We start from the raw sequence: 57,671 nt of genomic DNA, 5'->3' as shown, positions 1-57,671 counted from the left end.
TTGGTCAGCTGGCTGCCCTGGGCTTCCATCACCATCGGGCTGGCGTAGTTCTCGCTGGCAATCAGCTCGACATGGTCTTCCTGGCGCTGGCATTCCTGGGCAATGGCCTTGGCCAACTCGGGATCGTAGGACTCGATACGGACATCACGCGAGAACATCACAGCTCCTGGTACGGGCGAGGGAGCTGCCGATTGTAGCCCGTTCCAGCCGCCAGGCTGCCGCTCGAGGCCGCATCCGACCGAATCCCCGCCAGTCAACAAAGCGTGATGGATGTCACCAATTCATATTTCCATCCAGACTTGATGATCGGTCTGCACCGCTTCTTACGGATTACAGGTAGGCGCCGGCCCCTCTTACCCCGTCGGCCTGCCTGAATCTGAAGGAACAACGCTCTGATGCATCGCCTCGACCGTCACGCACGCCCCCTCGCCTTTCGCCCTCGCACGCGCCCACTCCCTGCAGCACTGTTGAGCCTGTCGCTGGCCGCCCTGACCCTGGGCCAGACCAGCTGGGCGCAGTCCAGTACCGTCAGCCCAACCGATGCGCCGGCAATGGCCACCCTGCAGGTCGCACGCATCGTCGTCGAAGGCGTCGGCGAACATCCAGCCAGCGGCATCAGCCAGGCGGCGATAGACGCAATCGCCAACCAGACCCTGCGCGACATCAGCCCCACTCTGCCGGCCGCGTTGAACTTCGAGCAGATCCAGCAGATCACCGCGCGCATCACCCAAGCCTACCGGGATGCCGGTTTCCTGGTGTCGGTGGTCTACATCCCGCCCCAGCAGGTCAACGACAGCCAGACGCTGACGCTGAAAGTGATGGAAGGCCGGGTCGGCCGGGTGTTGGTACAGGGCAGCCAGCGTTACCGTGAAGATCAGCTCACCGCCAGCAGCCTTGGGCTGATCGGCCGTCCGTTGCGCCGCAACGAACTCGACCGCGCCCTGCTCTACGCGCGTGACCTGCCCGGCGTATCGGTCACCTCGGTCCTGCAGGCAGGCCAGAACCCCGGCGAAACCGACATCGTGCTGGTGGCCACCGACAACGCGCGCCCGTACGAGATCACCGCCGGCCTGAGCAATCACGGCACCGACAGCACCGGCAAATACCGCGCCGAGCTGGGCATCAGTGCCTTCAACGCATTGGGCGCGGGCGATGTGCTGGCCGCCAGCATCGGCTACGGGTTGGACCCGGCCGACAGCTGGCAGGCGGCACTGTCACTCAGTGTGCCGTCGGCACAGGTGCAGGGACTCAGTGCCATTGCCGGCGTCAGCCGCAGCGAGATGGAGTTGAACACCGGCCCATTGGCAGCGTTGGAAATCAATGGCCCCACCACGATGTTCTATGCCGGCAGCGACTGGAAATTCATCCAGCGCGCCGACCTGCAGGTGCAGGCCTCGGCACGCTGGATCCACGAGCAATCCAGGCTCGACGGGCTGGGCATGCTGCTCTCCCGGCATACCTTCGACGTGATCGATGCGGGCCTGAGCCTGCGCCACACCGACCGACGCTGGCGGGGCATGAATCTGGCGCAGGTATCGCTGCGCAAATCCATCAACGACGAATCCTCTCCGCAGAACTGGCTATACACCTCGCACGAACCGTACTTCTGGGTTGGCCGCCTGAACCTTGCACGCCTGCAGGCACTACCCGGCAACCAGCGTCTGTGGCTGCGCGGCAGCGCTCAGTTCACCCAGGACGCACTCACCCCGCTTGAGCAGTTCAGCGTGGGCGGCCCAACCAGTGTGCGCGCTTACCCGCTGTCCACGGCGCTGGGCGACCGTGGCGTGCAGGCCACCTTCGAGTACCAACTCAGCGCACCGGGCTTCGCCGACACTCCCTCGCCGTTCAACGGCCGCCGCTGGGGCGATCTGGTGGACGTGAACCTGTTCTACGACTGGGGCCGCACCTCACCGGCGGCAGACAACCGCCGCTTGGGCGTACTACCGACCACGCTGGAAGGTGCCGGCATCGGGCTTGGCCTGCGTCTGCCATGGAAACCAGAGCTTCAGCTGGAGGCCAGCGCCGCCCGCCCCACTGGCAGCCAGCCCGGCAACGATCAACGCCGTACCCAGTTCTGGGCGCGTATCAGCACCACATTCTGAGGACCACCGCCATGAACCATATCTATCGTGTTGTGTTCAATCACGCTTTGGGCCAGACCCAGGTCACCTCGGAAATCGGCAGCGCGCCACGCGCCGGCCATGCGCCTGCGGCCGTGGTTCTTGCACCTGCCAGGCACCGCCTGGTGTTGGCGCTGGCGCTGTCATGCCTATGTCTCGGCGGCAGTCCGCTGGCGATGGCTGCGGACTACACCCTGCCTGGCGGCGGCGCCATCGGCGAGGGCAACCTCAGCATCGACGCCAGCGGTTCGGCCAGCGGGGTGCTCAACATCAGCCAGACCAGCAACCGCGGCCTGATCAACTGGCAAAGCTTCAACGTCGGCACCGACGCCCGGGTCAATTTCTTTGCGCCCAATGCCGGTGCGGTCACCATCAATCTGATCGGCGGCAATGCCTCCAGCACCATCGCCGGCCAGCTGAGCGGCAACGGCCAGGTGTTCCTGGTCAACGGGGCCGGCATCGCGTTCAGCTCTACCGCCTCGGTCAATGTCGGTGGGCTGGTGGCCAGCGGCCTGCCATTCAACAATGACCACAGCGATACCACCTTCAGTTTCGGTGGCACGCCCAACTTCAACGAGGTGGTCAATGCCGGCACGCTGACCGCCACCAATGGCTCGATCACCCTGCTGGCCGAGGGCGTACGCAACTACGGCATCATCAACGCCGCGCAGATCAATCTGCTGGCCGCCGGCGGTGCCACCCTGACGCGCTATGACGCCGGCAGCGGTATCACCACCTTTACCCCCGCGCTGACCTTCGATGCGGCCATCGTCGACCCCACTGCGGCGGCGGTGATCAACCTCGGCGCATTGACGGCCGGCAACATCAACCTGCACGGGCGCATCCGGCCGACCGCGGCCGGGAATGTGATCAATCTCGGTGGCATCGTCAACGCCCAGCAGATTTCGAGCCGGGATGGGCAGCTGTCGCTGGTGGCCCGCGGCGGCGATCCGCAATCGGGCGGCGGGGTGATCCAGACCGGCACGGTGACCGCCGACCGCACTGTGCTGGACGTGGCGGGCGACTATACCCAGAGCGGCAGCCTCACCACCGGCAGGCTCGACCTGGCGGTTACCGGTGATGCCATGCTCTATCACCCCGGCAACCAGATCGCCGCCATCGGCGGCACGGTCGGCAAGAATCTGACCGTGAACAATGCGGTTGCGCTCGGGCAGAGCGGCAGCCTGTCGGTGACCGGCGCGACCACGATCGGCACCGGCACCGGCAATGACATCCTCCTTACTCAGGCCGGCAACCGCTTCGGCGGCGAGCTGACCCTGACCGGCGGCAACGTGACGGTGAATGCGGCCAGCGCGCTGCAGCTGGGCAAGGTGCAGGCCACCAGCCTGGGGGTCACCTCGGGCGGTGCCATCGACCTGCACGATGACATCAACCTGGTCGGTACGCTGTCGCTGGACGCAAACGGCGCGCTGAATCAGGCCGCAGGCAACCTGCTGGTGGGCGGCACCAGCGCGCTGTACTCCAACAGCAGCATCACCCTCACCCAACTGGGCAACAGCTTCGGCAACCGGGTCGCGCTGAATGGCGCGGCCGTCAAGCTGGCGTCCAGCGGCACGCTGCAGTTGGGCAACGTGGGGGCATCGAGTCTGGCGCTGACCGCCGGCCGCATCGACATCAACGGCGACATCAGCACCGACGGCGCCCAGACCTACAACGGTGCGGTATACCTGAATGCTGCCGCCACGTTGCGAAGCACCAACGCGGGCAACATCACCTTCGGTGGCGCAGTGGATGGTGCGCGGGCACTGACGGTGTTTACCGATGGCCGGGTCGGTTTCCTTGGCGGCGTCGGACAGACCACGAAAGTGAACAGCATGCAGGTCCAGGCCAAGGGCATTGATCTGTCCGGGAACCTGCGCACCGCCGGTCTGATCCATCTGAATGGGCCGGTGACGCTGGGCAGCGCGGTCACCCTGGACAGCGAGCTGGGCGACATCAACTTCATGAGCACGGTCAATGGTGCCCACGCACTGACCGTCAACAGCCGTGGCACCAGCGGGTTTTACGGTGCGGTAGGCGGTACCACCGCCTTGACCAGCCTGACCACCAGTGCCGACGGCGTTACCTGGTTGGGGGCGGACATCACCACCACCGGCGGCATCTCGCTGACCGACGCGGTGCTGCTGGGTGCCGGCGTGAAGGCAACCAGCAACAACGGCAACATTACCTTCGGCGGTACCGTCAACGGCGCGCATGCGTTGGACCTGCGGGCCAGCAACGGCATCGTGCGCCTGCAGGGCAGCGTGGGCGCCGCCACCGCGTTGACCGGTCTGAGCATCGACGCCCAGATCCTGAACACCCAGGGCATCCGCGTCGCCGGGCCCCTGCAGCTGGTCACCACCAACAGCATCGGCCAGGGCGGCGCCTATGAGGTTGATGGCGACGCGCTCTTCCACAGCAGCGGCAATGTGTTCCTCAACAACGCCGCCAACCGCTTCAAGGGGGCGGTCGACCTTGTCGGGACGGCGGTGACGATCAAGAACGCCGGCGCGTTGGCGCTCCGGGGCGTGGATGCCTTCACCCTGGACGTCACCGCCACCGGCGGCGGCATCAGCCAGTCACGTGCGATCTATGTACGCGGGACCAGCTCGTTCACCGCGGATGGTGATATCACCCTGGGCCACCAGGGCAACAGCTTCGGCGGCCGGGTCAACCTAGCCGGCAACGCGCTGGTGGTCGCGGCGGGCTCGGACCTTGACGTCAACCTGGCCCACCGCGGGGTCAACGCCGCACTGGCGCTGACTTCTGCCGGCCGGCTGCAGCTACAGCCAGGCGCCATCGACACCGGCAGCGCCGACCTGACCCTGGCCAGCGGCATTGGGGTGTTGTCCACCGGCGGTGCGCTGTCGGGCCGCAACGTGAGCCTGAGTGGCGGCGACGGCGTTGCGCTGGGGCACAACATCAACGCGACAGGCACCTTGGATTTGGTCAGCCACAACGGCGCCATCGTCCAGTCGGCCGGCAACCTGCAGGCTGGCGGTGCCACCACCGTTGATGCGGGCAGCGGTGCGATCAACCTGCTAAGCACCGGCAACGACTTTGTCGGCGCCGTTGATCTTTCCGGCGGCGATATCGCAATCAACGATGCCAATGCACTGACACTGGGCCACGCCACGGCGACGACCTTCCGCGCCAGCAGCACCGGCGACCTGCATCTTGCCGGCGTGATCAAGGCCAATGCAATCGATCTCTCTGCCGGTGGCCTGTTTATCAATGCAGTGGGCGCAGCGGCACTGGATGTCAGTGGCGGCAGCCAACAGTGGCGCATCTTCCTCGACAGGCCGGATGCGCCCCATCAATTCAACAGTTTGGACAGTGGCAATACCGCGTTGTGGAATACAGCGGCATTCGCTCCGGCCACGGCAGGCGGAAACCGCTACCTGTTTGCCTGGCAGCCAACGCTGACCTTCGTGGCCAACACCTTGCGCAAGACCTATGGCGACACCCTCGCCTTGGGCGATGCGTTCAGCGTGCGCGGCGTAATGGCCGGGGCCCTGGGCGCCTACAAGGCCGACGACCTGATGGCTCTGTTCACCGGCGCTGCCGCCATCACCTCGGCCGGTGCGGCGGCGGGTGCGAATGTCAGTGGCAGTCCCTACCAGATCGATATTCACCAGGGAACGTTGGACACCTCCGCATCCGGCTACGCATTGGCATTTGCCCCGGGCCAACTGGCCATTGATCCAAGGAGCCTGATCATCACTGCCGGCAACGGCAGCAAGACTTACGGCCAGAACGGTGGCCTTGGCGGCTACAACGCCAACGGTCTGGTCAACGGTGACACGCTTACGTCCGTTGATCTGGACAGCAACGGATCGGCAGGCATTGCCAACGTCGGCGACTACACGATCACCGCCAGCAACGCCGACGGCACCGGCCTGTCCAACTACGACATCACCTATGTCGATGGAACCTTGTCCATCGGCAAGGCCGGGCTGACCATCACCGCCGGCAATGGCGGGAAGACCTATGGCCAGACGGGCGGTCTGGGCGGCTACCGCGTTGATGGCCTGCTCAACAACGATGCCGTTTCCTCGGCTGACCTGACTTCCAACGGCACCGCGGCAACCACCAACGTCGGCAACTACACCATCACTGCCAGCAACGCCGACGGCACCGGCCTGTCCAATTACGACATCACCTATGTCGATGGAACCCTGTCCATCGGCAAGGCCGGGCTGACCATCACCGCCGGCAATGGCGGGAAGACCTATGGCCAGACGGGCGGTCTGGGCGGCTACAGCGTTGATGGCCTGCTCAACAACGATGCCGTTTCCTCGGCTGACCTGACTTCCAACGGCACCGCGGCAACCACCAACGTCGGCAACTACACCATCACTGCCAGCAACGCCGACGGCACCGGCCTGTCCAATTACGACATCACCTATGTCGACGGCGTGCTGTCCATTGGCAAGGCCGGGCTGACCATCACCGCCGGCAATGGCGGCAAAACCTACGGCCAGACGGGTGGCCTCGGCGGCTACGGCGCCGATGGCCTGCTCAACAACGACGTCGTTTCTTCGGTCGATCTGGCGTCCACCGGCACTGCGGCAACGGCCAATGTTGGCAACTACACCATCACTGCCAGCAACGCCGACGGCACCGGCCTGTCCAATTACGACATCACCTATGTCGACGGCGTGCTGTCCATTGGCAAGGCAGGACTGATCATCACCGCCAACAACACCAGCAAGAACATCGGCCAGACTTCATCGTTCAGCGGCTACACCGCGGATGGCCTGGTCAACGGCGACAGCATTGATGACGTCACGCTGTTCAGCAATGGCAGTGATCTGAACGCCCAACCCGGTGGCTACGCTATTTTCGCGAGCGATGCGCAAGGGACCCGGCTCGGCAACTACGACATCACATACCGCGAAGGAACGCTGGATGTTGTTGGCGTATCCGCAGGACTGCACCCGCAGATTGCCCGCGAAGTGGCGGCCACTCTGAGCAGGCCGGCCCCCCGCGCGCTCACCGGTTCGTCAGATGTACCGCTGTACCGCTTGAACGAGGCGGCCATCACACCAGCCAGTGATGCCTGCACTTCCCTCGGGCAGATCCAATGCCTTGCTCGTCAACCGGAATGATTGCCGGTTGGTAGATGAAAATGGAAAAGGCGCATCTTTCGATGCGCCTTTTCTTTGTTCAGGAGGCTGGTTGCCGTCGTCAATGATTGAACACGATGTCGGCGATGATGCCGGTGGCGATGGCCACCATCAGCATGTTGCCGCGGTCATCACGGATCCAGCGGTGGCCGTGCGGCGGGCGGCGCACGTGGTAGCGGTTGTAGTCGTTGACCACATAGACCGGGCCGCCGTAGTAGTTGCTATAGCGGTGGCCACGCTCGAAGCCATACGGGCGATAAACCACGCGCGGCGGCGGGGCGTAGTAGCGACGGTCGTTGTAACGGGCATCGCGGTAGCCCTCGCGGTAGCCGTTGCTGTAATGGCGGCGGTCGTCGCGCCACTCGCGACGGTCGTTGTGGCGGTCATGGCCATGGCCCCGACCGCGGTCATGGCCGCGACCACGGTCATCATCCCAGCCATGACGGCCACGGTCGTTGTCCCGGTCGCCAGCAGCGAAGGCCGGAGCGGCTGCACAAAAGGCCAGCAGGGTGGTCATCGCGGCGACAACGAATCGGTTCATCTTCATGGGTGGCCTTCGCGGGTTGGAGTGGACGGTTTCCATAATGCTCACACGATATGAACGGATTCCGGCTGGAAACGTTTCCGGATCTTTCCCATTCACAAATCAGCAAGCCGCCCCGTCCCAGCCGGCTCCGTCGGGCTTGCGGCTATAATTACCCATTCCCTTTTGCCTTGGGCCCTGTCCAGTCCCGGACCGGGGGCAGGCGTGCGCTACGGAGACTTTCATGTCCTCGCAATACATCTACACCATGAACCGCGTCAGCAAGGTGGTCCCGCCCAAGCGGCAGATCATCAAGGACATCTCGCTGTCGTTCTTCCCGGGCGCCAAGATCGGCCTGCTGGGCCTGAACGGCGCCGGCAAGTCCACCGTCCTGAAGATCATGGCCGGCGTGGACACCGATTTCGAGGGCGAAGCCCGTCCGCAGGCCGGCATCAAGGTCGGCTACCTGGCCCAGGAGCCGGAGCTGGACCCGACCAAGACCGTGCGTGAAGCGGTCGAAGAAGGCGTGGGCGAAGTGCTGCAGGCACAGGCCGCGCTGGACGCGGTGTACCTGGCCTATGCCGAGGAAGGCGCCGATTTCGACAAGCTGGCCAAGGAACAGGAACGCCTGGAGGCGATCCTCGCCGCCGGCGATGCCCACACCCTGGAAAACCAGCTGGACGTGGCCGCCGATGCGCTGCGCCTGCCGCCGTGGGATGCGGTGGTCGGCAAGCTGTCCGGTGGTGAAAAGCGCCGCGTGGCGCTGTGCCGCCTGCTGCTGCAGAAGCCGGACATGCTGCTGCTCGACGAACCGACCAACCACCTGGACGCCGAGTCCGTGGAATGGCTGGAACAGTTCCTGGCGCGCTACACCGGCACCGTGGTGGCCGTCACCCATGACCGCTACTTCCTGGACAACGCCGCCGAGTGGATCCTGGAACTGGACCGCGGCCGCGGTATTCCGTGGAAGGGCAACTACACCGACTGGCTGATGCAGAAGGACGAGCGCCTGAAGCAGGAAGACAACCAGGAGAAGTCGCGCCAGAAGGCGATCCAGAAGGAACTGGAATGGTCGCGCCAGAACGCCAAGGGCGGCCGCACCAAGGGCAAGGCACGTCTTGCACGCCTGGAAGAGCTGCAGTCGGTGGACTACCAGAAGCGCAACGAGACCAATGAAATCTTCATCCCGCCGGGCGAGCGCCTGGGCAACTCGGTGATGGAGTTCAAGAACGTCTCCAAGAAGTTCGGCGACCGCCTGCTGTTCGACGAACTGAGCTTCCTGGTGCCGGCCGGCGCCATCGTCGGCATCATCGGCCCCAACGGTGCCGGTAAGTCGACCCTGTTCAAGATGATCACCGGCCAGGAAAAGCCGGATTCGGGCGAGATCACCGTCGGCCCGACCGTCAAGCTGTCCTACGTGGACCAGAGCCGCGACGCGCTGGAAGGCAACCACAACGTGTTCCAGGAAATCGCGGGCGGCCTGGACATCCTCAACATCAACGGTGTCGAGATCCAGTCGCGTGCCTACATCGGCCGCTTCAACTTCAAGGGCCAGGATCAGCAGAAGCTGGTCGGTTCGCTGTCCGGTGGTGAGCGCGGCCGCCTGCACATGGCCAAGACCCTGCTGCAGGGTGGCAACGTGCTGCTGCTCGACGAACCGTCCAACGATCTGGACATCGAAACCCTGCGTGCGCTGGAAGACGCGCTGCTGGAGTTCCCGGGCAACACCTTCGTGATTTCGCATGACCGCTGGTTCCTGGATCGCATCGCGACCCACATCCTGGCGTTCGAAGGCGATTCGCACGTGGAGTTCTTCCAGGGCAACTACCGCGAGTACGAAGAAGACAAGCGCCGCCGCATGGGCGACGACGCTGCGCCGAAGCGCCTGCGCTTCAAGGCACTCAAGTAAGAGCCCCACAGACGGCCGCCCAGTGCGGCCGTCTGCTTTTGCGGTGCCCGCACATCGTGCCAGCATCGCGCTTAAGCCCTCTCCCGCCTGCGGGAGAGGGGTTGGGGTGAGGGCAAGCGTTGCGCAGGAAACCGGCATCGTTTGCTTTAGCCAAAAGAACTTGAAGAGCTGAGGAGCGGGTGAAGCTCCCCTCATCCGCCCCTTCGGGGCACCTTCTCCCGCAGGTGGGAGAAGGGATAGCAAAGCTCTGCTCGACCACACATCACAGGCAAGCGCAGAGCCCTGCTCCCACCTCCGGCCCCCTCCCCTACCCAGCGAGAGGGCACAGCCTGCACTCCACGGAATTCCCCATGTCCCTGCTCGACCGCGTCTTCAAACTGCAGCAACACGGCACCAGCATCCGCACCGAAGTGCTGGCTGGGTTGACCACCTTTCTGACGATGTCCTACATCGTCTTCGTCAACCCGGAAATCCTCGGCACCACCGGCATGGATCCGGGGGCGGTGTTCGTGGCGACCTGCCTTGCCGCTGCGGTCGGCTCGGCGGTGATGGCACTGGCGGCCAACTTCCCGGTTGGCATGGCCCCGGGCATGGGTTTGAACGCCTTCTTCGCCTTCACCGTGGTCGGTGCGGCGGGACTACCCTGGCAACAGGCGCTGGCCGCCGTGTTCATTTCCGGCATCGTGTTCTGGGTGCTGACCCTCACCGGCGTACGTGCGTGGCTGGTGGCGGGCATTCCTGCCTCGCTGCGTTCGGCGATCGTTGCCGGCATCGGTTTGTTCCTGGCGATCATCGCGCTGCAGAAGTCGAACGTGATCATTGCCAACGAGGACACCATGCTCACGCTCGGCCCGCTCAACACCGCGCCGCCATTGTTGGCACTGGGTGGCTTCCTGCTGATCGCAGTGCTGGAAGCGCGCAAGGTGCGCGGTGCGATCCTGATCGGCATCCTCGCCGTGACCGGCGTGGCCTGGGCCATCGGCAACGTGCAGTACCAAGGCATCGTGTCGCTGCCGCCGAGCCTGGCACCGACCTTCCTGCAGCTCGATGTTCCGGGCCTGCTGCATCACGACGGCGGTGCACCCTTGGCGGTGCTGCTGCAGGTGGTGCTGGTGTTCGTGCTGGTGGAAGTATTCGATGCCACCGGCACGCTGTATGGCGTGGTCGGGCGTGCGGGCCTGCTGAAGCTGGACGACGGCAAGAAGCGTTTTGGCCGTGCCTTGCTGGCCGACAGCACCGCCATCGTTGCCGGCTCGCTGCTGGGCACCAGTTCCACCACTGCATTCGCCGAAAGCGCCTCCGGCGTGCAGGTCGGTGGTCGCACCGGCCTGACCGCGCTGGTGGTTGCCGCGCTGTTCCTGGCTGCGCTGCTGTTCTCGCCACTGGCGGCGATGGTGCCGTCCTACGCGACCGCGCCGGCCCTGTTGTTCGTGGCCGGGCTGATGCTGCGTGAGCTGGTCGAAGTGAAGTGGGATGACCTGACCGAATCGGTGCCCGCCGCGCTGTGCGCGTTGGCAATGCCGTTCACCTACTCCATCGCCAACGGGCTGGCGTTCGGCTTCATCGCCTATGCCGCGCTGAAGGCCGGCACCGGCCGCTGGCGCGAAGTACGCCCGGCGGTGTGGCTGGTGGCGGGATTGTTCGTGCTGCGATTTGCGTTGGAATGAACCTGAAAGCGCCATCCGGCCCGAGCCGATGGCGCGCTGATCACATCAGCAGCATCACCACCGGCGTCGTTGCCGCAGTTAGCGCCGTGCTGATCACCGCAAACGCCAGGAATCCCAGCAACGTCCGCCAGGTGGTCGACCAGAACGGGCGGTCCGTGAAGAACTGCACCAGCGAGACCGCGCCGTAGATCATCCCGATCACGCCCGCCCAAACCTGGGGCTGAGGGACCCAGCGGTGCAGCAGCACCAGCAGCGTCCAGATCACGAACACCTGCACGGTGAGCAGGGTGGTGATCACCAGCCATTCGGGGTAGTTGAGCTTGCTGTAGCGCCGGAACACCAGCCAGAACACGGAAGCCTCGATCGGCAGCAGCATCAGTGTGTACGCGGCGAAATGCGTTTCGATCCAATCGGCGACGGCACGATAGGCGGCCATGAGCCGCATCATCTCGGGCGGCAACGCCTGGCCAGCGACCATCGCCTCGGCGGCGCGGGTATCCATCATGCTGTCGCCGGTGAGCACGCGGTTCAACAGCACCACCGCGGCCGACATCATTGTGATCAGCAACAGCGGTTTGACCTGGTTGCCCCGGCGCCCTTCGATGTAGTCGCGCAGCAGCTGGCCCGGGCGCAGCATCAACTGCTTGAGCGAGTACAGGATGCCGCGGTCCATGTGCAGCACGCTGTGCTCCAGCTCATGGCCGAGGAAATGCCAGTCGATGCGGTGTGCTGGCGTGGGTTGGCCGCAGTTCGGGCAGAACTTCTGCGCGGCGTCGGCGATGCCACGCTCGCAATTGATACAGCGGCTGTTGTCGTGCATCCCCAAGCGCCTTCCCCATGGCAAGTGCGCATTCTAGAACGACACGCGTGGATTCAACCACTCAACCGAACAGATGCTCATGCCGTTGCATCGGAATGCGCCCCTCCTGGCTCATTCCCCCTCCGGCACAGGCACCTGGAACACCTGGCGCAGATAGGCCAGATAGCCGGGATCATCACACATGCTTTTGCCCGGCGAATCACTCAACTTGGCCACCGGCTGGCCGTTGCAGCGGACCATCTTGATGACGATGTTCAGCGGCGTCGGGCCGAGATCGTTGGTCAGATGCGTGCCGACACCAAACGCCACCTGACAGCGACCACGGAAGTAATCAAACAGCTGCATCACCTTCTCGATGTTCAAGCCATCACTGAACACCAGAATCTTGCTGGTCGGGTCAGTGCGGTTGGCCTTGAAGTGCGCCAGCATGCGGTCGCCCCAGCTGAAGGGATCGCCGGAGTCATGTCGCACGCCATCGAACAACTTGCAGAAATAGGCATCGAAGTCGCGCAGGAACGCATCCAGGCCGACCACATCGGCCAAGGCGATGCCCAGGTCGCCACGGTACTCGCGCGCCCATGATTCAAGCGCTGCTACCTGCGAATCCAGCAGACGCGGACCCAGGGCCTGGAACGCCTGCAGGTATTCGTGCGCCATGGTGCCGTGCGGCGTCATGCCGTACATCCGGGCGAAATAGACATTGCTGGTACCGACAAACTGCGGGCCCAGCGCATCGCGCAGCATCGGCAGCATGGTGCCGTGCCATTGCCGTGAGTAGCGCCGGCGGGTGCCGTAATCGGCAATGCGACACTCCTCGAAACCGGGCGTGTCGCGAAGCAACGCCGTCTTGGCCTGCAGGCGACGTTCGCCCTCGCTGAAATCAGTGCTGGCGGTATTGCGGAACCACACCTCGTTGATGATGGCCAGCAACGGCACTTCAAACATGATGGTGTGCAGCCACGGACCGGTGATGTCCAGTTCGATCTCACCCGGCACCGCCTGCGAAGCACGCAGCTCGATGTACTTGCGGTCCAGATGGAACAGGCCGAGGAAATCGACGAAGTCCGGCTTCACGAAGCGCAGCCGGCGCATGTATTCCAGTTCCTCACGGGAGAAGCGCAGGCTGCACAGATGATCGATCTCGGCGTTGATCTCGTCCAGGTAGCGCGCCAGGTCGATGCCCTGCGTACGACACTTGAACCGGTACTGGACGATGGCGCCGGGGTACTGATGCAGCACCGCCTGCATCATCGTGAACTTGTAGAGATCGGTGTCGAGCAGGGATTGGATGATCATGGGCCGCATTATGCGCCGCCGGCGGTGGCCGCCATGCGAAGGCCGGATGCCTTGTTCACCCGCCGTGGCATTGCTCTGTGCGCCGTCTACCCATTGCGGCGGCGATGCGGAGACGGGCGTTGGTACCGTCGATAATGCTGGCTGCGGTTGTCAGGTCCTGCCACGGCTGCGTGGCTGCACCTGCGGCGGGTCGCCGGCTGCGCAATGGCATCAGCACTGGTGCGTTTCTGGCCTCGCGGCCAAGGCCGCTTGCACGCGAACTAGCGCAGCAGAAGGCGTGGCACCTGCAGTGCAGCGTGTGCCCAGATGGCGCACCACACACCGATGCGCACGGGCAGGCTGCGTTGTGGGGCTTCAAACTTGCGGAAGTAACGCCACAGGCCACGGTGCTTGTGCCACTCCACGAAGAACGGCCGCGAGCGGCTGGATACGCCGCGCACATGCAGCACCTCCAACCCATTGGCAATGGCGACGGTGGCGCCGGCTTCGCGCGCGCGCCGGCACAGATCCAGATCCTCGGCGTGCAGACGGTAGCCGTTGTCCCAGCCGCCCAGCCGCACGAACAGGCTGCGCGGCATCAGCAACAATGCACCTGACAGTGCCTGCACCTGTTGCAGCGGTGCCGAATGGTCCACCGGCACCGCAAGCTGCGAGCCCGCGCCAGGGCGACGCAACATGGCGGCGAAATCCGGATCGCGACGGCGTACCGCTGCATCCGCGTTGCCCTGCTCGTCAACCTGCTCCACGCCCAGCAGGCAATCGCCCAACGGGCGTCCCAGGTCGCGTAGCCGTGCGAGGGTCTGGGCCTCCACCATCAGATCAGGATTGACGAACGCCAGCCATGTCGCACTGCAGTCGTCCGCGCCCTGATTGCAGGCGGTGGCGAAGCCGGGGTTGTCAGGGTTGGCGATGAAGCGCACGCGTGCGTCGGCAACGGCGTGCCGTTGGGCGATCTCCACCGAGCTGTCGCTGGAATGGTTGTCCACCACCCGGATCTCACTCACCTGCTGCGCTGCGCGCAGGCGCTGCAGGCATTCGTCCAGCGTACTCGCGCTCTGATAGCTGACAACAACAACGGCAATCGAATCGCTCACACCTGCTCCGCACCTGGAAGGAAGCCGCAGGCGTCGAAAAGGTCGCGCTGGGCTTGCGGCATTATCGCCTGCTCGCACAGCGCCTGCAGGTGCTCGCGATGGGCGCGCAACGGGTCGTCCATCAGGAAACCAGCAAGCCGCGCCGTCCAGCTCGGCCAGCGGTTGGCCAGCACATCCATGTCGCCTTCGGCCAGCCGCCCTTCTTCCTGACGGCCGACAAAGGCGTTGTCACACAGCACATTGCGCCAGCCCAGTCCTGACATGCGCAGGCTCAGGTCGACCAGCGCGGCGTACCAGGAGTTGTAGCTGTGGATGTCCAACCCACCGGCGCGGCGCCGGGCACTGCCACGGATCAGTACCGCGTGGGTTACCGCCGATGGCAGCTCCGGCTGCAGCAAAGGCATGCCCGACAGCGCCTGCGCCAGCCGCACTGGGTCCGAAGGCAATGGATTCACTTCCCCCACCCGCGGCCAGGCCACCGCTTCGCCTGCGTTGCTCCACGGCGTGGCCGTGGCGATGGAGGCATCGCGTGCCAGGCAGGCCTGCAGCTGCTGCAACCAGCCAGGCATCGGCACACTGTCGGCGGCCAGCACCGCCACATCCAGGCCATCGCAGGCTCGCAGCATTTCATCCAGATGTGCAGCCTCGCCGAGCGAGCGTGCGCGGCGGGTGTACTCGGCCTGCAGCGCGGTGTGCTCCAGCCAGTGTTCCACCACGGCCTGCGCACGCGGGCCGGCCTGCGCATCGTCGGCCAACCAGATCGACGTGCCGGCCGGCGTGGTCTGATCCAGCGCGGCAAGGCAGCGATCCAATGCATCATCGTCCACGCCCAACGGCAGCAACACGATCATTCCCACCCCCTCCCGTCCAGATCGGGCGCACCGGTCAACGCGTGCGTCCCGGCATGCATCACGGTTTCTTCTGCGGTGTATTGATCGGCTCCATCGCGCGGAACTTGCGGCTGTATTCGTCGGTGAGGTCACGCGACTCCTGGCCGTTGCGCACGATGGTCGGGGTCAGCAGCACGATCACTTCCGTGCGCCGGCTGTTACGGCTTTTGCTGCCGAACAGCGCACCGAGCACCGGAATGCGGCTCAGCCCCGGCACGCCGTTGTGGCCATTGGTGGCACTGTCGGTGATCAGCCCGGCCATCATGATGGTGTCACCACTCTGGACCGCCGCTTCGGTGGCCAGCTTGCGGGTGGAGATGCGGGGATTGCACGCGGTTTTGGATGGATCGCAGTTGGCCGGCACATCCGCGGCGCTGCTTACTTCCTGCACCACATCCATGAACACCATGCCGTCGCGGGTCACCCGCGGCCGCACCTTCAGGATCACGCCGGTGTCGATGTACTGCACCTGGCTGTAGGTGTTCTCGCTCACCCCACCCGTGTTCACCGACACCGTGTTGATCGGCACCTTGTCGCCCACGTTGAGCGTCGCCTCGGCGTTGTTGCGCACGAAGATGGACGGCGTCTGCAGCAGGCGCAGGTCGGTCACCTTGTCCAGCGCGCTCACCACCGCTGCGGCATTGCGGCCGAGGAAGGTCCAGCCCAATCCGCTGCCGCCCGTGATCGAGCCGGCATAGGTGCCCCAGATATCCCGCCCTGCCGCGCTGGGCAGCCCCGCACCTCCGGGAGCAGGAGCATTGACGGCATTCTCGAAGTACCAGTTGACGCCGTAGCTGAGCTCTCCGGTCAACGCCACCTCGGCGACCTGCGCCTCGATGTGGACCTGCAGCGGCATCACGTCCAGCTTCTCGATCACTTCCTGGATCGAACGCCAGGCCTGCGGGGTGGAACGCACCAGCAATGCGTTGGTTTCCTCCACGGCCGACACACCGACCTGGTCGCCCGCCACTTCCAGGCTGACGCTGATGTTGCCCTGCTGCCGCTGCGGAAGACTCATGCTGCCTTCGCTGCTGCGGCTGGCCGTGCCGTCCTGGCTGAGGCCGTCCTGCGTGGTGGAGTTGCTGCTCTCCAACTGCGACGGCACCGCGCCCGGCACCAGCGAGGCCGGCGTGTTGTCGCGACCACCTCGCGTTGCGTTGCTGGAACCGAATACCTCGGCCAGGCGTTCGGCCAGATCCTTGGCCTTGATGTATTTCAATTCATACGAGAACAGGCGAGCGGTGCCGCCCGCGCTGTCGATGCGATCCAGCCACTGCTGGATCTGGTCCAGGTAGCGCGCCTGCGGGGTGATCACCAGCACCGCGTTGGCGTTCTCCAACGGCATGAACCGGAACATGCCGGCGCTGGGTGTCTTGCTGCTTTCGCCGAACACCTTTTCCAGATCACCGGCCACCTGCGCCGCCCGCCCGGACTGCAGCGGGAACACACCCACCGACATGCCCGACAGCCAGTCCACGTCGAAGATCTCGACCGTGCGCAGGTAGTTTTCCAGTTCGGTCCGAGTGCCCCCCAGGGTGATGACGTTGCGCGATGAATCGACACCGACGATGGCGTTGGGCCGCGCATATGGCTCCAGCACCTTCTTCATTTCGCTGGCGGAAATGTACTGCAGGGGCACCACCCGCACCTCGTAACCGCGTGCGGCCGATGCAGGGGCGGTGCTTGGTGCCACCGTGCCGGCCAGCGATTGGTCAGCGGGCACCACGTTGTAACGACCGCCACTGTAGATCAGCCGGGCGTTGTTCCAGCCCAGCACCATCTCCAGCAGGTTCAGCGCCTGCGCCGGCGACACTGGCTTGGGCGTGGCCAGTGTGACCGTGCCCTGCACGGTGGGGGCGATGACGTAGTTCTGCCCCAGCATGTCGCCAAGAATCGCCTTGGTGACGGCCTGCACCGATTCGCCTTCAAAGTTGAACACCGCACTGCCGTTACCTGCCGCCGACAACACCGGTGACGGTGCTGCTGCAGCGGCGCGATTGATGACCGTCCCATTGCCACGGCGGATGACCGCGCGACCCTGGCCGCCGTCGCTCTGCGGATCGTCCACAGCCTCCAGCGCACGGGTACGTGCAGGCTCTCCGGGTGCGGGCGTGGCGACATCCGTGCTGCGCGCATTGCGACGGACCTCCGGCACGGGCGTGGTCGCGCAGCTGCTCAGGGCGGCGATCAGCAGGCTGATGGAAACTATGCGTGACGTCATGCGCTCACTCTATCGGTTCTGGCGGCCGGAGCCGCCGTTCTGGTTCTGTTGCGCCTGCCTGCGGCGGGCCTGGATGCGTTCGCGGATGGCCTGGATCTGATCGGCGCTGGGCGCAGCCGTCGGCTCGGCCAGCGGCGCACTGCTGACCGGTGGCGGCACCGCGCTTGTCGGCGCGGGCAGTGGCGGTGCGCCCTCGCCCTTCGTGGCCGGGCCGCCACTGAACACCTGCAGCTCAAGGTTGAGCGTGCCGGATGGCCCGCTGACCACCGCGCTGCGAGGCTGCAGTGACAACAGCTGCCAACCGTCCTGTGACTCACCGCCCAGGCGCAGTCGAAGCGATCGCCCCTGATCGGTGGTGAGCGTGGCCATTTCCAAGCCGGGCGTGATCAACACACCGCTCAATCGCACCGCGCCGACAGTGGCCTGTTCACCTTCGCCCATGACAAAGGGGTGCGGGCGACGGTCACTGGCAAACAAGGGGCGTGCCAGCGCTTCGCTGTTGTCCACCCCGCGCGCGTCAACAGCATCGGCCACCGGTACGGCAGGCAACGTCGGCAGCGGCGCCGACACGGGTGCCGTGCCGATGCGGCTGCCCAGACCAAACAGGGTGGCCGTCCAGACCGCCAGCGCCCACGCACCGACGACCGCCAGCAGCCAGGTGCGCAGGCCTGCAACGTCATTGCGCATGGGTCACCTCCGTGGCCGGCACCGTGGTGCCCGGCCGCAGATAGCCGCTGAGTTCAAAGCTCACATCCAGGCCATTGCCGCCTTCCGGCCCGACCGCCGAGGCGAGGATGTCCAGACGATCCACGCGCAGCTGTGGCGCGCCGGTTTCCAATGCCTGCAGCACGGTCATCCATTCGCTCATGCCACAACGCAACCGCGCCTGCACCGCGACCCGCACGAAGCGGCCACTGGTATCGGCCGGCAGCGGCGAACGGTCGCTGATGGCACAACTGCGATTGTCGGGACTGGCCTGGCGTGCCGCTTCCTCCAGGCGCTGCACCAGCCGCGAAGTGGCCAGTTCGGCCGAGCCTTCGGGCATGAAGCCGGGTTGTTCGGCCAATGCGTGTTGTGCCTGTTGCAGCCGCTGCGTCACCTGTGGTGCCTGCTGCAACTGGATGCCGATGCGTTGTTGGCGTTCGCGCAGGCTGTCGATCTGTGCATCCACCGCCAGCAGCGGTTGCGTCCACAGTGGATGCACAAGGAGCAGGTAAACCACACCGATCGCGGCGAGCAGCAGGGCCAGCGCCAGCCAGCGATCACGGCGTGTGGGCTGCGGCGCCATCGGCGGCCTCCTGTCGGGGTGCCAGCAGTTCGGCAGTCAGCGTGAAACGTTCGCGCTTGCTGCCACCACCGGCCTGCAGTACACCAGTCAATGAGGGCGATTTCCACAGACGGGAACCTTCCAGTCTGGAGACCAGCGATGAGGCGCTGCCGCTCATGCCGATCAACTGCAGGCGGCCACCTTCGATGGAGAGCTTTTCCAGCCACGTGTCATCGTCGAGCAGGCGACTGAGTTCGTTGATGACTTCGGTGGCGGTGGGCTGCTGTGCGCGCTGCGCGGCAAAGAAGGCATGCCCGTCGACCAGGTCCTGCAGCTGCTGGCGCTGCGCGGCCACCGCACGGGCGCGGACAGCCGTGGACTCGACCTGTGCCGCCAGCTGCGCGGCCGCAGTCCGGCGGTTGTCCAGCAACTGCCAGCCGGCCAGCACCAGCATCACCAGGGCACCCAGCAACAGCATGCGGTTGAGCCGACGCAGGGGATCCTGCCGCTGCCGTCGCTGCGCGGGCGGCAACAGGTTCACGCCCAGCGGGACACCATGGGGGGTGGCGACATCCACGCCATCCAGCTGGGCCAGCCATGCTTCGCGGGGTAACAGCAACGCTTCGATGAGGTGACGCGGGGCGACCACCAGTTCGGCATCCAACTGCCCGTCGCTGCGGCGACCCAGCAGGCGTACATCGAAGTACACCTGCTCGGTGGTGAAGGGTGTTTGCCGGTCGATCTCGAAACCCAGCACATCACGCAGCCGCGCTTCGGCAGCAGCGGGCAAGCGCATGGGTTTGCGCAGTACTGCATGCGCGGGCAACAACGCAAAGCGGGGCAGACTGGCCTCGCGGGCCGACACGGCCGCGTCCAACGCCTGCGGGCCGGAGGACTCCGGCAGCAGGGCCAGCGGCCGCAGTTGGCCGTCATGGGCGTGCAGTACCTCGATGCGACCGCCCTGCGGCGACAGCAACAGCCGTGCATCCGACAGACCAAGCAGCGCCTGCCAGCGCTGTGGCAGCCACGACAGCAATGCACACTTCCACCACGCCCAGAAGCCATCAGCCCCCGGTGCGATGCGTGCCCCCCACTGTCCCAGTCTTTCGCGCAACGCCGTCATCTCGCTACCGCTCCCTGTTCCCACCGTAACACCGTGTACGCTGCACCCTGCGCGCCTTCCGGCGCCAACCGGACCACGCTGCGCAGCACCGCCACGCGTCCGTTCCCCAGCTGCACCCGGCTGTCGACACTATAAGTGCCGCTGCCTGCAGCCACCGCCAGCGGAGTCTGGCCGATCCCGCCTGCGGCGTCTGCCTGCTCGCGCTGGGCGATCACCAGTGCCGCATCCATGCCCAGCGCGGTCAATACCGGCGCGGCGGCAAAACGCGCATTGGGCCGACTGCTGCCGAACACCGTCACCAGCGGCGCCAGCTGCGCGTACAGCGCAGCATCCATGCCGAGCAGGCGCTGCAGCTCGCCGATGCTGTCAAAGCGTGCGTTCTTGGCACCGTAGGGATAACCGGCAGCAGCATAGTCCGCGCTTTCCGCACCGCCGCTGGGTTGCTTCAGATCATCGCCATCGCGCCAATCCAGGATGGCCCCGGCCACCTGCGTGGCACGCGCCGGCTCCACCGCCAGCGCGCGCAACAGGCCTTCCAGCAATGGGCGATCGGCCTGATTCAAATCGACCTTGCCGGTTTCATCGACGATACGCAGGTCCACACTGCGCTCGGCGAACTGCCAGCGGTAGCGGCGCCCATCGGCATGCCAGCGGGGTTGCGTGGGCGTGGCACGCATCCGCGACAAGGCGTAATCAATACCGGCATGGGCGATCTGCTGGCCGCCGCCGAGCTCGGCGGTCACCCGCCCCTGCATGTATTCCACACGCGCACTCAATGCGAACGCCCCGATCGTCGCCGCCAGAAGTGCAATCATCCACAACACCAGCACCAAGGCAGCGCCGCGCATGTTCATCGCCAGCTCCCCGGTGCGCCCTGCTGCGGCAAGGCAACCCGCAGTGGTGGCCACGCCGCGCCCTTGGCTGGCATCACTTCGATGGACACCCACTGCGGCATCCGTCCTGGCACCTGCCACTGCGGCTGCCAATCACCAAGCTGGTTGGTGCCCGGATCAATACCGCGATAACGCAGGCGGACCTGCGTGAGTCCGTCGGCCAGCAGTTCCATGCCGCGCGGTGGGTTTTCCTGCACCTGCTGGCCCGCCTGCAGCAGGGTCAGGCCGATCTTCAATTGCTTTGCGTCACCCTGGCCACTGACTTCCAGCGTATGCACATATGGCCCGCCACGACCAAGGTAATCCGGGACATCGGCGATGAAGCGCATGTGTTGTGCGTCGCCGCTGAACACGGTGGCCATGCCACCGTTCCTGTCGATCTCCATCGGCAACGGCATCGCCGATGCCAGGCGCCGCCGCAGGAAGCCTTCCACACCGCGCATGCGTTCATTGTGGCTGGCAATGGCTTCACCGCGTGTGCTGATGGCTAGTGTGGAGCGCACGATGGCGAACGCCAGCGCCATGCCGGCGGCCAGCAGCACGGTCGCCAACAGCACCTCAATCAGGGTGAAGCCGCGCATGGAAGCTGCCGGCCGGTTCATGGCGTGACTCCGGCAACGGCATCCGAGCGCAGACGCAACGTGCGCCAGCGTAGTTGCTCCTGCGCGCTTTCGCCCCAGCGTACCTGCAGGTCCAGTTGCCACAGGCGCGATCCGGCCTGTCGCGGCTCCACATACGGCGCAACCTGCAACGACCAGCGGTAACGGCCTTTTTCCCACTCACCCTGCTGCTTGCCGGCCGCCAATGGCGCGTCCATGCCGAGCGTGGCCAGCAGCGACTCGGCATGCAACGCCGCGCGGCCTTGGTCGTCGGCGACACGCACCTGACGTGCGGCGCCGGACAGACTGCCCAGCAGCAGCGTCGCTGCCAATGCCATCAGTGCGAAAGCAACGATCACTTCGATCAACGAATAACCACGCTGATGCTTCACGCGCCATCACCGTGCAGCGGGCCGGAGCGGACCTCACCGGTAATCCAGCCAATGTCGATGCGCCACACCGCCGCCTTGGCAATCACGTCGATGCGCCCGCCGGTGGATGCACCATCCTCGAAGAACCGCACCACGCCCACATCGCTGCGACTCTGTACCTGCTGCGCGCCGGTGTAACGCAGCGACAAGGCAGCAGGCAGTTCGCCATGACGCCCTTCCGGCCCCTGCCAACGCCGGGTGCGCATGTCCAACTCAAACTGCTGCGGAACGCCGGTAGCAATGGCGCGGGTGCGCGCGAAGCGCAGCTCCGCGGCCAACGACTTGCCCGCCGAACGCAGGCGCATGCCCTCCAGGCCTCCGTTCATCGCCATCGCCGCCAACAACGCGATGGCCGCGACCAGGGCCAGCACCAGCATCATCTCCAGCAGCGACACGCCCGCCATCGCAGCCTGCCGATGGCGCGGCATGGCCGCCCGTACAGGCACGCGGCGGAGCATGGCGGGCGACGACTGCATCGGGCTTATTCGTAGCGGATATCGGCGTTGTAACTGTCGCCGCCGGGTTGGCCATCCTTGCCCAGGCTGATCAGATCAAACGGGCGCCCTTCACCGGGTGCGCGGTATTCGATGGGATGCCCCCACGGATCGTTGAACTCGGCGGGCTTGGCATAAGGCCCCAGCCAGCCACTGCTGCCGCCGGGCTGGGTGGCAAGTTCATCGAGCTTGGTCGGCAGGCGGCCGGTGTCGAGCTGGAAGTTCTCCACCTTGCCGGCCAGCGTCTGGATCTGGGTCTTGGCAAGGTTGGCTTTGCCACGGTCGGCACCGCCCAGCACGCGGCTGCCCACCAGGGTGAGCACCGCACCAATCAGGACGATGACGATGATGATTTCCAGCAGGCTCATGCCTGCCTGGCGTGCGCGGGAGACCGGTTGTTTCAGGGTTCGCTTCATGGGTTGCATCCTTGATTGCACGTAACGTTCAGCCAATGGCATTGGTCAGGTCGTACAGCGGCACCAGCACCGCAATGATCACCACGCCCACCACCGAAGCCAAGGCCAGTGTGATCACCGGCACCAGCGCCGCGAGCATGCGATCGATGGCCCGCGCGCTTTCCTGCTCGAAGGTGTCGGCGGTCTTGAGCAGCATGTTTTCCAGCGTGCCGGACTCCTCACCCACCTGGATCATCTGCTGCGCCAGACGCGGGAAACGGCCGTTGCGGCCCAGCGATGTCGCCAACCCGGCACCGTTCTTCACCGCTTCGGCCGCTTCGGCGACATCCGCCGACAAGGCGCGGTTGCCCAGTACATTGCGGGCGATTCCCAGACCGGCCAGTAGCGGCACGCCGTTGCGCAGCAAGGTGCCCAGCGTGCGCGTCAGACGCGCGGTTTCCAGCTTGGCGACCAGGCCACCAACCATCGGACGCCGCAGCAGCCAGCCATCGAAAGCCAGCCGGAAATCCGCATCACGGCGCTTGCGTTCAACCCATGGCAGCGCCACGGCCGGCACCACCACGAATACCAGCCACCATTGGCGTACGAACAGGCCCAGCGCCAACACCGCGCTGGTGAACCATGGCAGGGTGACGTCCAGGCTTTCATACATCTGTGCGAACTGCGGCACCACGTAGCCCAGCAGGAACAACAGTGCACCGCCAACCACAAGCAGCAGGATTGCCGGGTAGATCAGCGCATTGATCACGCGCGCCTTGAGTTCCTGGCTGCGCTCCAGGTAGTCGGCCAAGCGCTGCAGGGTTTCGTGCAGGCTGCCGCCGGCCTCACCGGCACGCACCATGTTGACGTACAGGCGCGAGAACAAACCATGCTGGCGTTCCATGGCCTGTGACAGCGGTGCGCCGCCACGAACGGCGTCGCGGATATCGCCGATCACCCGTCGCGAACGCGCGTCTTCGGGCGTGTCCAACAGGATGGACAACGCACGATCCAGCGGCTGCCCTGCTCCGAGCAAGGTCGCCAGCTGCTGAGTGAACTGCACCAACGCTGCACCGGAGAACGGCCGCTGCCGCCATTGCTTCCAACTCGCCCCTTCCAGTGCGGAGCCGGTGGCGAGCTTGGTCTCCACAGGCAGATGGCCCTGTTCCTGCAGCCGTGAGATGACCTCGGCATCGCTGGCCGCATCCATCTGCCCATCCAGCATTTCGCCATGGGCATCCAGTGCCTTGTAACGGTACAGCGGCATCAGCGTGGCAGCTCCCGGTGCAGGCGTGCGGTCATGCATCCTCCGTAACGCGCAGCACTTCTTCCAGCGTGGTTTCACCACGCAATGCCTTGATGATGCCGTCCTCGTACATGCTGCGCATGCCGGCCGCACGTGCCAGCTGCTCAATCTCGCCCATGCCGGCCTTGCGCATCACCGCATTGCGCAGCTCGTCATTCATCACCAGGAATTCGACGATGGTGGTGCGCCCCTTGTAGCCGGTGGGCGCTGCCGCCGAAGGCTGCGGCCGGTAAAGGTGGATGTCGCCCTGCGGTTGGTAGCGGCGCAGGTTGAAGCGTTCGATCTCTTCGGCCGATGCCGGATAACGCTGCGCATGCGTCGGCTCCAGCCGGCGCACCAACCGCTGGGCGAGGATGCCGTTGATGGTGGAGGTGAGCAGGTAATCCTCCACGCCCATGTCCAGCAGGCGGGTGATACCGCCGGCGGCGTTGTTGGTATGCAGCGTGGACAACACCAGATGGCCGGTGAGCGCGGACTGGATCGCGATGCGCGCGGTTTCCAGATCGCGCATTTCGCCGATCATGATGATGTCCGGGTCCTGTCGCACAATGCTGCGCAGCGCGTTGGCGAAATCCAGCCCGATCTGCGGCTTGGCCTGGATCTGGTTGATGCCTTCCAGCTGGTACTCAACCGGATCTTCGACGGTGATGATCTTCACCTTGTCGGTATTGAGCTGGCTGAGCGCGGTATACAGCGTGGTGGTCTTGCCCGAACCGGTGGGGCCGGTGACCAGCAGGATGCCGTGCGGCTGGTTCAACACCTTGCGGAACTGCGGCAGGAAATCCTCGGAAAACCCCAGCCGCTGGAAATCAAACACCACCGCTTCGCGGTCGAGCAGTCGCATCACCACGCTCTCGCCGTGGGCGGTCGGCATGGTGCTCACGCGCAGGTCCAGCTCCTTGCCCTGCACGCGCAGCATGATGCGGCCGTCCTGCGGCAGGCGGCGCTCGGCGATGTTGAGCTTGGCCATGATTTTTATGCGGCTGATCACCGCGGCGGTGAGATTCACCGGCGGGCTCTCGCCATCGATCAGCACGCCATCGACGCGGTAACGCACTTTCAACCGGTTCTCGAACGGCTCGATGTGGATGTCCGAGGCACGCAGCTCCACCGCACGCTGGATCAGCAGGTTCACCAGGCGGATGACCGGTGCTTCGGACGCCAGGTCACGCAGATGTTCGATGTCATCCAGCGGCGCGGCTTCGCCGTCGGCCGATTCCAGAATGGTGCCCATCGCGCTGCGGCCCTGGCCATGCCAGCGTTCGATCACCTCGTCCACTTCGCTGCGCAGGCCAACCACCGGCGCCACCTCGCAGCCGGTTGCCAAGGCGACGGCATCGCGCGCGTAGGCGTCCTGCGGGTCGGCCATCCACACGCGGATGCGGCCCTGGGTTTCCCCCAGTGGCAGCACCAGAAACTGCTTGAGGAAACGCAGCGGCATCGGCTCGGCACCTTCCACCAGCTCCGGCGGCTGCTCGGGCAGATCGCGGGCGGAGAGCAGGCGCAGGCCCAGCACCTTGGCACAGGCCTCAGCGTGGTCACGCTCGGACACCAGCCCCAGCCGGGCCAGCAACACCAACAGGTCGCCAGCGGACTCCTGGTGCAGCTGTCGGGCCCGCAGCAGATCAGCCTCCTTGAGGCGACCCTGGGCCAGCAGCTCGGCGACGATGCCATCAGCGGGCGTGGGTGCACGTTGGGCGTGGTGGGTTGCCGCGTTCACGCAATCCTCCTGTAAGTGTCGGGACTTTAACAGTTCATCCCCACCCTCCGCGCGTCATCGCGGCCGATATTCCGTCAGCACGCCTTGCCTCACGGAGTATCCGCAAACGTCATGGAAATGATGTTGCTTGTGTGCCCCTGCGGCACATCAGCGCTTGAACACATCGTCCCGGGCATCACATTCTTCTGGCGGAAATCCGGATTGTGCGTTTCCCGGATATCTGCCAAGGGCCTGGCACCGCCTGACTGCGCCTGCACGTGCGTCGCCCGGCTTGTGCGTGGCCGGATCGCCCTGCATGACGCCACCAGCGGTGATGTGACCAAACAAGGAACCCCGGCATGGCCGGGGTTCCTTGACGCAGCAGCGTGGACGTTACTGGCGCGCAACCAGGCTCACACCCGAGTACGGGGCCACACCCACCAGCTTGATGAAGTACGTGCCTGCCTTCGGCGTGGTGAAGCGCACGGTCTCACTGTTGCCGGCGCGGGTGGAACGTGCGTCGGACGAAGCGGCGGTCGGCTCCTTGTCGTGGCTGACATACAGCGACACGTCACCGGTGCCGCCGTAGGTCATGAAGGTCAGCACCTTGCCGGCCTCGGCTTCGAAGCTGTACAGCACTTCGTTGCCGGTGTTGCCTGCCAGACCGGTGAGCGCCACCTTGTTGACCAGCGGTGTTGCAACCGGGCCGCAATCGTCCACTTCCGGATCGCACGGCGGCGTGGTGGCCTTGTCCAGCGCCGCCTTGATGTCGAGGATGCCGGCACCAATCGGTGTAGCAGCCGGGATGGCCACCGGGAACGGCTTGACCGTCGACACCAGCAGGTCGCGCATCTGCGTCCAGGTCAGCGGTGTATCAACCACGCTCTGCACCATCGCCACGGCGGCGGCCACGTGCGGCGACGCCATGGAGGTGCCCACCATGCCGGTCGGTCCCCATTCACTGGTCGGTCCCTGCTGGCCCTTGTTGGTCACCTGCCAGATCCAGCCATTGTTGTTCTGCTCGGCGTTGCCACCGGGTGCGGACAGATCCACGCGCGGACCGTAGTTGGAGTAATAGGTCTTGCCGCCGTTGAAGCCGGTGGCACCTACCGAGATGACGTTGTTGCACGAAGACATCGTGTAGCTGCCGGCATTACCGTTGCTGTTGCCTGCCGCCACCACGATGATGCTGCCCAGGCCGATGGCTTGATTGATGGCGTCCTGATAGATGGTCGGGCAGCTTGCCGGCCCGCCGCTGCCCAGACTCATGTTGATCACTTCAGCCGGGGTCTGGTTGGCCGGCAGGCCCGGCACGGCGCCGCCCGCAGCCCAGATGATGCCGTCGGAGATATCACTGCCGAAGCCACCACACGAGCCCAGCACGCGCACCGGCATCACCTTCGATTTGAACGCCAGGCCAGCGAGGTTGACCCCGTTGTTGGTGTCCTGCGCGATGGTGCCCGAGACATGACTGCCGTGCCACGAGCTGACATCGGCATCATGCGGATTGGCGCTTGCCCAACCGGTGCAATAGTTCTGCTCGACCCAGTCGCCCACGTCCCAACCGCCGACAACACGGTCGTCCGTGGCACGACGCGACACGCGCTTGTCGCTGATCATGTCGTAGCCGGGAATGACGGCGGTCTGCAGGTCCGGATTGCCCTGTGTGATGCCGGTGTCGATCACTGCCACCACCACGCCTTCGCCCTGCGAGATGTCCCACGCCTGGGTGGCGTTGACACCACTGATCGCGTTGTAGAAATTCCACTGCGCCGAGGTCTGCGGATCGTTCGGGGTGAAGCTCGGGGTTTCGGTGCTCATGTGATGGTACAGGCGGTCGATCTCCACGCTTTCCACGGCGGGATTGGCCTTCATCTCACGGATGAACTCGGCCGATTCGGCCGCATCGAGCGAACGCGAGGTCTTGACCACGGCCCAGCCCGGGCTACCCATGCGACGCAGCAACGCGGCGCTTGCCGCCGGACGTGCCGCCGCGCGACCCATCGCCGGCACCGCACGGTTCAGCCCCGCACGACTGGCGGCAGCACCGATTCCCTGATTGGCCTTGGCCGAATCACGCAGCTCGCTGGTGCCCGCACGGTATTTCACGACGAAGCGGTACCCGCCCTCGCCTGCGGCAGGCGCGGCACTGAGCGGCCGCGTGGGGAAGTCGCTGGCACCTGCGGCGGTCGCCATGGGAACACCGATTGAAGCCATCAGCACGACACCTGCGATTGCCACTCCAAGCTTGGTCTTCTTCTTCATGTTCGATCTCTCGTCTGGTGGAACAGGGATGGAACTCCATTGCTGCATTGCCTTGCCGTCCTGGCTCGCACCGGCTGCATCGGGGGATGAAACAGCCGATGGTCACGAACCCGGATGCCTCCGCCGCAGCGGGCGGAGGCAAAACCTTGCCGTGGTTACCAGCCGAAGCCGGCGCCAACGCCTACCGAACTGTCATCGCTGCTGAACGCGCCACCGAAGGTGACCGTTGCACGGTCACTGATCGCACGCTGGTAACCCAACGACAGCGCCGACTCGCCACTCTGGAAGCCCACGCCCACGCCCACCCGGTTCTGGGTGCGCACGCCGGCGGCACTGGTGGCCATGTTCAACATCGCCGCATTCATCGCGCCTTGCCGGTCGATACGACGGTCGACATTGCGCAGGCGGTTGTCCATGTCATTGCGCAGACCGCTGAAGCTGTCCGTCAGGCTGCTCATCTTGCTGTCGGTGTAGCTGTTGGCCGAGGCAACGCCCTGGTCCAACTGGCCCTTGTTGACCGCGTCGGTTGCCTGGGTACCAGCGGCGACGTTGGTGACCTGGCGTTCACTGCCACTGCTGCCCACAGACACCGTATTGGCACGATCCGCCACCGAGCCCTGGCCCAATGCCACCGCACCCTGTGCGGTCACGCTGGCTCCCTGGCCCAACGCTGTACCCGATGCGGCACTGACCGATGCACCCTCGCCCGCTGCCAGCGCATTGGTTGCCGCTGCGCTGATATGGGTGTTGGCCCCTACCGCCGTACTGCCGTCGGCATCGACGCGTGCGTTGCTGCCCAGTGCGGTGTCGTTGGGGCCATGTGCGTAGCTGTTGTTGCCAACCGCAGTACCGGTGACGTCGTTGGCCGTGGCCTGATCGCCTACGACCGCACCACCGGTCGCCGCCACGGTGGTCGTGATATCGACGTCGGCCACGACAGCGGCAGTCGCCACGCCCGGCTTTTTGCCGTTGCCGTTGCCGTTGCCGTTGCCATTGCCATTTCCATTTCCGTTGCCGTTGCCGTTGCCGTTTCCGTTTCCGTTTCCGTTTCCGTTTCCGGCAATGCGGGTATTGATCGAGCTGACCTGTTGGTCAAGTGCGTTCAGTGCGGCGCCGACATTGTTGTAACTGCTGCCTTGAATCACATAGGTCGGGGCCACGAACACACCCTGCATGCCGATGCCTGCACCGCCGCCCAGGAAGCTGGCCATGTTGCCCAGCGACTGGAACAGCTGCCCACCGTTGATGGCCTGCATGCTGCCCGCGGCGATGCTGCCGCCAGCAACGTTGTCCAGCGTGGTGCCCTGCAACCCGGACAACGTCAACTTGCTGCGATTGGCATCGTCGTAGGTCACCGCGTTGGCGGCCACACCTTCCACATCACCGATGCGGCCGTCGATATCGTTGACCCGCGTTTCCACCGCACCCACCCGCTGGTTGGTGACATGCAGCTGCCCGCCGGTGACCGCATCGCTGCTGCCTTCCGCCACGCGGCCGTTGGCGACGTTGATGATGCGACGACTTGCCGGGCCGGTACCGCCCGGGCCTGCGCCCACCGACACCACATTGGCTTCGGTCGCACGCGAACCGGCACCCAGTGCCACCGAGTTGGCGCCGGACACACCCGCGCCGGAACCAATGGCCACGCTGTTGACGCCATTGCTGGCAAAGGCGCCATACCCAATCGCCACGCCGTTGACAGCGGTGATCGAGGTCTGCCGTCCCAGCGCGGTGCTGTTGGCCGCACGTGCCGAGGCATCGGCACCCACCGCCGTCGCACCGTTCGCATTGGCCAGACTTGCGGTACCCAACGCTGTGCTGCGTTCGGCGCTGGCCGTCGCACCGGAGCCCGCTGCGACGCTGTTGCCACCGCTGGCAGTGGCCACGCCCTCACCGCTGGCCTGGAAGTACTTGTTGGTTTCGCCGGCCAGGTCCGCAACGGCATCCAGCTGGTTCTTGTTCACTGCATCAGTGCCTTCGGTGCCGGCTGCGACGTTGGTGATCTGACGGTCGATGGCCGCATGGGTGACACCTGCCGCATCGGTCCACGCCTGCGCCGCACCCACCGACACCGCGTTGGCACGGTCCGCCAGCGAGCCCGCACCCAGGGCCACGCTGTTGCGCGCGTCCTTGGTGGTCCAGGTGTTGGAACCCAGCACCACCGAGTCCTGCGCCTGCGCATAACTGTTGTAACCCACCACCGTCGCACCATCCTCGGTGGCCCAGGCCTCGGCGCCGACCGCCGTGGTGTGCTTGCCGAGGGTTTCGCTGGCCGCGTCCTGCCCTGCCAATGAGTTGGTGCCGACGGCCACGCCCATCTCGCCGGTGGTCGCGTTGTTGCCGACCGACACACCGCCCTCACCGGCACGGCTCTGCACGCCGAATGCCGCACCGGCAATGCCCGCGATGGCGTTCTGACCAACGGCTGTTGCCACCTCGGCAGCTTGCGCTGACGTACCCACGGCAGTGCCGAAGAACGTGGCGTAAGCACCACTGCCTACCGCTACGGCCTGCCAGGCATCCGCAGTGGAACCCATACCGATTGCGGTGGATTCACGCCCCGTCGCCCATGCCGAAGTACCCACGGCCGTGGCAGCCAGTCCCGCCGCCTGTGCGTCGGTACCGACAGCCGAGGCGAACAGACCCTTCGCACTGCTGCCTGCACCGATGGCCATGAAGCCACCACTGTCTGTCGCTGCGTCGGTACCAATGGCGATGCCGTTCTGAGTGGCAGCGTTGGCATTCACACCCAATGCAATCGCCCCGGCACCGGTGGCCAGCGCATTGGTACCCAGCGCGGTGGCATTGTCTGCCAACGCATTGGCACCACTGCCGTATGCAGACGCACCGTTGCCGATGGCATTGGTCGCTTCACCGGCAGCGGTAGCGTTGTCGCCTTCCACATACGCACCGGCATCACTGTCGGCACTGCCGCTGGCCTGGAAGTACTTGGCCACCTTCTGGCCTTCCTCCGCCACCGCAGCCACGTCATCGAGCTGACCCTTGTTCACCGCATCGGTGGCTTCGGTGCCGGCCGCGACATTGGTGATCTGACGCTCGGCACCTTCACTGCCCACCGAGACGCTGTCGTCGCGATCTGCCACTGACCCTGCACCGAGCGCTACCGAGTTGGTGCCACTGGCCTCCGAGCCCATGCCGATAGCGGTGGTCTGCTGACCCACTGCCCAGGCATTGGCTCCCACGGCCGTTGCATCGTCACCGAACGCCCAACTGCCGCTGCCAATCGCTACGGCATTGGTTGCGCCGATACCGAAGAAGCCGAAACCGGTTTCAGCGCCGTCACCAATCGCCAAGCTACCCGCACCGAGCGCCGACGCATTGCGGCCGACCGCGACGTTGCCGTCTTCGTACGCGGCAGCGTTGTAACCCACGGCCGTGGTACCTGCACCTTCGGCCAGACTCTGTGAACCGGTCGCCGTACTGAAGTTGCCCAGTGCATTGGCGACCGCACCGTTGGCGGTGGATTGATCGCCGCTGGCCTGCGCACCTACGCCCGTTGCCGTTGCAGCGAAGCCATCCGCGTTTGCACTGGCACCCAGTGCGGTACCACCGACCCCCGCGCTGGTTGCCCCGGTCTGCACCGGCACGCCGCCCACGTTGATCAGCGGATCACCATCTTCATCCACCGCATTGCCGCCGACCGCCACCGCGCCCGGGCCGATGGCCTGTGCGTTCTGGCCGAACGCTGCGCTGTTCTGACCGGCCGCCAGAGCATTCATGCCGACCGCAGTTGCGCCGTTGGCCACTGCATTGGCACCACTGCCGAAGGCCGATGCACCGTTACCGATGGCATTGGTCGCTTCACCGGAAGCGGTGGCGTTGTCGCCTTCGACATAAGCACCGGCATCACTGTCGGCGCTGCCGCTGGCCTGGAAGTACTTGGCCACTTTCTGGCCTTCCTCCGCAACCGCAGCTACGTCATCGAGCTGGCCCTTGTTCACCGCATCGGTGGCTTCGGTGCCGTCGGCGACGTTGGTGATCTGACGCTCGGCACCTTCACTGCCGACCGAGACACTGTTGTCGCGATCCGCAATGGAACCCGCACCCAGTGCCACCGAATTGGTGTTGCCCGCTTCAGCACCGGTGCCGATGGCCGTCGATTGCTGACCAAACGCCCAGGCATTCGCACCTACGGCCGTCGCATCGTCACCAAACGCCCAGCTGCCGCTGCCAATCGCCACGGCATTGGTTGCGCCGATACCGAAGAAACCGAAGCCGGTTTCAGCGCCGTCGCCAATCGCCAGACTGCCTGCGCCCAATGCCGAAGCATTGCGACCGACCGCGACGTTGCCGTCTTCATACGCAGCAGCGTTGAAGCCGACCGCGGTGGTGCCGACACCTTCGGCCAGACTCTGCGAGCCGGTCGCGGTGCTGAAGTTGCCCAATGCATTGGCAACCGCACCGTTGGCGGTGGATTGATCGCCGCTGGCCTGCGCGCCCACGCCCGTTGCCGTGGCAGCAAAGCCATCCGCATTCGCGCTGGCGCCCAGCGCCGTGCCACCAACGCCGGCGGAGGTCGCACCGGTCTGCACCGGGACGCCGCCCACGTTGATCAGCGGATCGCCGTCCTCATCCACCGCGTTACCACCGACGGCGACTGCACCAGGGCCGATGGCCTGTGCGTTCTGGCCGAAGGCCGCTGCGTTCTGACCGGCGGCAAGAGCGTTCATGCCAACTGCGGTTGCACCGTCAGCCACTGCATTGGCACCACTGCCGAAAGCCGATGCACCGTTGCCAATCGCGTTTGTGGCTTCGCCAGCAGCTGTCGCGTTGTCGCCTTCGACATAGGCGCCGGCATCGCTGTCGGCGCTGCCGCTGGCCTGGAAATACTTGTTGGTGGTCGCCGCCACCGTCGCTACTTCGTCCAACTGCGATTTGTTCACCGCATCGGTGCCTTCGGTACCGGCCGCGACGTTGGTGATCTGGCGTTCGGCACCTTCGCTGCCAACCGACACGCTGTCGGCACGATCGGCGACCGAACCCGCACCAAGCGCCACGCTGTTGGCAGCAACGGCCTCGGCGTTGGAACCCAGCGCGGTGCTATCGGCACCACGGCTGGTGCTGTAGAAGCCGACCGCCGTGCTGTTGGCACCGCTGGCCCAGCTCTCCGCGCCCAATGCGCTGGCGTTGTCGCCCGGCGCGTAGGCGAAGAAGCCAATGGCAGTCGCCTCTGTTCCCGACGCTTCACTCAACGCGCCGGAAGCCAACGCGTAATCACCCGATGCGATGGCACCAGCGCCTACCGCCGTGGATGTTTCACCGCTTGCCTGGGTATCGACGAAGAAACCAAAGCCTGGAATCAGATCCGCCGGGCCGCCGATAGCCACGCTGCTGGTGCCGGTCGCTGCACTCTGCGTACCGATTGAGGTGCTGTAATCGCCGACAGCACTGGCAACCGCGCCAAATGCCGCTGATTGCGCACCACCGGCAAAGGCCCCTACACCGGTTGCGGTTGCGGCAAAACCATCCGCGCTGGCACTGGCACCCAGTGCGGTACCGCCGACACCGGCGCTGGTTGCTCCAGTCTGCACCGGCACACCACCGGAGGTGATCAGCGGATTGCCGTCGGCATCCACTGCATTGCCGCCGACGGCGACTGCTGCCGGGCCGGTAGCTTGTGCGTTCTGCCCGAACGCTGCGCTGTTCTGACCGGCCGCCAGAGCATTCATGCCGACCGCAGTTGCGCCGTTGGCCACTGCATTGGCACCACTGCCGAAGGCCGATGCACCATTGCCGATGGCATTGGTCGCTTCACCGGAAGCGGTGGCGTTGTCGCCTTCGACATAGGCACCAGCATCACTGTCGGCGCTGCCGCTGGCCTGGAAGTACTTGGCCACTTTCTGGCCTTCCCCCGCCACCGCAGCTACGTCATCGAGCTGGCCCTTGTTCACCGCATCGGTGGCTTCGGTGCCGTCGGCGACATTGGTGATCTGACGCTCGGCACCTTCACTGCCGACCGAGACACTGTTGTCGCGATCCGCAATGGAACCCGCACCCAGTGCCACCGAGTTGGTGTTGCCCGCTTCAGCACCGGTGCCGATGGCCGTCGATTGCTGACCAAACGCCCAGGCATTCGCACCTACGGCCGTCGCATCGTCACCAAACGCCCAGCTGCCGCTGCCAATCGCCACGGCATTGGTTGCGCCGATACCGAAGAAACCGAAGCCGGTTTCGGCGCCGTCGCCAATCGCCAGACTGCCTGCGCCCAATGCCGAAGCATTGCGACCGACCGCGACGTTGCCGTCTTCATACGCGGCAGCGTTGAAGCCGACCGCGGTGGTGCCAACACCTTCGGCCAGACTCTGCGAGCCGGTCGCGGTGCTGAAGTTGCCCAATGCATTGGCAACCGCACCGTTGGCGGTGGATTGATCGCCGCTGGCCTGCGCGCCTACGCCCGTTGCGGTGGCGGCAAAACCGTCTGCATTCGCGCTGGCACCCAGCGCCGTACCACCAACGCCGGCGGAAGTCGCACCGGTCTGCACTGGCACACCGCCCACGTTGATCAGGGCATCACCGTTCTCGTCGACCGCATTGCCGCCGACCGCCACCGCGCCCGGACCGATGGCCTGTGCGTTCTGGCCGAAGGCTGCTGCGTTCTGACCGGCGGCAAGAGCGTTCATGCCAACTGCGGTTGCACCGTCAGCCACTGCATTGGCACCACTGCCGAAAGCCGATGCACCGTTGCCGATGGCATTGGTCGCTTCGCCTGAAGCCGTTGCGTTGTCGCCTTCGACATAGGCGCCGGCATCGCTGTCGGCGCTGCCGCTGGCCTGGAAATACTTGTTGGTGGTCGCCGCCACCGTCGCTACTTCATCCAACTGCGATTTGTTCACCGCATCAGTGCCCTCGGTGCCGGCCGCGACGTTGGTGATCTGACGTTCGGCACCCACGTCGCCGACGGATACCGTGTTCTCACGGTCTGCCCACGAATTTGCGCCGATGGCCACGCTGTTGGCCGCTTCGGCAACCGCGTTGGCACCCAGCGCGACGCTGTTCTCCGCATCTGCCCAGCTGTTGAAGCCGATGGCGGTGGTCTGGTCTGCCACCGCCCACGCACCGTTGCCGAATGCAGATGCACCGGTGCCCGATGCCTTGGTGCTGATCAAACCGCCAAACGTGGTGCCGCCCACGGCGGTGGATTCCTCGCCCGAGGCCATCGCCGACTCGCCGATGGCCGTGGTGCTGACACCCGATGCCGATGCGGCCAAGCCCATTGCCACACCGTAGTCTCCACTCGCCTCGGCGCCGTAGCCCACGGCCGAAGCCAGATCTCCCGATGCGATGCTGTAGCTGCCAACCGCAGTGGTACCGCGACCGGAGGCTTCCGCGCGGAAGCCATTGGCCAGCGCCTGCTGCCCGGCGGCATACGCTTGCGCGCCCTGCGCGGTAGCGAACGCACCAGAGGCTTCAGCATCGGCACCCAGCGCCACGCTGCCCTCGCCCGACGCAACCGTTGAAGCACCGATGGCCACGGCATTGGCGCCATTGGCCTGCGCACTCCCGGCGGTGGCGCACTCGGTCAGCCACGGACTGGCAAACACCAGGCATGGCGCGGAGCCACCCACTTCCACCGATTGGGCCTGGGCGAGCGGCGCCATCGCTCCCGCTCCTAGTCCCAAAGCAACCGCCAGCGACAAGGCCTGCAGTCGATGCGAGTGCGCATGGCGCTCGTCAACGACCCTCCCTGGCGAACTGGAAGTGGCCAATTCCGATGCCACCACCAACTGCCCCAATGCCTTGTTCCACACCTTGCGATAAATCCGATTCATCGTCACTGCTCCTCAAGTGGGCTGGTTTTTTTCCGCTCGCAGAAAGCGCCATCGCTGAGCTGAACAGCCCAACGATCCCCCTGAGGTGTTGTAGATCCCGCTACCCGGCCAAGCCGGGCACGTAAGGCTCACGTCTGTCGTGGCATCCCCTTGCGTTCCATACGCATGGGTTTGCTACAGGATGGTTTGAGTGTTGAACGAGCATTCATCAAACGTCAAGCATTTGACGTACGGAGGGCGATTTGTGAAGCAGCCCACAAAATGGCCCGATTTTTCCGGCGGCCGGTAAGAAAGTGCTTAGGAAACAATCCGATGTGCCCCGCCAGTGCCAGGACGATCACCCGTTCCCACCCGCACAGACCGCAAGTGGGATCTGCCCCCTGAGCCTTGGCCTGCGGGCATGTCGATGGGATTTTTGGTTTCAGTCGAAATTTTTCCCAAGCCACCTATTCAGCAATGCCATTCTTTTGCGTTGCGGAACATTTGCCGCCATGGCAAGGGACTCCACTCCCGGCAGGAATCCGTTGCTTCGACCGGCGGCCCGGTGCGCGGCAATCCGCGTTGGGCTTTGCGTCCGACGCGCGTCGTACCAGTCATTTGGCATACCCAAAGCCACGCATCGCCGACAGCAAGGCGCATGGTTTGCGGATACACCGTACCGACGCCGTATCGGTAGCGGAGAAGCATAAAAAAACCCGCAGGCGTTGGCGGCCTGCGGGCGTTTTCAAGCTTTGAACGTCAAATGAAACGTTACTGCTGGGTACCGCTTCAACCGCACCAGACGCGCGCGTTGCGGAACATCCGCAGCCACGGCGAATCCTCGCCCCAGCTCTTCGGCGCCCAGCTCAGGTTGGCCGTGCGTGGCGTGCGTTCCGGATGCGGCATCAGGATGGTGACGCGGCCATCGGTGGTGGTCAGCCCGGTGATGCCATCCGGCGAACCGTTCGGATTCAGCGGGTACTGTTCGGCCACGCGGCCATCACCATCGATGTAGCGCAGTGCGATGCTGGCTGCCGCCTGGTCCACGGCACCATCGAACTCGGCACGGCCTTCGCCATGTGCCACCGCCACAGGCAGGCGCGAGCCGGCCATGCCACGCAGCAGGATCGACGGCGACTCCATCACTTCCAGCAATGCCGTGCGGGCCTCGAACTGTTCGCTGCGATTGCGCAGGAATTTCGGCCAGTGCCCGGCACCGGGGATGATGTCCTTGAGCTGGCTCATCATCTGGCAGCCGTTGCACACGCCCAGTGCGAAGGTGTCAGGCCGCGCGAAGAACGCAGCAAATGCTTCACGCAGCGCCGGGCGTTCCAGGATCGAAGTCGCCCAGCCACGACCAGCACCGAGCACGTCGCCGTAGCTGAAACCGCCACAGGCAGCGATGCCGCGGAAGTCCGACAGCTGCACGCGGCCCTCGATGAGGTCGCTCATGTGCACGTCGTATGCATCGAAGCCGACGCGTTCGAAGATGTTGGCCATCTCGATCTGACCATTGACGCCCTGCTCGCGCAGGATCGCCACCTTCGGACGCGCGCCGGTGGCGATGAACGGTGCGGCAACATCCTCAGCAGGATCAAACGTCAGCTTCGGCTTCAGGCCCGGGGCGTTGAAGCTACGTGCGATGGCGCGCTCCTGGTCAGCCGCTTCCGGGTTGTCACGCAGCTTCTGCATGGCATGCGTCACCGACCACCAGGCGTCGAACAGCTCTTCCCACCGCCACTCGGCCAGGCTCTCGCCACCCAGCTGCACGCGCACCATCGGTGCGGTGGTCGGGCGAGCGATGCGCTGTGCACATTCGGTCAGTGCATGACGCTCGACCAGGTCGGCGAACGCAGCACGATCTTCCTTGGCGATCTGCACCACGGCGCCGAGTTCTTCGTTGAACAGGCTGCGGAACGGATCATCGCCCCAGGCATCGAGCACGATATCCAGGCCCTGGCGCGAGGCGAATGACATTTCGCACAACGCGGCAAATGCGCCGCCATCGCTGCGATCGTGGTAAGCCAGCAACAGGCCGGCTTCACGCGCATCGCGGATCAGCTCGAAGAAGCCACGCAGCAGCTGTGGGTCATCCAGGTCCGGCACTTCACCGGCAAAGGCTGGCAACGCGCTGTGATCGGCTTGGGTCTGCGCCAGGATCGAACCACCCAGACGCTGTTTGCCCGCGCCCAGGCCAATCAACCACAACTCGCTCTCGGTATCACGGTCGAGCAATGGCGTGAGCTGCTGGCGTGCATCGGCAACCGGCGCGAACGCGGTGATCACCAGCGACACCGGCGACACCGACTTCTCGGCCTTGCCATCAGCGTGCCATTGCGCCTGCATCGACAGCGAGTCCTTGCCCACCGGAATGCTGATATCCAGCTGCGGACACAATTCCATGCCCACCGCCTTGACCGCGTCATACAGCAGCGCGTCTTCACCGTTGTGGCCGCAGGCGGCCATCCAGTTGGCCGACAGCTTCACCGTGTCCAGCGACAGCACCGGCGCGGCGCACAGGTTGGTGATGGCTTCGCCCACCGCCATGCGTGCCGAAGCCGCAGCGTCCAGCAGCGCCAGCGGCGTGCGTTCGCCCAGCGACATCGCCTCACCGGCGTAGGTATCGAACCCGGCAAGGGTGATGGCCACGTCGGACATCGGCAGCTGCCACGGACCGATCATCTGCTCGCGTGCAGTCAAACCACCCACACTGCGGTCACCGATGGTGACCAGGAAACTCTTCGACGCGACAGTCGGATGCGCCAGCACGCGCAGGCCCGCTGCGTGCAGGTCGATGGCGTCCGTCTTCAGCTGCGGCCAACGCGGTGCAGCAGGATGCACGGTGTCGCGATGCATCTTCGGCGCCTTGCCGAACAGCACGTCCATCGGCAGGTCGATCGGTGCATCGGCCGGAATGTTGCCCGGTGTGGCGCCATAGGCAACCACCAGACGCTCCTCGGCGGTGGCGATACCGACAGCGGCAAACGGGCAACGCTCGCGGGCGCAGATTTCAGTGAACTCGGCCAGGCGCTCGGCCGGGATGCCCAGCACGTAGCGTTCCTGCGACTCGTTGCACCACAGTTCCAGCGGCGACAGCGACGGATCGTCGGTGGGCACCTTGCCCATATCGATCACGCCACCCACGCCGGAGTCGTGCAGCAGTTCCGGGATGGCATTGGACAGGCCACCGGCGCCAACGTCATGGAAGAACTTGATCGGGTTGTCGGTACCCATGGCCACGCAACGGTCGATCACTTCCTGGCAGCGGCGTTCCATTTCCGGGTTGTCGCGCTGCACGCTGGCAAAATCGAGGTCTTCTGCGCTTTCGCCCGAAGCCACCGACGAAGCGGCACCACCGCCCAGGCCGATCAGCATCGCCGGGCCGCCCAGCACGATGACCACGTCACCTTCCTGCAGCAGCAGCTTGTCCACCTGCACGCGGTCGATCGCGCCCAGGCCACCTGCCAGCATGATCGGCTTGTCGTAGGCGCGGGTAATGCCGTCTTCGGGCAGCTCGAAGCTGCGGAAATAGCCCAGCAGGTTCGGACGGCCGAATTCGTTGTTGAACGCGGCGCCGCCGAGCGGGCCGTCGAGCATGATGTCCAGCGCCGGTGCCATGCGCGGGTTCAGCGCGCGCGGCGCTTCCCACGGCTGCGGCAGGGTCGGGATGCGCAGGTGCGAGACCGAGAAACCGGTCAGGCCGGCCTTGGGCTTGCCACCACGGCCAGTCGCGCCTTCGTCACGGATTTCGCCACCGGCGCCGGTCGATGCACCCGGGAACGGGGCGATCGCGGTCGGATGGTTGTGGGTTTCCACCTTGATCTGGAAGGCGCTGGGCACCACCGCTTCGCTGCGGTACTTGCCGGTGGCCGGATCAGGGCGGTAACGCGCAGCCGGTTCACCTTCGATCACCGCAGCGTTGTCGCTGTACGCGCTGAGCGTGTGCTGCGGTGTCTGCTGGTGGGTGTTCTTGATCATCTTGAACAGCGAGCGGTCCTGCTCGCGTCCATCAATCGTCCAGCTGGCGTTGAAGATCTTGTGCCGGCAGTGCTCGGAATTGGCCTGCGCGAACATCATCAGCTCAACGTCGGACGGATCGCGCCCCAGCTCGCTGTAACGCTGGCGCAGGTAGTCGATTTCGTCATCGGCCAGGGCCAGGCCCAGGCGCTTGTCGGCGCTTTCCAGATCAGCCAGCGCAATGCGCTCCAGCTGGCCACGCGCCAGGCTGCTGAACAACGCCTGCGCCTGGTCGATATCGCCAAGCAGCGACTGGGTCATCGGATCGTGCAGCAGCTTGGCCACCGCGGCCTGCTGCGCCGGATCGGACGGCCAGCCGCTCAGATCGATGCGGGTACCGCGCTCGACGCGTTGGATCGGCAGGCCGGCACCGCGCATCAGCTCCGTGGCCTTGCTCGACCAGGGCGACAGCGTGCCCAGGCGTGGCACCACGTAGCGTGACACCGCGCCATCAGCGCGTTCGGCGGCCTGTGGCTGGCCCTGCACGATGCGGCCCAGCGTGGTCAGGTCGACCGCGCGGGCATCGGCAGCTTGGGTGAAATAGACGTGCCAGGCACCGGTGATACGCAGATCGGCGGCGATGGACTGCAGGCGGGATTCAAGACGTTCGCGACGGAACGGCGAAAGGGCAGCTGCGCCCTCGAGGACGATCATGTCCGGGAGACCATGGTGGGAATCGGGCCCCGAATTGTACCGGAGTCCGTCGCCCGGGCCCCGTTTCCTGCCAACACCGGTTTGGCCCGCGCAAGCCAGCCACGGCAGGCTTCGCCCGCAGACCACATGAAATACGGCATTACATTCTGCCGTGGCTATCTTCAGCGCCGCCGATGGCGCTGTCCTGGCGTGCGCACCTGCCTGCGACCTGCCACCTGCCCAGGAGGCCCTGCCTGCCGGGACCGCGCATGTCACCGGCCAGCCGAAGGCAGGCGCTTCGCACGCCAAACAGGTAGAAGCTCGGCCATGACCGGCCATTTCGCAAACCCCGTATCGCCCACGCATCTCCGCCTGCCACGCCGGGCGCGCTGGGCAGAAGGCAGGGCGTGATTGGTGTCCCGCCGAACGCCGGCCCATGTGCAACGCCGGGCCATGCCAGGCGGCAGTCTGCGCGGGCAACGCCCCAGCCATGCATGGCCACGGCGCCACGGAGCGCACACCCTGCCCCCTTCACAGCAACGCGCCCCGCCTGTTGCCAGGAAGGGCGCGTCGTGTTTCAACCACGTTGTAGAGGCCTGCTCAGCGGCTGCCGGCCGCGCCCTCAATGCGCTCCAGCGCGGCCTTGAGCTGTGCCGGGGGCAGATAACCGCCGAGCTGGCTGCCATCTGCAGCGAAGATCGCTGGCGTCCCGTTGATGCCCAGCTGCTGGCCGAGGTTGTATTGCATCGCGACCGGGTTGGTGCAGGTCCTGGACGGCACTGCGGCGCCGCCCTTGGCAGCGGTCAACGCGGCCTTGCGGTCGTCCGCACACCAGACCGAGATCATGTCGGTGTAATCCTTGCTGCCCAGGCCCATGCGCGGGAACGCCAGATACTCGACCGCAATGCCGTTGCGGTTCAACTCAGCGATGTCCTGATGCAGCTTGCGGCAGTAGCCGCATTCGATGTCGGTGAACACACTGATGGTGTACTTGGCATTCGGCGGCGCAAACACGATGCGGTCAGCGTGCGGCAGGGTGGCCAGCAGTCCACGACGGTACTGCAGCAGGCCGGTGCTGGTGGCCATCGCACGCTTCTCGATGTCATACGGCTGCGACTGCATCAGGAACCGGCCGTCGTCGGTGACGTACAGCACCTGCCCGGACACGATCACTTCACGGAAGCCTGCAAACGGCGCCGCACCGATGTACTCGGGCTTGAAATTGGGGTCCAACTCCTTGAGCGCGTCGCGTACGCGCTTTTCGACTGCAGCGTCGGCAGGCGAGGCGGCGGCGGCAGTGGCGGTGGCGGCCGCAACGGGCGCGCTCTGTTGTGCACAGGCGGTAAGGCTGACCGCACCCAACAGCGCGGCAATGGCAATTCGGAACATCGGCAACCCAGGAAAGGAGGAACCGGCGGATTCTCGCACACCCCCACCCTGCCGGCCTTCGCCCGGGTAATCGTTCAGCCGCGTGGATGATGCCTGTGATGCAGCTTCTGCAGGTGTTCGCGCGCGACCAGGGTATAGATCTGGGTGGTCGACAGGGAACTGTGCCCCAGCAGCATCTGCAGGGCGCGCAGGTCCGCCCCATGATTGAGCAGATGCGTGGCAAAACTATGGCGCAGGCCATGGGGACTGATCTTGCCCGGGTCGATGCCCGCCACCGCGGCACATGCCTTGACCAGCCCCCAGAACTGTTGACGGCTCAATGGTTTGCGGTCCGCCCCCACGAACAGGGGCACTTGTCCATCGGCAGTGGCGATTGCCGACTTGCCGCCGCCCAGGAGTGGGCGCGCTTCAGCCAGGTAGCGCTCCAGCCAATGCTGGGACTCCTCGCCCAGCGGTACCAGCCGCTCCTTGCTGCCCTTGCCGGTCACCCGCAGCACGCCCTGGCGCAGGTTGACCGCATTGGCCGGCAGATTGACCAGCTCGCTCACGCGCAGACCAGCGGCGTACATCAATTCCAACATCGCACGGTCACGCAGGCCCGGCGCGGTATCGATATCCGGCGTATCCAGCAATGCCTCGATCTGGCTTTCCGCCAGGGCCTTGGGTAGCGAGCGTGGCAGCTTGGGAGGTTCCAGCAGCGCAGACGGATCATCGGCGCGGTCGCCACGCTTGAGCGCGTGGCCGAAGAAAGCGCGCAACGCCGACAGCAGCCGGGCATTGCTGCGCGCGGTCCAGCCATTGCGGGTGCGCCAGGCCAGGTAATCGAACAGACCGGCACGGTCGATCGCCGGCAAGCCGCCATTGGCACCGTCACGCCACCGCGCCAGTCCTTCCAGATCACGCCGATAGCTGTCCAGCGACGCCCGTGCCAGGCCCTGCTCGGCCCAGATCGCATCCAGAAAGCGCTGGATCGGACGTGCATCGGCGTCACGCAATGGCGGCAGTTGCTGCACCAGTTGGCGGCGTTCGGCAGGAGTACGGGCTACGGACATCCTCGCAAGGATAGGGCCTGCGCTCCCCGCTGCCCATGCACTGGCAGGGCCTCAGACCGTATGCTCAGCCCATGAGCACAACCGCTACCGACGCCGTGCGCCCTTCCGCCCTGCTGCTGCGGCGGTTTGCGGCGCTGTTCTACGACCTCTGGCCGGTATTGGCCTTGTGGATGCTGATATCGGCGGTGTTCACCCTCGGCTACACCGCCTCCGGGCACGCCACACGGGAGAACATTCCCCCGTACAGTCTGCTGCAATGGCTGCTGTGGCTGTGCTGCTGGGGAGTGGCCGGCATCTATGCCACGGCCAGCTGGCGGCATGGCGGACAGACCCTGGGCATGCGCCCGTGGCAGCTGCACCTGTGCTCGTTGTCGGGGGCGCCGGTGCGCCGTGGCGCCCTATGGAAACGCTACGCGGCGGGCACGCTGTCGCTGCTGTGCGGGGGCCTTGGCTTCTGGTGGGCGCTGTTCGACCGCGACCGGCTGACCTGGCACGACCGCCTCAGCGGCACCCGCCTGGTACGGCTGCCCAGGAACTGATCTCTGTAGTGCCGAACCACGCACGACCACAGCCCCAACGCGGAAACGGCTGTGGCGCACCGCGCCACTTCACCGATGACGGCGTTGCTCAACCCACCCGTCGTCGCGACAGCCAGCCGGAGATGGCCAGCATCAGGATCGGCGGCAATGCATAGGCGATGCGGTAATCGAACTTCAATGCGCCGGCCATGCGGCCGAAGAACATCTGCAGCAGCATGAAGCCCAGCGCGAACAGCATGCCCAGGAACAAGCGCTTGCCCATGCCGCCGCTGCGCAGTGAACCGAAAGCGAACGGCACGGCGGCCAGACACAGCGCCAGCACGTTCAACGGATAGAACCAGCGGCTCCAGTAGGTATCTTCGTAGTCGCGCGCATCCAGGCCGTTGCGCTTGCGGTACTCGATGCTGGTTTTCAATTCACCGGCACTGAGATTGCGCGGCTTGGCCAAACCCGCAGCCAGCGCCGATGCGTCCAGCTGCGAATTCCACAACTCACTTTCCACTTGCTGCTGCGTGACCGAGCGCTCGCCGAACACGTCACGTCGCACCTTGGCCAGCACCCAGCCCTTGGCATCATGCGTGGCCGTGGCCGCATACGTGAGCATCGCCAAGCGGCCATCCGCGTCCAGCGTGTACAGACGCACGTTGTGCAGCACCAGACGCGTGCCCTTGTCGCCGTCCAGCACCTCTTCGCCGGTCATCGCATTGAGGAAGGTGTTGCCCTCGCGTGCCCACAGGCCCGAATAGCGTTCCACCGAGAGATCTTCGTTGTACTTGGCGCTGGTCTTGAGCATGTCGGCGCGGTTCTGCGCCCACGGCGCCAGGGTTTCACCGTTGACCACCATCAACGCGGTCAGCAGCGACAAGGCGATGGCCACCGACAGGGCAATCCGGCGCCGCGACACACCCACCGCGCGCAGTGCGGTCAATTCGGAGGTCGCCGCCAACTGGCCCAGCCCCATCAGCGCGCCGATCACCGCCGCCATCGGGAACAAGGTGTAGGCGCGACGCGGCAGGGTATAGGCCGTGGCCGCCAAGGCGTGGCCAAAGGTGTAGCTGCCGACACCGATGTTCTTGCTTTCGCTGGACAAGGCCATGATGCCGTCCAGCCCCAGCAGCACCAGCCACACCACCAGCACCGTGAACAGTACGTTGCGGCCGACGTAGATGTCATGGATACGCGGGATCAGCCTCATGCCTTGGCTCCACGCGGACGCGACAGGCGACCATCACGGAAGTACAGCCACAGCGCGAATGCCAGCAGCGGCAGGGTCAACCACCACATGCCGGCAGCCAGCGGCAGCTTGCCTTCCGTCAGCCACTGGCGGCCGAGGATGGTCATGTTCACCGCCACCATGTAAGCCAGGAAGGCCAGCATGATGCGGCCATAGCGTGACTGTCGCGGCGCACTGCGCGCCAGCGGCAGCGCCAACAGGGCAAATGCCAGGGCCAGCAAAGCGGGGCTGATACGTGCGTGCAATTCAGCCCGCGCTTCGGGGCGCGAATCGCCCAGCAACTTCATGGTCGGCAGCATTTCCGGGTCGTTCTCGTCACGGACCTCATCACGGTCCGGCAGCGCCATTTCATTGCTGGCGTAGCGCATCAGGCTGTAGTCCAGCCCACCGTCATTCGGGCCTTCCACCCGATAACCGTCCTCCAGACGCAGGAAGCGCTGGCGCTCGCCTTCCACGAACACCGTGCCGCCATTGGCCGACACCACGTCCAGCCGATCGTCCTTGTAGCGCTGCATGAACACCTTGCCCATCCTGCTGCCGTCTTCATTGAGCGAGGACAGATAGACCACCCCGCCCCCGGACAGCGTGGTGAACTTGCCCGGTTCCAGTCCGGCCAGCACCACGTTACGGCTGGCCACCTCGAGCATGCGCTCGGCGGTACGGTCAGCCCACGGTCCCAGCCACAGCGAGCAGGTCGCCACCAACGCCACCACCGGCAGCACCAGCAGCAGCACCGGCTTGAGCAGCCGCTTGGGGCCGACGCCGATGGCGGTCAACACGGCCATTTCTGAATCCCGGTACAGCCGGGCAATGGCCAGCGCCAGGCCCAGCAGCAGGGCCAGTGGCAGGATGATGGGCAGGTAGACGATGAATTGCAGTCCCAGCTGCGACAGCAGCAGGCCCGCCGGGATCCGACCATCGGCAATCCGGCCCAGGATATCGACCAGAACCCCGCCCACACTCACCACCAGCAGCACGGTCAAAGTGGCCAGAAAGCTCTGGACGAAGTCACTCAGCAGGTAGCGATCAAGCTTTGCCATGGGGTCGGTGGTTTAAACTCTCGGTTTCGTCCGCGGCACGAGTGGCCCAGCAGCCACACGCAAGTAGCCCGCGATTGTACGGATTTGGCAACGGAATCTGATCAATGTCTCTGGAATTCACCCTGAACCACGCCGCCCCAACCTCTGCTGAGGTGGATTGCATCATCGTCGGCGCCTTCTCCGACAAGTCGCTGTCCCCCGCAGCGCAGGCGCTGGACGCCGCTTCCGGTGGCCGCATCGCGGCGCTGGTCGAGCGCGGCGATGTCGGCGGCAAGACCGGCAATACCACCCTGCTGCACGATCTGGACGGCGTCACCGCTCCGCGCGTGCTGGTGGTGGGCCTCGGCGACCCGGCCAAGTTTGGCGTGCCGCAGTACATCAAGGCAGCGGGCGATGCCGGCCGCGCCCTGAAGAGCGGCGCGACCCGCAGCGCGCTGTTCACCCTGGCCGAACTGGAAGTGAAGGGCCGCGATGCGGCCTGGAACATCCGTCAGGCCGTGATCGCAGCCAACCACGCCAACTATCGCTACACCGCCACCCTGGGCAAGAAGAAGCCGGACGCCCCGGGCCTGGAGACGCTGGCGATCAGCGGCAGTGACGAAACCGCGCTGCTGCAGGGCCATGCCATCGCCGCTGGCGTGGAATACGCCCGCGAACTGGGCAACCTGCCGCCGAACTTCTGCACTCCCGCCTACCTGGCCGAGTCGTCGGTGAAGTTCGCCGCCGAGCATGAAGGCGCCGAAGCCGAGATCCTGGACGAAGCGCAGATGGAAGCGCTCGGCATGGGCTCGCTGCTGGCCGTGGCCCGTGGTTCGGCCAACCGCCCCAAACTGGTGGTACTGAAGTGGAACAACGGCGGTGACGCCAAGCCGTACGTGCTGGTCGGCAAGGGCATCACCTTCGATACCGGCGGCGTCAACCTGAAGACCCAGGGCGGCATCGAGGAAATGAAGTACGACATGTGCGGTGGCGCCAACGTCATCGGCACCTTCGTGGCCACGGTCAAGGCCAAGCTGCCGCTGAACCTGGTGGTGGTCGTGCCGGCCGTGGAAAACGCCATCGACGGCAATGCCTACCGCCCATCGGACGTCATCACCTCGATGTCGGGCAAGACCATCGAAGTCGGCAACACCGACGCCGAGGGTCGCCTGATCCTGTGTGACGCACTGACCTACGCACAGCGCTTCGAGCCGGCGGCGCTGATCGACGTGGCCACCCTCACAGGCGCCTGCATGGTGGCCCTGGGCCACCAGACCGCCGGCCTGATGAGCAAGCACGACGATCTGGCCAATGAGCTGGTCGCCGCTGGCGAAAACGTGTTCGACCGCGCCTGGCGCCTGCCGTTGTGGGACGAATACCAGGGCATGCTCGATTCGAGCTTCGCCGACGTCTACAACATCGGCGGCCGCTGGGCCGGCGCCATCACCGCCGGCTGCTTCCTGTCGCGCTTTGCCGAAGGCCAGCGCTGGGCGCACCTGGACATCGCCGGCGTTGCCAGCGACGAAGGCAAGCGCGGCATGGCCACCGGTCGTCCGGTGGGCCTGCTGACGCAGTGGCTGCTGGACCGGGTTGCCTGAAGCAGGAAATGGGGAACAGGGAACGGGGAATGAGAATTCCCCGCGCCGGTTCCCCGCCCCGCCTTCGGCACCTTCATTCCCTGTTCCCCTTTCCGGTTGCCTGCCTTGATTCGTGCCGACTTCTACCTGATTGCCAAGCCGCGCTTCCTCACCGAACCGCTGAAGCTGGTGTGCGAACTGGCCCGCAAAGCCAATGATGCCGGCCTGTACACGCTGGTGCTGGCACGCGATCAAGCCCAGGCCGAGGAACTGGATGAGTTGTTGTGGTCATTCGACCCGGATGCCTACATCCCTCACCAGATCATCGGCGAGGACGTGGATGAGGAAGAAGCCATCGTGCTGATCGCCGTACCCGGTGCCGATGCACCGGAGCGGCCGCTGGTGATCAACCTGCGCGATGAGCCCTACCTGGGCGCCTGTGAGCGGGTGCTGGAAGTGGTGCCGGCCGACCCTGCCGCACGCGAACCGCTGCGTGAGCGCTGGCGCCAGTACAAGGCCGCCGGCCATGCGCTCAACAAACATGACATGTAAGGAAGGACGACGATGCGCCTGCTGATTGCCATTCTGCTGCCATGGCTGGCCTTCTTCACCATCGGCCGGCCGATTTCCGGCATCGTCTGCCTGATGCTGCAGATCACCTTGATCGGCTGGCTGCCCGCCGCCATCTGGGCTGCATACGCCGTCAGCCAGTACCACACCGACAAGAAGATCCAGCGCGCGCTCGGCGCCCGCTGATCTCCCTCCCACGTTTTTATCCGGTTCCCCCGCATGACCCAACTTGCCTCCAGCTACGACCCCAAGTCTTTCGAAACGGATCTTTACGATGCGTGGGAAAAGGCCGGCCACTTCAAGCCGTCCGGCAAGGGCGAGCCGTACACCATCCTGCTGCCGCCACCGAACGTCACCGGCACCCTGCACATGGGCCACGCCTTCCAGCAGACGCTGATGGACGCGCTGATCCGCTACCACCGCATGCGTGGCTACGACACGCTGTGGCAGGTGGGCACCGACCACGCCGGCATCGCCACCGAGATGGTGGTCAGCCGCAACCTGGCGATGGAAGGCAAGGGTGAAACCCGTGACTCGCTGGGCCGCGATGGCTTCATCGACAAGGTGTGGGAGTGGAAGGCGCACTCGGGCAACGTGATCGAAGGCCAGATGCGCCGTCTCGGCACCTCGGCCGACTGGTCGCGCAGCACCTTCACCATGGACCCGGGCCCGAGCGAGGCGGTGATCGAATCGTTCCTGCGTTGGCACGAGCAGGGCCTGATCTACCGTGGCCAGCGTCTGGTCAACTGGGACCCGGTGCTGAAGACCGCCATTTCCGACCTGGAAGTGGAAAGCGTCGAAGAAGATGGCTTCATGTGGTCGATCGCCTACGCACTGGAAGACGGTGCCAGCTACGAGCACGTCGAAGTCGATGCCGACGGCAACGAGACCCTGCGCGAAACCCGCAACTACCTGGTCGTGGCCACCACCCGCCCGGAAACCCTGCTCGGTGATACCGCCGTCATGGTCCATCCGGAAGACAGCCGCTACGCGCACCTGATCGGCAAGCAGGTCACCCTGCCGCTGACCGGCCGCCGCGTGCCGGTGATCGGCGACGATTACGTGGACAAGGCGTTCGGCACCGGCGTGGTCAAGGTGACCCCGGCGCATGACTTCAACGATTACCAGGTCGGCGTGCGTCACAACCTGCCGATGATCAACCTGTTCACCACCACCGCCACGCTCAACGAGAACGCCCCGGAGCAATACCGTGGGCTGGACCGCTACGAAGCGCGCAAGGTGATCCTGGCCGAACTGGAAGACCTGGGCATCCTGGTCGAAACCAAGGCGCACAAGCTGCAAGTGCCGCGTGGTGATCGTACTGGCCAGGTGATCGAGCCCTACCTCACCGACCAGTGGTTCGTGAAGATGGACGGGCTGGCCAAGCGCGGGCTGGAGCTGGTCGAGAATGGTTCGATCAAGTTCGTACCTGCCAACTGGATCAACACCTACCGCCACTGGATGGAGAACATCCAGGATTGGTGCATCAGCCGCCAACTGTGGTGGGGCCACCGCATTCCGGCGTGGTTCGACGAGGCAGGCAACTGCTACGTCGGCCGCAACGAAGACGAAGCACGCGCCAAAGCCGGGCTCGGCGCCGATGTGGTGCTCACCCAGGACAGCGACGTGCTGGAAACCTGGTTCTCCTCGCAGCTGTGGCCGTTCTCCACGCTGGGCTGGCCGAACGAAACGGCCATGGCCGAGCGCGGCTTCGACCGCTACCTGCCGTCGAACGTGCTGATCACCGGCTTCGACATCATCTTCTTCTGGGTGGCGCGCATGATCATGGCCACCGACAGCTTCACCGGCCAGATCCCGTTCAAGGACGTCTACATCACCGGCCTGATCCGCGATGGTCAGGGCCAGAAGATGTCCAAGTCCAAGGGCAACGTGCTCGACCCGCTGGACATCATCGACGGCATCACCATCGACGACCTGGTCGCCAAGCGTACGCATGGCCTGATGCAGCCGAAGATGGCCGAGAAGATCGAGAAGGCCACGCGCAAGGAATTCCCGGACGGCATCATCGCCCACGGTGCCGACGCGCTGCGCTTCACCATCGCCGCGCTGGCCACCCATGGCCGCGACATCAAGTTCGACATGAGCCGCGCCGAGGGCTACAAGAACTTCTGCAACAAGCTGTGGAACGCCAGCCGCTTCACTCTGATGAACACCGAGGGCGCAAGCTTCACCGATGCACCGCAGCCGCGTACTGACGCTGAGCGCTGGATCCTGGCACGTCTGGCCAAGGTTTCGGTCGAAGCGCAGCAGCACTTCGCCGATTACCGTTTCGACCTGTTGGCACAGTCGCTGTACGAGTTCGTCTGGAACGAGTTCTGCGATTGGTTCCTGGAACTGACCAAGCCGGCCCTCAACGGCGACAACGCCGAAGACGCGGCCAGCACCCGTCATACCCTGCTGTACGTGCTCGAAGCGGTGCTGCGCCTGCTGCATCCGCTGATTCCGTTCGTCACCGAGCAGCTGTGGCAGCAGGTGGCACCGCGCCTTGGCATCAACGCCGAATCGCTGTCGCTGCGCGCCTACCCGACCGCTGACGAGTTCGCCGGTGATTACGCACAGGCCGAGACCGATGTGGAATGGTTCAAGGCCATGGTCAGCGCCCTACGCCGGGTGCGCAGCGAATTGAATGTGCCTCCGTCCAAGCAGGTCCGCCTGCTGTTGCAAGGCGGTCACGATTCCGACCGTACGCGCGTGGAGCGTTTCCACTCGCAGCTGCGTTTCCTGCTCAAGCTGGAAAGCATCGAGTGGTTGGCTGCCGATGCACAGACGCCGCCGGCTGCTGCCGCCATCGTGGGCGAGTTGAAACTGCTGGTGCCGTTGGAAGGCCTGGTGGACCTGGACGCCGAACGCGCACGCCTGGACAAGGAAATCGCCCGCGTTTCGTCGGAGAAGGAAAAGAGCGAGACCAAGCTGTCCAAGTTCACCGACAAGGTGCCGGCGGCGGTGGTCGAGCAGGAACGCGTGCGCCTGGTTGACTGGAACAGCCAGCTGGCCGGCCTGCAGGAGCAGCGCGCGAAGCTCTGAGACCTTGCCGATGTACTGATTGAAAACGCCGCCCTTGGGCGGCGTTTTCTTTTGGGTCATTGAAAGCGTTGGGAGCGGAAAACAGAAATGCCCTCATCTGTCCTTCGCATTTCCCGCTTCCCGCTTTTCCAACTACCCTCCACCAGCACCCAAACACACGTCCCCCATGTCACTGGGAATCTTCTGCGCCGTCCTGCTCGCCGCGCTGTTGCATGCCGGCTGGAATGCCATCGTCAAACTCGGTGGCGACAAACTACTGACTACCATCCTGGTCACCGGCTGGGCCGCCGCATTGTCCGCGCTGGTACTACCCTGGCTGCCGCTGCCTGCCCCTGCGAGCTGGCCCTGGCTGGCTGCTTCCGCCTTGCTGCAGGTCGGCTATTACATGCTGGTGGCGCGCGCCTATCACGTCGCCGACATGAGCCTGTCCTATCCGTTGATGCGCGGCAGCGCCCCCTTGTTGGTGGCCTTGGCAAGCAGCCTGGTGTTTGGTGAACATCTGCCTGCCGGCAGCTGGGCCGGCATAGCAATGGTCAGCGTTGGCATCCTGTGCATGGCCGGCGCCGGCAACCGACGCAACCTCCAGTTGCCGCTGTTCATTGCACTGGTGATTGCCACCTACACGGTGGTGGATGCACAGGGCGCGCGTTTGTCGGGGCACCCGCTGAGCTACACGCTGTGGTTGTTCCTGCTGTCCGGCCTGCCGCTTCCGCTATGGGCATTGGTCACCCGCCGCACGCAGCTGCAGGCGTACTTCCGTGACAACTGGGCACGCGGATTGATCGGCGGCGTCGGCACCACCACGTCCTACGGCATCGCGCTGTGGGCGATGACCCTGGCGCCGGTCGCGATCATCGCCGCGCTGCGCGAAACCTCGATCCTGTTCGCATTGCTGATATCGGCCATTGTGCTGAAGGAACGCATCAGCCGCCGTCGCCTTCTGGCGGCGGCACTTATCGTGCTCGGCGTGGTCCTGCTGCGACTTGGCTGAGGCATCGACAACCGCCTCCCCATCCACGAATTGATTGAACTAGCCCATTACAGCGGCGGCATGGTGGTGATGTCCTCATCCACCAGTTCCATTGCCATCACCAAGGCATCCTCGCGCCCGTTCTCGGCCGGGTAGTACCGCGGACGACGGCCGATCTCGTTGAAACCTTCGCTGTGATACAGCGCGATGGCCGGCGTATTCGAGGGACGCACTTCCAGGAACACCCGCACCGCACCGCGCTGCCGTGCCGCACGCACCAGCTCACGCAGCAACTGCCGGCCGTGCCCGCGCGATTGCACCCGCGGGTCCACGCAGACATTGAGCACATGCGCTTCATCGGCCGCCAGGCTCAGCATGCCGTAGCCTGCGATGCGCCCGTCCAGCAGCAGCACGCGGCCGGGATAACCCGCTCGCAGGCAATCCTGGAAGATGCCCGGTGTCCACGGGAACGGGTAAGCGCGAAGCTCGACCTCCATCACCGCATCCAGGTCATCCTCGAACATCGGCCGCATTGCCGGCCTCGGTTCGCGAGCCTGCGCGTTCACGGCCGTTGCTTCCGCCGCAGTGCGCGCAGTTGCGGCCACAGCGCGCGCTTGGCGGCAGGGTCGGCGCGCAACTCGGCCAACGGCCAGCTGTCCATCAGCACGCGCGTCTGCGGGTCATTTGGATTGCAGCCGGAAGCACGCAGCAAGGCGATCTGCAGGCGGTCTGGCATGCGCAACCCACCCGCACGACGGCCCGCGTTCGACAGCGGCCTGCTGGCGGCGGTCACTGGAGTTTCTGGTGCCGATGCCTGCGGCGCTTCCCGTCGCGGCGGCGGTGCCGCACGCGGTGCAGGCGCAGCCATGGGTTCAATTTCGACGGCTACCGGCGCAGGCATTGCCGCCTCGGCCGAGGCAAGCGCGTCCAGCGCGCTGCCTTCCAGATAAACCGTATAGCCCATCGCCTGCAGCCATGCCTGCTGCTGCGTGGACCACATCGGCGAGGGCGCGGTGCCGGTCACTGCACCTTGCCGGCCGGCTGCCGCCAACGCTGCAGGGCCCACATCACCGGGCCGGACAGCGCGTACACCACGCCCACGGTGAACAGCACACGCGGCGGATCAAGCACCATGATGGCGATGACGATCGGCACCAGCGCCAGCACCAGGAACGGCACACGCTCCGAACGCGGCCCCTTCTCAGCGCCGCCCTTGAAACTCCAGAAGCGGATGCGGCTGACCATCAGCAGGCCCGAGACAATCGTCACCGCCAGCGCCACATAGCGCAGTTCCTCGCCGTTCAATCCGAGGTTGCCATCGGCAAAGGCCCAGACAAAGGACATCATCAAGCCGGCAGCGGCCGGGCTGGCAAGGCCGATGAACCAGCGCTTGTCGACCGACCCCACCTGGGTATTGAAGCGGGCCAGACGCAGCGCCGCGCAGGCCGCGTAAAGGAACGCCGCCGACCAGCCGACGCGACCGAGGATCTCGCCGTCGAACTTCAGCGATGACAGCGACCAGTGGTACATCACCAGCGCCGGCGCCATGCCGAAGCTGACCAGGTCGGCCAGCGAGTCGTATTGCACGCCGAATTCACTGCTGGTGCCGGTCAAACGCGCAACGCGCCCGTCCAGGCCATCCATGATGGCGGCCACGAACACCGCGATGCTGGCGTTGACGAAGTCCCCGTTGGATGCGGCGATGATGGCGTAGAAGCCGGCAAACAGCCCGGCGGTGGTGAACAGGTTCGGCAGCAGGTAGATGCTGCGCGAACGCGGTTTGGGTCTCATTTCGTCCATACCGGGGAGTTTAATCGACTTGCCAGCCACGTCACCGGGTGCTGCAATCACCACCTGCCCAGTTTCACTGTCCCGGAGTCGCCATGCGTGCCCTGCCCCGTCTCTGCTGCCTGCTCCTGCTGGCCTCCGCCAGCGCGGGTGCCGGCAACCTGTACAAGTGGAAGGATGCCAACGGAGTCACCCAGTATTCCGAGCGCCCGCCGGCCGGCCAGCAGTACGAAACCCGTCGCATTGCCGCCAGTGGCGCCCCGGTGGCCGAGGCCGCGCCGGCTGAAGCGGGCGAATCCGAGCAATGCCTGGGCGCACGCAAGAACCTGGAGATCCTGGCTGGCAACAACCGGGTCATGCGCGATACCGATGGTGACGGCAAGCCGGACACCGAGCTGGACGACACCCAGCGCGCCGCCCAGAAGCAGCTGGCAGAATCGGCCGCCGCCGTCTATTGCAGGCCTCAGGCCAAACCCTGAGGCCGCAGGAATTGGGAGTTGAGGGAGTCCCATGCCGCCGGCGGATGCCCTGCTGCTCAGGCCCCGGGTTGCAGAACCGCCCGTTCCTCGCTGGAGCCAGGAAGAGGCTGCGGAGCGGTAGCCTCAAGCGGGCCAATGCCGTCCCGCTCCCGGATGTGTGGCGCTCCTGTCCCCGGATAGATCCGCGCCAGCACCCCCAGCAAGCGACAAGGCTGGCAAAATAGGCGATTCCGCCGTTTTGCGAAGCCCTCCCATGCGCCTGTCCCGCTTCCACCTGCACACCACCAAGGAAACCCCCGCCGACGCCGAGCTGATCAGCCACAAGCTGATGCTGCGCGCGGGCATGATCCGCAAGCTGGCCTCGGGCCTGTACACCTGGTCGCCGCTGGGCCTGCGGGTGCTACGCAAGGTGGAAGGCATCGTGCGCGAGGAGATGAACCGCGCCGGCGCGGTGGAGCTGCAGTTGCCGACCATCCAGCCCAAGGAGCTGTGGGAGGAAACCGGGCGCTGGGAGAAGTTCGGCGGCCAGTTGCTGAAGATCAAGGACCGCAAGGAGCAGGAGTACTGCTACAGCCCGACCGCTGAAGAAGCGATCACCGACTTCGCGCGTCAGGAACTGGCCAGCTACAAGCAGCTGCCGGTCAATTTCTATCAGATCCAGACCAAGTTCCGCGACGAAATCCGCCCGCGTTTCGGTGTGATGCGTTCGCGCGAGTTCCTGATGAAGGATGCCTATTCCTTCCATCTGGACGACGCCAGCCTGGTCGCCGAATACGAGAACATGAAGGCCGCCTACGCCCGCATCTTCACCCGTCTGGGACTGGAGTTCCGCGCGGTGCAGGCCGATTCGGGCGCCATTGGCGGCGATGCGTCGCAGGAATTCCATGTGATCGCCGATTCGGGCGAGGACGCACTGGTGTTCTCCACCGGCTCGGACTACGCAGCCAATGTCGAAGCCGCCGTCGCCGCTGACCCCGCACCGCGCGCGGCCGCCAGCGAGGAACTGCGCAGGATCGACACGCCCACCCAGAAGACCTGCGAAGACGTGGCCGCGCTGATGAACATCGCCCTGCTGCGCACGGTCAAGTCCATCGCGGTGATGACCACCGGGAAGGAATTCGTGCTGGCGCTGGTACGCGGTGACCACGAGGTCAATGAGATCAAGCTGGCCAAGGTCGCCGGCCTGGCCGACTACCGCATGGCCAGCGAGGCCGAGATTTCCGAGCACCTGGGCAGCGAACCGGGCTTCCTCGGTCCGCTCAATCCGCGCAAGGCGATCCGCGTGGTGGCGGATCGTGACGTGGCCGCCATGGCCGATTTCGTCATCGGCGCCAACGAAAAGGGCTTCCACCTTGCCGGCGTCAACTGGGGCCGCGATCTGCCCGAGCCGGAAGTGGCCGATATCCGCAACGTCAAGGCGGGCGACCGTGCCCGCGACGGCGGCGAACTGAAGATCACGCGCGGCATTGAAGTGGGCCATGTGTTCCAGCTCGGCCGCAAGTATGCCGAAGTGCTCAAGGCCACCGTGGTGGATGAGAGCGGCAAGGCTGCGGTGATGGCGATGGGTTGCTACGGCATCGGCGTATCGCGCATCGTCGCCGCCGCCATCGAGCAGAACCACGACGATGCCGGCATTCTCTGGCCGGTCGCGATGGCGCCCTGGCAGGCAGTGGTGTGCATGATCAACCCCAAGCAGGATGCCGCGGTCATCGCCGCCGCCGAAGCCCTGCTGGCCGATCTGCAGGCCGCCGGTGTCGATGCGGTGCTGGACGACCGGGGTCTGCGCCCGGGCGCGATGTTCGCCGACATGGAGCTGATCGGCATCCCGCATCGCATCGTGGTGTCCGAGCGCGGTCTGGCCGCAGGCACGTTTGAATATCGTGCGCGCAATGCCAGCGAAGCTGAGAACCTTGACCGCTCCACGGTTCTGCAGAAAATCATCGGGTAATCTGCGAAGGCCGGGAAACATCCCGGCCTTTTCATTTGCACATAACACCCAAAACGGTATTTGGTTTGTCATCCACACCGCGTGCCCGCTATTCTTGCGGCGCTGCCACGGATTGGCTTTCCCCATGAACCCATTATCCGGAGTAGTCAATTAGATGAGTATTGATCTGAGCAACCTGTCGGCCAAAGAACTGGCCGCACTGATCCGCGACGCCCAGAAGCGCAAAACCGTTGTCGCCAAGCGCCAGCCGATCACCAAGGTTCGGGCTCAGCTGACCGCTGCCGCCAAGAAGGCGGGCTACAGCATTGAAGAACTGTTCGGCGCCGGCGCTCCCGCCGTCAAGGCCGTGCGTGGCACCAAGGCCGCCAAGGGCGCAGCCAAGACCGGCCGTACCCTGCCGAAGGTGGCACCGAAGTATCGCAATCCGGCCAACCCGGCAGAAACCTGGACCGGCCGTGGCAAGCAGCCGCGCTGGCTGGCCGAGTTCACCAACCAGGGCCGCAAGGTTGAAGATTTCCTGATTCAAAAGTAATCAGGATTGAAAATGAAACGCCGGCAGCTGCCGGCGTTTTTTTATGGTCTGTCGTTACAGATTCTTGCGTGCCGGCACCAGCAGGTTGCCGAACAGCAAACCGGCCACCAGCGCCATCACCACGTTCAACACGGTCAGCAAGGCCGATTCCCCGGCGTTCACGTTCTGCTGCTGGGCCAGGTTCAATACCCCGCGCAGACTGATGCTGCCGGGAACCAGCATGATGATGCCCGGCAAACGGATGATCGCCCCCGGCCGCTGCACCAGCCGGCCAAACAGATTGCCGGCTGCGGTAAGCATCATCGCCGCCAGGAAGATACCGGCCGGGCCACCCCACAACTGGCCGCCATAACGGGAGATGGCATAACCGGCCAGCGAGGCTGCCATCACCCACGGATAGTCGCGCCTGCTGGCGCGGAACAGCATGGCGAAGGCGAACGATGCAACCAGCACCGAGCCCCATTCCACCCAGTCCGATTGCGGCCGCGAAGCCTTGACCACCGGTTCCAGACCGATGAAATTCGCGATGGTGACCGCGATCATCGCGCCCACGGTGAGTTTCATGATGGTGGTCAGCGCACCGGCAAAACGTGCCGTGCCCGATACCCAATGCTGGCTGGCCAGTTCATTGACCGCATTGGTCAGCGACATGCCCGGCAGCAATATCACCAGCGAGGCGATGATGGTGGAATTCAAATTCAGCGGCCCGATGAACGAGGCCACCAGCACCGCCACAAAGCCGGCCAACAATGCCGCCAGCGCATCGCTGGCCTCGCGCGTGGCCACCCGCCGGTCGGTATAGAACAGCAGCAGGCCAATCAACAGGCCGGTGACACCGGCAGTGGCGATATCCAGCCAGGGCAGCCGCCACAATCCGGCCACACCGGCCGAGCCGAGCGTAAAGGACAGCAACATCTGGACCTTGCCGCGCATGCCTGGGTCTTTATCCAGCTGCCGCAGCGCGGTATG

General features: G+C 65.2%; 40 protein-coding genes and 1 pseudogene (2 of these 41 cut by a window edge). 13 read left to right on the top strand and 28 right to left on the bottom strand.

Features of this window, described 5'->3' with window-relative positions; all coding sequences use genetic code 11:
• A protein-coding gene (glyA, locus tag ABB26_RS01325) for a serine hydroxymethyltransferase (RefSeq protein WP_057631768.1) crosses the window boundary here: on the bottom strand, positions 1 to 158 show its start. It extends 1,096 nt beyond the left edge of the window; the window shows 158 of its 1,254 coding nt (coding positions 1–158); the start codon lies at positions 156 to 158; the stop codon falls past the left edge of the window.
• Between the two features lie 309 nt (positions 159 to 467).
• On the opposite strand from glyA, the gene ABB26_RS01320 reads away from it, so the two are divergent.
• Positions 468 to 2,102, top strand: a complete 1,635-nt coding sequence (locus ABB26_RS01320; protein ID WP_057631767.1) for a ShlB/FhaC/HecB family hemolysin secretion/activation protein — start codon at positions 468 to 470, stop codon at positions 2,100 to 2,102.
• Between the two features lie 11 nt (positions 2,103 to 2,113).
• Entirely contained in the window at positions 2,114 to 7,231 is a 5,118-nt protein-coding gene (locus ABB26_RS01315; RefSeq protein ID WP_057631766.1) for an MBG domain-containing protein, read from the top strand.
• A gap of 79 nt (positions 7,232 to 7,310) precedes the next feature.
• Here the strand turns inward: ABB26_RS01315 and ABB26_RS01310 are convergent, their stop codons facing one another.
• Positions 7,311 to 7,796, bottom strand: coding sequence for an RcnB family protein (locus tag ABB26_RS01310; protein WP_057631765.1), 486 nt, complete (start codon positions 7,794 to 7,796; stop codon positions 7,311 to 7,313).
• A gap of 220 nt (positions 7,797 to 8,016) precedes the next feature.
• Between ABB26_RS01310 and ettA the strand changes: the two genes are divergently transcribed.
• Together ettA and ABB26_RS01300 are read left to right on the top strand one after the other, a co-directional pair.
• Complete coding sequence (ettA, locus tag ABB26_RS01305) at positions 8,017 to 9,681, top strand: energy-dependent translational throttle protein EttA (RefSeq protein ID WP_057631764.1); 1,665 nt, start codon at positions 8,017 to 8,019, stop codon at positions 9,679 to 9,681.
• A gap of 350 nt (positions 9,682 to 10,031) precedes the next feature.
• Positions 10,032 to 11,348, top strand: a complete 1,317-nt coding sequence (locus ABB26_RS01300) for an NCS2 family permease (RefSeq protein ID WP_057631763.1) — start codon at positions 10,032 to 10,034, stop codon at positions 11,346 to 11,348.
• Between the two features lie 40 nt (positions 11,349 to 11,388).
• On the opposite strand, the gene ABB26_RS01295 is transcribed toward ABB26_RS01300, so the two are convergent.
• From ABB26_RS01295 to xerD, 20 genes are all read right to left on the bottom strand, one after another.
• Positions 11,389 to 12,168, bottom strand: a complete 780-nt coding sequence (locus tag ABB26_RS01295; RefSeq protein ID WP_057631762.1) for a DUF3667 domain-containing protein — start codon at positions 12,166 to 12,168, stop codon at positions 11,389 to 11,391.
• Between the two features lie 111 nt (positions 12,169 to 12,279).
• Entirely contained in the window at positions 12,280 to 13,464 is a 1,185-nt protein-coding gene (pncB, locus tag ABB26_RS01290) for a nicotinate phosphoribosyltransferase (RefSeq protein WP_057631761.1), read from the bottom strand.
• Between the two features lie 260 nt (positions 13,465 to 13,724).
• Positions 13,725 to 14,558 (bottom strand): glycosyltransferase family 2 protein, encoded by an 834-nt coding sequence (locus tag ABB26_RS01285; protein WP_057631760.1) that lies wholly within the window; start codon positions 14,556 to 14,558, stop codon positions 13,725 to 13,727.
• Entirely contained in the window at positions 14,555 to 15,415 is an 861-nt protein-coding gene (locus ABB26_RS01280) for a glycosyltransferase family 2 protein (RefSeq protein ID WP_057631759.1), read from the bottom strand. Before ABB26_RS01280 ends, ABB26_RS01285 begins: the two co-directional genes overlap by 4 nt.
• Positions 15,416 to 15,467: 52 nt before the next feature.
• Entirely contained in the window at positions 15,468 to 17,669 is a 2,202-nt protein-coding gene (gene gspD / locus ABB26_RS01275; RefSeq protein ID WP_057631758.1) for a type II secretion system secretin GspD, read from the bottom strand.
• Positions 17,670 to 17,678: 9 nt separating this feature from the next.
• On the bottom strand, positions 17,679 to 18,356 hold the full coding sequence (locus ABB26_RS01270; protein ID WP_057631757.1) for a hypothetical protein: 678 nt from the start codon (positions 18,354 to 18,356) through the stop codon (positions 17,679 to 17,681).
• A complete protein-coding gene (gene gspM / locus ABB26_RS01265; RefSeq protein ID WP_057631756.1) occupies positions 18,346 to 18,957 on the bottom strand; it encodes a type II secretion system protein GspM in 612 nt (203 codons plus the stop codon). The genes ABB26_RS01270 and gspM overlap by 11 nt, the downstream gene beginning before the upstream one ends.
• Positions 18,932 to 20,059 (bottom strand): PilN domain-containing protein, encoded by a 1,128-nt coding sequence (locus ABB26_RS01260; protein WP_057631755.1) that lies wholly within the window; start codon positions 20,057 to 20,059, stop codon positions 18,932 to 18,934. The genes gspM and ABB26_RS01260 overlap by 26 nt, the downstream gene beginning before the upstream one ends.
• Positions 20,056 to 20,907, bottom strand: a complete 852-nt coding sequence (locus ABB26_RS01255) for a type II secretion system minor pseudopilin (RefSeq protein ID WP_057631784.1) — start codon at positions 20,905 to 20,907, stop codon at positions 20,056 to 20,058. The genes ABB26_RS01260 and ABB26_RS01255 overlap by 4 nt, the downstream gene beginning before the upstream one ends.
• A 2-nt stretch (positions 20,908 to 20,909) precedes the next feature.
• Positions 20,910 to 21,554, bottom strand: a complete 645-nt coding sequence (locus tag ABB26_RS01250) for a prepilin-type N-terminal cleavage/methylation domain-containing protein (RefSeq protein ID WP_057631754.1) — start codon at positions 21,552 to 21,554, stop codon at positions 20,910 to 20,912.
• Positions 21,551 to 21,943, bottom strand: coding sequence for a type II secretion system protein XpsI (gene xpsI, locus ABB26_RS01245; RefSeq protein WP_057631753.1), 393 nt, complete (start codon positions 21,941 to 21,943; stop codon positions 21,551 to 21,553). The genes ABB26_RS01250 and xpsI overlap by 4 nt, the downstream gene beginning before the upstream one ends.
• Positions 21,940 to 22,440 carry a type II secretion system protein XpsH gene (gene xpsH, locus ABB26_RS01240; protein WP_057631783.1) on the bottom strand — a complete coding sequence of 167 codons (501 nt, stop codon included), beginning with the start codon at positions 22,438 to 22,440 and terminating at the stop codon, positions 21,940 to 21,942. Before xpsH ends, xpsI begins: the two co-directional genes overlap by 4 nt.
• 23 nt (positions 22,441 to 22,463) lie before the next feature.
• Positions 22,464 to 22,892, bottom strand: coding sequence for a type II secretion system major pseudopilin GspG (gene gspG, locus ABB26_RS01235; protein WP_057631752.1), 429 nt, complete (start codon positions 22,890 to 22,892; stop codon positions 22,464 to 22,466).
• A 28-nt stretch (positions 22,893 to 22,920) separates the two neighbouring features.
• Positions 22,921 to 24,138: a type II secretion system protein XpsF gene (gene xpsF / locus ABB26_RS01230; protein ID WP_057631751.1), complete on the bottom strand. Its 1,218-nt coding sequence runs from the start codon at positions 24,136 to 24,138 to the stop codon at positions 22,921 to 22,923.
• A 31-nt stretch (positions 24,139 to 24,169) separates the two neighbouring features.
• Positions 24,170 to 25,897 (bottom strand): type II secretion system ATPase GspE, encoded by a 1,728-nt coding sequence (gspE, locus tag ABB26_RS01225; protein ID WP_057631750.1) that lies wholly within the window; start codon positions 25,895 to 25,897, stop codon positions 24,170 to 24,172.
• Between the two features lie 372 nt (positions 25,898 to 26,269).
• Complete coding sequence (locus ABB26_RS01220; RefSeq protein WP_057631749.1) at positions 26,270 to 28,141, bottom strand: S8 family serine peptidase; 1,872 nt, start codon at positions 28,139 to 28,141, stop codon at positions 26,270 to 26,272.
• Between the two features lie 155 nt (positions 28,142 to 28,296).
• Positions 28,297 to 35,931, bottom strand: a complete 7,635-nt coding sequence (locus tag ABB26_RS01215; protein ID WP_057631748.1) for an ESPR-type extended signal peptide-containing protein — start codon at positions 35,929 to 35,931, stop codon at positions 28,297 to 28,299.
• Positions 35,932 to 36,699: 768 nt separating this feature from the next.
• Entirely contained in the window at positions 36,700 to 40,581 is a 3,882-nt protein-coding gene (gene purL, locus ABB26_RS01210; RefSeq protein ID WP_057631747.1) for a phosphoribosylformylglycinamidine synthase, read from the bottom strand.
• Positions 40,582 to 41,160: 579 nt separating this feature from the next.
• The gene (locus ABB26_RS01205) at positions 41,161 to 41,949 is read right to left on the bottom strand and encodes a DsbC family protein (RefSeq protein WP_057631746.1); all 789 of its coding nucleotides are present in this window, start codon (positions 41,947 to 41,949) and stop codon (positions 41,161 to 41,163) included.
• 74 nt (positions 41,950 to 42,023) lie between these two features.
• On the bottom strand, positions 42,024 to 43,001 hold the full coding sequence (gene xerD, locus ABB26_RS01200; protein ID WP_057631745.1) for a site-specific tyrosine recombinase XerD: 978 nt from the start codon (positions 42,999 to 43,001) through the stop codon (positions 42,024 to 42,026).
• Between the two features lie 71 nt (positions 43,002 to 43,072).
• On the opposite strand from xerD, the gene ABB26_RS01195 reads away from it, so the two are divergent.
• Positions 43,073 to 43,540: an RDD family protein gene (locus ABB26_RS01195; protein ID WP_057631744.1), complete on the top strand. Its 468-nt coding sequence runs from the start codon at positions 43,073 to 43,075 to the stop codon at positions 43,538 to 43,540.
• Between the two features lie 88 nt (positions 43,541 to 43,628).
• On the opposite strand, the gene lptG is transcribed toward ABB26_RS01195, so the two are convergent.
• Positions 43,629 to 44,735: an LPS export ABC transporter permease LptG gene (lptG, locus tag ABB26_RS01190; protein ID WP_057631743.1), complete on the bottom strand. Its 1,107-nt coding sequence runs from the start codon at positions 44,733 to 44,735 to the stop codon at positions 43,629 to 43,631.
• Positions 44,732 to 45,814: an LPS export ABC transporter permease LptF gene (lptF, locus tag ABB26_RS01185; RefSeq protein WP_057631742.1), complete on the bottom strand. Its 1,083-nt coding sequence runs from the start codon at positions 45,812 to 45,814 to the stop codon at positions 44,732 to 44,734. The genes lptG and lptF overlap by 4 nt, the downstream gene beginning before the upstream one ends.
• 104 nt (positions 45,815 to 45,918) lie before the next feature.
• Between lptF and ABB26_RS01180 the strand changes: the two genes are divergently transcribed.
• From ABB26_RS01180 to ABB26_RS01160, 5 genes are all read left to right on the top strand, one after another.
• Complete coding sequence (locus ABB26_RS01180) at positions 45,919 to 47,391, top strand: leucyl aminopeptidase (RefSeq protein ID WP_057631741.1); 1,473 nt, start codon at positions 45,919 to 45,921, stop codon at positions 47,389 to 47,391.
• Positions 47,392 to 47,496: 105 nt separating this feature from the next.
• A complete protein-coding gene (locus tag ABB26_RS01175) occupies positions 47,497 to 47,922 on the top strand; it encodes a DNA polymerase III subunit chi (protein WP_057631740.1) in 426 nt (141 codons plus the stop codon).
• A gap of 12 nt (positions 47,923 to 47,934) precedes the next feature.
• The gene (locus tag ABB26_RS01170) at positions 47,935 to 48,126 is read left to right on the top strand and encodes a YqaE/Pmp3 family membrane protein (protein ID WP_057631739.1); all 192 of its coding nucleotides are present in this window, start codon (positions 47,935 to 47,937) and stop codon (positions 48,124 to 48,126) included.
• 33 nt (positions 48,127 to 48,159) lie between these two features.
• Positions 48,160 to 50,985 (top strand): valine--tRNA ligase, encoded by a 2,826-nt coding sequence (locus tag ABB26_RS01165; RefSeq protein WP_057631738.1) that lies wholly within the window; start codon positions 48,160 to 48,162, stop codon positions 50,983 to 50,985.
• 166 nt (positions 50,986 to 51,151) lie between these two features.
• Positions 51,152 to 51,976, top strand: coding sequence for an EamA family transporter (locus ABB26_RS01160; RefSeq protein WP_057631737.1), 825 nt, complete (start codon positions 51,152 to 51,154; stop codon positions 51,974 to 51,976).
• A gap of 47 nt (positions 51,977 to 52,023) precedes the next feature.
• On the opposite strand, the gene rimI is transcribed toward ABB26_RS01160, so the two are convergent.
• Genes rimI through pssA form a run of 3 tightly spaced genes read right to left on the bottom strand, consistent with a single transcriptional unit; the run spans position 52,024 to position 53,755 of the window.
• Positions 52,024 to 52,488, bottom strand: a complete 465-nt coding sequence (gene rimI, locus ABB26_RS01155) for a ribosomal protein S18-alanine N-acetyltransferase (protein ID WP_083490619.1) — start codon at positions 52,486 to 52,488, stop codon at positions 52,024 to 52,026.
• Positions 52,489 to 52,517: 29 nt separating this feature from the next.
• Positions 52,518 to 52,955, bottom strand: a complete 438-nt coding sequence (locus ABB26_RS01150) for a hypothetical protein (protein ID WP_057631782.1) — start codon at positions 52,953 to 52,955, stop codon at positions 52,518 to 52,520.
• Between the two features lie 20 nt (positions 52,956 to 52,975).
• The gene (pssA, locus tag ABB26_RS01145; RefSeq protein WP_057631735.1) at positions 52,976 to 53,755 is read right to left on the bottom strand and encodes a CDP-diacylglycerol--serine O-phosphatidyltransferase; all 780 of its coding nucleotides are present in this window, start codon (positions 53,753 to 53,755) and stop codon (positions 52,976 to 52,978) included.
• A gap of 83 nt (positions 53,756 to 53,838) precedes the next feature.
• On the opposite strand from pssA, the gene ABB26_RS01140 reads away from it, so the two are divergent.
• From ABB26_RS01140 to ABB26_RS01130, 3 genes and pseudogenes are all read left to right on the top strand, one after another.
• A complete protein-coding gene (locus ABB26_RS01140; protein ID WP_057631734.1) occupies positions 53,839 to 54,222 on the top strand; it encodes a DUF4124 domain-containing protein in 384 nt (127 codons plus the stop codon).
• Positions 54,223 to 54,475: 253 nt separating this feature from the next.
• The gene (locus tag ABB26_RS01135) at positions 54,476 to 56,170 is read left to right on the top strand and encodes a proline--tRNA ligase (protein WP_057631733.1); all 1,695 of its coding nucleotides are present in this window, start codon (positions 54,476 to 54,478) and stop codon (positions 56,168 to 56,170) included.
• A gap of 154 nt (positions 56,171 to 56,324) precedes the next feature.
• Positions 56,325 to 56,699: pseudogene (locus ABB26_RS01130) on the top strand (H-NS histone family protein); the annotation flags it as partial.
• A 57-nt stretch (positions 56,700 to 56,756) separates the two neighbouring features.
• Here ABB26_RS01130 and ABB26_RS01125 read toward each other — a convergent pair.
• A protein-coding gene (locus ABB26_RS01125) for a threonine/serine exporter family protein (RefSeq protein WP_057631731.1) crosses the window boundary here: on the bottom strand, positions 56,757 to 57,671 show its 3' portion. It continues 357 nt past the right edge of the window; the window shows 915 of its 1,272 coding nt (coding positions 358–1,272); its start codon lies off the right edge, out of view — the gene reads right to left on this strand; it ends in the stop codon at positions 56,757 to 56,759.

Origin of the sequence: Stenotrophomonas humi (assembly GCF_001431415.1) — a bacterium.
In the GTDB taxonomy this organism is placed as follows: Bacteria; Pseudomonadota; Gammaproteobacteria; order Xanthomonadales; family Xanthomonadaceae; genus Stenotrophomonas; species Stenotrophomonas humi.
Note: the sequence above shows the minus strand (reverse complement) of the source record. Positions and strands in the feature narration are given on the sequence as shown.

Excerpts from the sequence above, each read along its gene's own strand:
- ABB26_RS01260 (WP_057631755.1), bottom strand. The coding sequence starts at position 20,059 with ATGACGGCGTTGCGCGAAAGACTGGGACAGTGGGGGGCACGCATCGCA.
- ABB26_RS01150 (WP_057631782.1), bottom strand. The coding sequence starts at position 52,955 with ATGTGGTCCACGCAGCAGCAGGCATGGCTGCAGGCGATGGGCTATACG.
- ABB26_RS01300 (WP_057631763.1), top strand. The coding sequence starts at position 10,032 with ATGTCCCTGCTCGACCGCGTCTTCAAACTGCAGCAACACGGCACCAGC.
- pssA (WP_057631735.1), bottom strand. The coding sequence starts at position 53,755 with ATGGACGAAATGAGACCCAAACCGCGTTCGCGCAGCATCTACCTGCTG.
- ABB26_RS01295 (WP_057631762.1), bottom strand. The coding sequence starts at position 12,168 with ATGCACGACAACAGCCGCTGTATCAATTGCGAGCGTGGCATCGCCGAC.
- gspG (WP_057631752.1), bottom strand. The coding sequence starts at position 22,892 with ATGAAGCGAACCCTGAAACAACCGGTCTCCCGCGCACGCCAGGCAGGC.
- ABB26_RS01220 (WP_057631749.1), bottom strand. The coding sequence starts at position 28,141 with ATGAAGAAGAAGACCAAGCTTGGAGTGGCAATCGCAGGTGTCGTGCTG.
- ABB26_RS01135 (WP_057631733.1), top strand. The coding sequence starts at position 54,476 with ATGCGCCTGTCCCGCTTCCACCTGCACACCACCAAGGAAACCCCCGCC.
- ABB26_RS01310 (WP_057631765.1), bottom strand. The coding sequence starts at position 7,796 with ATGAAGATGAACCGATTCGTTGTCGCCGCGATGACCACCCTGCTGGCC.
- ABB26_RS01215 (WP_057631748.1), bottom strand. The coding sequence starts at position 35,931 with ATGAATCGGATTTATCGCAAGGTGTGGAACAAGGCATTGGGGCAGTTG.
- xpsF (WP_057631751.1), bottom strand. The coding sequence starts at position 24,138 with ATGCCGCTGTACCGTTACAAGGCACTGGATGCCCATGGCGAAATGCTG.
- pncB (WP_057631761.1), bottom strand. The coding sequence starts at position 13,464 with ATGATCATCCAATCCCTGCTCGACACCGATCTCTACAAGTTCACGATG.
- lptG (WP_057631743.1), bottom strand. The coding sequence starts at position 44,735 with ATGAGGCTGATCCCGCGTATCCATGACATCTACGTCGGCCGCAACGTA.
- xerD (WP_057631745.1), bottom strand. The coding sequence starts at position 43,001 with ATGTCCGTAGCCCGTACTCCTGCCGAACGCCGCCAACTGGTGCAGCAA.
- rimI (WP_083490619.1), bottom strand. The coding sequence starts at position 52,488 with ATGCGGCCGATGTTCGAGGATGACCTGGATGCGGTGATGGAGGTCGAG.
- ABB26_RS01140 (WP_057631734.1), top strand. The coding sequence starts at position 53,839 with ATGCGTGCCCTGCCCCGTCTCTGCTGCCTGCTCCTGCTGGCCTCCGCC.
- ABB26_RS01205 (WP_057631746.1), bottom strand. The coding sequence starts at position 41,949 with ATGTTCCGAATTGCCATTGCCGCGCTGTTGGGTGCGGTCAGCCTTACC.
- gspD (WP_057631758.1), bottom strand. The coding sequence starts at position 17,669 with ATGACGTCACGCATAGTTTCCATCAGCCTGCTGATCGCCGCCCTGAGC.
- ABB26_RS01250 (WP_057631754.1), bottom strand. The coding sequence starts at position 21,554 with ATGAACCGGCCGGCAGCTTCCATGCGCGGCTTCACCCTGATTGAGGTG.
- ABB26_RS01315 (WP_057631766.1), top strand. The coding sequence starts at position 2,114 with ATGAACCATATCTATCGTGTTGTGTTCAATCACGCTTTGGGCCAGACC.
- ABB26_RS01170 (WP_057631739.1), top strand. The coding sequence starts at position 47,935 with ATGCGCCTGCTGATTGCCATTCTGCTGCCATGGCTGGCCTTCTTCACC.
- ettA (WP_057631764.1), top strand. The coding sequence starts at position 8,017 with ATGTCCTCGCAATACATCTACACCATGAACCGCGTCAGCAAGGTGGTC.
- gspM (WP_057631756.1), bottom strand. The coding sequence starts at position 18,957 with ATGGCGCCGCAGCCCACACGCCGTGATCGCTGGCTGGCGCTGGCCCTG.
- ABB26_RS01255 (WP_057631784.1), bottom strand. The coding sequence starts at position 20,907 with ATGCGCGGCGCTGCCTTGGTGCTGGTGTTGTGGATGATTGCACTTCTG.
- ABB26_RS01165 (WP_057631738.1), top strand. The coding sequence starts at position 48,160 with ATGACCCAACTTGCCTCCAGCTACGACCCCAAGTCTTTCGAAACGGAT.
- ABB26_RS01180 (WP_057631741.1), top strand. The coding sequence starts at position 45,919 with ATGTCTCTGGAATTCACCCTGAACCACGCCGCCCCAACCTCTGCTGAG.
- ABB26_RS01270 (WP_057631757.1), bottom strand. The coding sequence starts at position 18,356 with ATGCGCAATGACGTTGCAGGCCTGCGCACCTGGCTGCTGGCGGTCGTC.
- lptF (WP_057631742.1), bottom strand. The coding sequence starts at position 45,814 with ATGGCAAAGCTTGATCGCTACCTGCTGAGTGACTTCGTCCAGAGCTTT.
- xpsH (WP_057631783.1), bottom strand. The coding sequence starts at position 22,440 with ATGCTCCGCCGCGTGCCTGTACGGGCGGCCATGCCGCGCCATCGGCAG.
- purL (WP_057631747.1), bottom strand. The coding sequence starts at position 40,581 with ATGATCGTCCTCGAGGGCGCAGCTGCCCTTTCGCCGTTCCGTCGCGAA.
- ABB26_RS01160 (WP_057631737.1), top strand. The coding sequence starts at position 51,152 with ATGTCACTGGGAATCTTCTGCGCCGTCCTGCTCGCCGCGCTGTTGCAT.
- ABB26_RS01195 (WP_057631744.1), top strand. The coding sequence starts at position 43,073 with ATGAGCACAACCGCTACCGACGCCGTGCGCCCTTCCGCCCTGCTGCTG.